Origin of the sequence: Cystobacter fuscus DSM 2262 (assembly GCF_000335475.2) — a bacterium.
GTDB lineage: Bacteria > Myxococcota > Myxococcia > Myxococcales > Myxococcaceae > Cystobacter > Cystobacter fuscus.
Genome location: NZ_ANAH02000009.1, coordinates 57,672 through 112,735 on the forward strand (window position 1 = coordinate 57,672; position 55,064 = coordinate 112,735).

A 55,064-nucleotide genomic window follows, 5' to 3' on the forward strand; every position below is an offset into this window, starting at 1 on the left:
GGCGTGCGTGCGCGAGGTGGCGGGCGCGAAGGTGCGGTGCGAGGGCGCGCCGCGGCCGACGGATCGCTGGTACGTGAGCTTCCCGTCGTTTCCCGCGGTGGTGATGCTGCCCTTCGTGGCGATCAACGGCTACCAGTTCAACGACACCTCGTTTGGCGTCTTCACGGGGGCGTTGGCGGTGGCGCTCTTCTACGCGCTGCTGCGCTTCCTCACGAAGGAGGGGGAGACGCCGCGCACGTGGGCACCCAACGCGGTGTTGGCGCTGACGCTGGGCTTCGGCACGCTCTTCTTCTACGCGGCCATTCGCGGCGAGGTGTGGTTCAGCGCGGAGGTGATGGGCGTGGCCTTCACGTGCCTCTACGCGCGCAACGCCATCCGGGCGCACCGGCCGCTGCTCGCCGGGCTCTTCTTCTCCATGGCGACGCTCACGCGCACGCCGCTGCTCTTCACCGGGTTGTTCTTCGTGCTGGAGGCGGTGTGTCCGGGCCCGGACCGGCTCTCCCAGCTCAAGGCGCTGGGGGCGAAGTGGCAGTCCGTGGCGGACAAGCTGGGCCGCTTCGTGCTGGGGGCCGCGCCGCTCGGACTGCTGGCGGCCGCCTACAACTTCTACCGCTTCGGCAGCCTGACCGAGTTCGGCCACCGCTTCCTCTACAACAACCGGGTGAACGTGGACATCGATCGCCTGGGCCTGTTCAACCCGGCCTACCTGCCACGCAACCTGGAGGCGGCCTTCCTCAAGCTGCCGGGCTTGTCGGGCTCCCCGCCGCGTCTCACGTATGACCCTCACGGGCTGACACTGCTGCTCACGTTGCCGCTGCTCGTCTTCCTGCTGATTCCCAAGAGGACGCCGCGCCTGCACTGGCCGGTGTGGCTCACCGTGGCCGTCACCGCGCTGCCCGGCCTGTTCTACCAGAACACCGGCTACATGCAGTTCGGCTTCCGCTTCAGCCTCGACTACACGCCCTACCTGCTGCTGCTCTTCGCGTTGGGCGGCTGGCCCCTGCGCCACCGGGCCGTGGTGGCCGCGCTGGTGCTCGGAGGACTGGTGAACTTCTGGGGCGCGGTGGCCTTCCGGGGCTACACCGAGCTTGTCCGGAACTGGTAGGGCCGGCTTGCCTCCAGGCTTGACCGGCCGCCACCGGACGAGCACATCTCAGGGCGTGAGCGACACGCCTCCGACCCCACCTCCCGCCTCCGGGCCCCCCTCGGGCAAGCGCTGGCACACCCGCGAGGACAGCGGCATCCGCCTGGATGCCCGGCTGCGCTGGTGGCACGACGACGAGCCCATCCAGCATCCGCGCATCGTTGAGCTCTTCAACAGCTCCCTGCACCTGGACGACACGGGCCGCTACCAGCTCCGGATTGGCAACGACTGGTGCTACGTCCAGGTGGAGGGCGCGGCCTATGAGGTGCGCACCGTGGACGTCACCCCGGACGAGCGTGTCTCCGTGCGCCTGAGTGATCGCACCGCCGAGGCCCTGGAGCCCTCGGGCCTCGGGGTGGGCGCCGAGGGCGTGTTGGAGTGCCAGGTGAAGGGCGGCCGGGCCCGGGCGCGCTTCTCCCGGGATGCCCAGTACCAGTTGGGCGAGCTGATGGAGCAGGACGCCCAGGGCCGGCTCTTCCTGCGCGCCGGCCAGCGCCTGCTCGCGTTGCCCGCGTCGCTCGTGCTGCCCGACGTCTAGGCCTGTGCCGTGGGCACCTCCGCCTCGGCGCTCGCGGTGGAGGGCGCCGCGGCGGGGAGCACCCCCGCCAGCTCCCGGGCGAGGGACTCCAACGCGTCCGGGTGCTCGCGCAGCCACTCGGTGGCCCGGTCGCGGCCCTGGCCGATGCGCTCGCCGCGCAGGCTGAAGTGGCTGCCCGCCTTGTCCACCAGCCCCGTCTGCACCCCCAGGTCCAGCACCTCGCCCGCTCGGTGGATGCCCAGGCCGTAGAGCACGTCGAACTCCGCTTCCTGGAAGGGCGGGGCGACCTTGTTCTTCACCACCTTCACCTTCGCCCGTGTCCCCACCACGCTCTCGCCGTCCTTGAGGTTGCCCGTGCGGCGGATCTCCAGGCGCACCGACGAGTAGAACTTCAGCGCGTTGCCTCCCGTGGTCGTCTCCGGGTTGCCGAACACCACGCCGATCTTCATGCGGATCTGATTGATGAAGATGATGCAGCAGCCCGAGCGGCTCACCGCGCCGGTGAGCTTGCGCAGCGCCTGGCTCATCAGCCGCGCCTGCACGCCCATGTGCGCATCCCCCATCTCCCCCTCGATCTCCGCGCGCGGCACCAGCGCCGCCACCGAGTCCACCACGATGAGATCCACCGCGCCCGAGCGCACGAGCTGCTCGGTGATCTCCAGCGCCTGCTCGCCGGTGTCCGGCTGGGAGATGAGCAGCTCCTCCACGCGCACGCCCAGCTTGCGCGCGTAGTTGACGTCCAGCGCGTGCTCCGCGTCGATGAAGGCCGCCACGCCTCCCTGCGCCTGCACCTGGGCGATGGCATGCAGCGTGAGCGTCGTCTTGCCCGAGGACTCGTTGCCGAACAGCTCCACCACGCGTCCGCGCGGGTAGCCCCCCACCCCGAGCGCCCGATCCAACCCCACCGAGCCCGAGGGAATCACCGCCACCTTCTGCTCGCGCGCCTCGCCCCCCAGCGGCATCACCGCCCCCTTGCCGAACTGCTTCTCGATCGCCGCCACCGCCGCCGCCACCGCCTTCAACTTCTCCGTCAGCTTGTTCATCCGTCGCTCCTCGCCGCCCGTCACCGGGGGCCCCGCCGCGCTCCGGAAGGGAGCTCGTGGGACGAGAGGCTCTTGAGCAAGCGGTGTGCCGTGCGCGGTCACCCGAGAGCACCTGACCTCGGGCGTCTCGTCCGGCCCAAGGTGTCCCATGCGGCGGAGGGGAGGGTCAGGAGTCCTCGGGCCGGGGCCAGGGGCCGGAGCTGTCCTGGCGGGAGGGGGGAGCACCCTGGAGGTTGGTGTGCAACCAGCCGCGGCGATCCATCTGCCGGCAGTCGATGGCCAGGTGCATGTCCATGTCCTCGATGCGCTCGTGTCCCTCGAGGTCCGCCCGGGAGCGCGCCAGCTTGAGGATGCGATCATGGGCGCGCGCGGACAGGCCGAACTGGCGCACGGCCCGCTCGAGCATCCGCTCGGCCCGGGGCGCGGGTTTGCAGTAGAGGTGCAGCAGCCGCGCCGGCATCTGGGCGTTGCAGTGCACGCCGGGCTCCTCGCGGAAGCGGGCCCGCTGGCGCTCGCGCGCCGCTTCCACGCGCTCGCGGTAGTACGTGCTCGGGGGCTCCTCGTCGCCGGGGCGGGCGATGTGGCGGTACTCCACGGGGCGCGTCTGCAGGGTGATGTCGATCCGGTCGAGCAGCGGCCCGCTCACCCGCGAGTGGTAGTCATGCACCCGGTACTCAGGGCACGTGCAGGTGCGGCCGGGGACGTTGAAGTAGCCGCACGGGCAGGGGTTCATCGCCGCCACCAGCATCACCCGGCAGGGGTAGGTGACATGCTGGATGGCGCGCGCCAGGTGGATGGAGCCTTCCTCCAGGGGCTGACGCAGCACCTCCAGCACGTTCTTGCGGAACTCGGGCAGCTCGTCGAGGAAGAGCACCCCGTGGTGCGCGAGGGACAGTTCGCCGGGCCGGGTGGCGGGGCCGCCGCCCACGAGGCCCGCGTCGGAGATGGTGTGGTGGGGCGCGCGGAAGGGCCGCTCGCGCATGAGCGAGTGCGTGTCCCCCAGCAGCCCGAGCACGGAGTAGATCTTCGTCACCTCCAGCGCCTCGTCGAACGCCATGGTGGGGAGGATGCCGGGCAGCCGCCGCGCCAGCATCGTCTTGCCCGAGCCAGGTGGGCCGCAGAACAGCACGTTGTGCCCTCCGGCGGCGGCGAGCTCCAGCGCCGTCTTCAGGTCGGCCTGCCCGCGCACCTCGGACATGTCCAGGGGCGCCGGGCGCGGACGTCCGCTCGGGGGCGGCAGGTGCTCGCGGGTGAAGGGCGCGAGGGGCTTGTCGCCGATCAGGTGGTCCACGGCCTCGCGCAGGTGGCGGATGGCCACCACGCGCAGCCCCTGCACGAGCGAGGCCTCGGCCGCGTTCGCCTCGGGCACCATCACCCCCTGGTAGCCCCCATCCCGGGCCGCCACCGCCAGCGGCAATACCCCCTTGATGGGCTTCACCCCGCCATCCAGCGATAGCTCTCCGCCGAAGAGGTAGTGAGACAGAGGCTCCTCGGGCATGAGCTTGGCCGCCGCGAGCACCCCCAGCGCGATGGGCAGTTCGAACGCGGCGCCTTCCTTGCGGATGTCCGCGGGCGCCAGGTTCACCGTGATGCGCTTGGAGGGCAGTTCGAAGCCGCAATTCTTCAGCGCGGAGACGACCCGCACCTTGGACTCGCGCACCGCGCCCTCCGGCAACCCCACCACACTGAAATACGGCAGTCCGAGGGCCATATCGACCTCGCACTCCACCACCACCGCGTCGATTCCCATCAACGCGCCCGACCGCACCCGCGCCAGCATGTCCCGTCCTCGTCAAGAGTCCCGCGGGGAGGGGAGCAAGGTGCGTACCGGCGCGAGCCACCGGGGTAGGCCCGCCTGCCCGCGGGTCCTCGCGATGGGACGGCGTGTCCACGCAGGGAGGGGCGCGGAAGTCCAGGAGTTTCGTTCCTGGGGAATCTTACGAACGGACGGGAGTTCAGCTAACCTCGGGCCTCATGGAACACACCGCCCCGGCCCCACACTCGGACTCCGCGTCTCATCCTCTTCACATCCGCCGTGCTGACCTCAAACGCAACGCGCGGATGAAGTTCACGTTCGGCCTCTTCCGCTTCTGTCTCTACGGAATGGTGGGCCTGTCCTCGGAGATCTTCTTCTACAACCTGGTGCGCGTCGCCCAGCACATCCCGGTGCTGGAGATGCTCTTCCGCTTCCAGTGGCGGGTGGATGATCGCCTGGGGCTCAACGCCATCTGGCAGACGCCCGTGTCGACGGCCTACGGCCAGTGCTCGCTGTGGATGTTCCTCATCTACGGGGTGGCCTGCTTCTTCTTCATCGAGGCCATCTACCAGCGCACCTTCCGCCACCCCACGCTCCTGCGCGCGGTGCTCTACGGCTTCACCATCCTCTTCTTCGAGGGCTTCAGTGGCGTGGTCCTGGAGAAGCTGACGGGCTATCGCATCTGGTACTACGCGGACGCGGGGGCCATCATGTGGGAGATGACGTCGCTCTACATCCTGCCCATCTGGATGGTGACGGGGCTCATCGCCGAGTGGATCTACAGGGAGTTGATGGATCCGGACCTGGTGGCGGCCTTGGAGTCCCCGTTGCCGGCCACGCCCGAGGAGACCGAGGCGTCGCTCCAGTTGATGCAGTAGGTGCAGGCGTGGCCGTCGTAGCCGGTCAGCTCGATGCGCAGGTGCTCCACGCCGGCGGTGCGCAGGCCCGCGTGGATGATGCCCGCGGTGAACGAGGGCAGGGAGCCGACCTCGTTCATCCACAGCTCGAACTTGCGCGGCCCCAGCTCCTTGAGGCGTGACTCGGTGTAGTTGTTGCCCGAGCGGAAGTGCTGGGTGGCGCGCATGAGGGCGCGCCGCGGCCCCAGCACGCGCAGGAGCGAGAGCACCGCGCGGCCGAGCATCGTCTCGCGATAGCCGTCCATATAGGCCTCGCCGAGCTTGAAGGCGCTCTCCTCCAGCGGCAGCTGGGGATAGAGCTCCTCCGCCACGATGCGCAGGAACGTCATCCAGGAGGCGAAGGGGTACGCCGGGCGGAGCTTCTGCTCGACGTCCAGCCCCGCCTGGCGCAGGCGCTCCCGGCAGGCGGGGGACAGGCGCCCGTGGAGGGCGCGCACGAAAACCGCCTCGATGGTCTGCTCGAAAACCAGGAGCTCGTCGGCCATGAGAATCTCAGACTCTAGCCGACGAGCCCGGTCGTGGGAACCGCGTCAAGGTGACTCAGGGAGTAGGGGGCGCGGGAGGGGCCGGGGGCACGGGGGGCACCTCGCCGGGGGCTCCGGTGGCGGCGGCGGCGGCGGGGATGTCCTCGGTGGCCATGCCGAGCACGAAGGCGCCGGCCTGCTTGGCGCCGTCGAAGGCGGCCACGAGCTTGCCGTAGTTGGCCTTGTCATCCGCCACGAAGAAGACGATGCGGTCCTCCTTCTTCTTGGCGCCCAGCATGCGCTTGAGCTTGGTGACGTAGTCGGCCTCGGTCACCGGCTCGGTGTTGATGGTGTAGGCACCCGCGGGGTCCAGCTTGACGATGAGCTGGGTGTCGGGCGTGTCGTCCGGAGGCGGGGGGACTTCCTCGGTCTCCGGGATGCGCACCTCGATGTCCTTCTCGAGCAGCGGCGTGAGCACCATGAAGATGATGAGCAGCACCAGCACCACGTCCACCAGGGGCGTGACGTTGATTTCCGAGTTGGGGGGGGTGCTGGGCTTGACGAACTGGCGGCGGGCGGACATGGCTAGTTCTTCTGCTCCTCGACGCCGAGAAAGATCTTCTTGGCCTTGGCCTTGCGCGTGATCTCCATCACCTGGCGGATGTCACCCACGGTGAGGGTGTTGTCGCCCTTGAGGAGGATCTTCTTGTTGGGCAGGTAGGCGAGGGTGTCCCGGAGCTTGGACTCCAGCGCCGCCGCGTCGTACTCGTCCTGTTCCACGAACGTCTTCTTGTCCGCGGTGACGGAGAGGATGATGGGATCGGGATCCTCGCCACTCTTCTTCTCCTCCTCGACCTTGGCGGCCTTGGGGAGGGTGACGGACTTGCCACGCTGGAGCATGGGCGTGACGACCATGAAGATGATGAGCAGCACCAGCACCACGTCCACCAGGGGCGTGACGTTGATCTCGCTCTTGGGCCCCCCTTGAGGGCCTCCTGCTGACATACCCATGCGTGCACCTGCTGCTTGGAAGAGGGAAAGCTCCGGCCCGGGGGGGCCTTGGACTCGCGGAGCCCCGCCGAGGAGGCGGGCCGGAGGCTTTCGTGGGGGGACTTAGCCCTGAGCGGTGTGCGAGCCACCGAAGTGCCGCGCCACCACGTCCAGGAACTCGTTGGAGGACTCGGAGATGTCCACCGAGCGCGAGTCCACCCAACCGGACAGGAAGTTGTAGGCGATCACGGCGGGGATGGCCACGAGCAGACCGAAGGCCGTGGTGATGAGCGCCTCGGAGATACCGGCGGAGATGGTGCCCAGACCGCCCGCGCCCGCGGTGGCCATCTGCTGGAAGGCGTTCACGATACCCATCGTGGTGCCGAGCAGACCGACGAACGGGGCCGTGGAACCCACGGTGGCCAGCACACCCAGGCCGCGCTTGAGGCTCTGCACCTCACGCTGCGCCTGGCGCTCGAGCGCGCGCGCCACCGACTCCACCGCCACTTCCTTGTTCGCGGGGCTGATGCGGTAGGCGGTGAGGCCCGAGTTGATCACGCGGCCCAGGTGACCCACGTCCTTGCCGAGGTTGGCGCCCGCGGCCTGGGCCAGATCTCCCTTGGCGAGGATGGCGCCCATCTTCGCCGCGAAATTGCGCGAGTCCTTGCGCGTCTTGCGGAAGACGATGATGCGCTCGGCCATCACGACCAGGGACGACACGGACATGAAGGCGAGGGTGAAGATGATGAAGCGGGCGAAGAGGCCCGTGGACTGCCAGATGTGGGTAAGGGAGAAATCCATGGTGGGGGGAGGCGCTCCTCCTCGAGCGCAGTTGGATACGGCGGTGATGACAGGGAGCGGCGGCGGCGCTGACTCAGCGCGGCATGCTCAGGCGGATGTTGAAGGTGTAGTCGACCTGGACGGGCCGACCCTGGAACGTCACCGGCTTGTAGCGCTGGGCATACAGCGAGTCCAACACGGCCTGTTCCATGTGCGGCAGCGGCTTGATGATGCGGCAGCGCTCGACCTTGCCCTCCGTGGTGATGACGCACTTGACGATCATGAGACCCTGGACATGGGCCTCGAGGGCCTCGCGGGTGTACTGGGGCTGAGGACCCGACAGCTTCTCGGGGCGGGTCATTCCCGCGCCGAAGGGCAACACGTCCGTTCCGGTGCCTCCCACCTGGCCACCGAGTACGCCACCGACCACACCGCCAATCACTCCGCCGACGACGCCTCCCGCCACACCGCCCTCGACTCCACCCTCGACCTCTTCCTCGGTCGCCTCTTCCTCCTCGGCGGCCGGCTCAGGCTCCACCTCGGGTGGCTTCTCCTGGGGGATTTCCTTGGGCTGGACGATGGTGTCCGGCTTCTTCACCGTGGGCTTCTTGGTGGCCTTCTTCGACGCGGGGGGCGGGGGCGGAGGAGGCGGCGGTGCCGCGGCCACCGGAGGAGCCATGGCCTGCTTGAACGTCACCTCGACTTCCTTCTCTTCCTCTTTCGGCGGCCGCATCGACAACCACGCGATGCCACCCACCAGCGCGACGTGCAGCACCACCGAGACGACGGCACCCACTCCGAAACGGGACTTGGGCCCTTGCCCTCGGTCAAGGACAGAGTCGAACATGCGGTAACGCTCCTGAACTCGGGTGGACACCCACCACATCATCCCGCCCGGATCGCAAAAGGCGCGCTACCATACAAAAACCGCGGACGGGTGCAAGTGACCCCACCTGGGGAAAGACCACCTGTGTGATCGCGCAATGCCCCAGGCGTCAGCAAAAATCAACGTCGTGTTGACAACAAGGTCACCTCGGATATTTTGCCCGACGCTTTTTGCTGCACCGTAGCCCACCTTGGAGGGGTTCCCAGCATGCAAGTCAGACGGATGCTCCGGGCGACTGGAGCGGTCGTAATTGCGGGCTTGACGTACAGCACCGCGGCCTACGCCGACAGCGTCATCATCGGAAGTGTTGTCAACGCTGACAACAAGAAGCCCGTAGCAGACGTCGTGGTCACGGCGACCTCTCCCAATCTTCAAGGTGAGCAGGTTGTCGTTACGGACGCTCAGGGCCAATACCGTATTCCCCAGCTTCCGCCCGGTGTCTACACGCTGCGCTTCGACAAGGAGTCGTTCCGGCCCTTCTCGCGCTCGGAAGTGCAGCTGCGCCTGGATCGCACCATCCGGGTGAACGTGGAGCTGCTGCCCGAGGGCTTCACCGAGGAGATCGTCCTGACGGGCACGCCGCCCACTATCGACGTCGGCTCGACGAGCACGGGCGTCAACGTGGATCAGGACTTCATCAAGCGCATCGCGGTGAACCGTCCGGGTGGCAAGGGCGGCGGCGCGCGCTCCTTCGAGAGCCTGGCCGAGCTGGCCCCGGGCGCGCAGAGTGACTCGTACGGCGTGTCCATCAACGGCACCACCTCGCCCGAGAACGGGTACGTGGTGGACGGCCTGTCGACGAACGATCCCGCCTTCGGCGTCAACGCGAGCCCCCTGAGCGTGGAGTTCGTGCAGGACGTGAACATCATCACCGGCGGTTACATGCCGGAGTACGGCCGCTCCACGGGCGGTGTGATCAACGCGGTGACGAAGTCGGGCTCCAACGAGTTCCACGGCTCCATCTACGGCACCGTCACCCCGGGCTTCGCCGAGGGTCCGCGCACCCCGGTGCGCCAGGCCGCCTCGGTCATCGCCGGTCAGAACGCGCTGAACTTCCTGGGTGACGTGGGCGCCACCCTGGGTGGTCCCATCCTCAAGGACAAGCTGTGGTTCTTCGCCGGTGTGGCTCCGTCCTACACCAGCTACACCCACACCCGCACCCTCAACCGCCTCCTGATCGAGCGGGACGCGAGCGGCGCTCCGGTGCTGGACGCGAAGGGCAATCCGACCGTCCTGAAGGATGAGCGTGACTTCGAGAGGACCGAGCTCATCCCGAACTCGACGAGCCAGTACGGCGTCCGGGCCCAGTCGGTGCAGTACCTCGGCAAGCTGACGTACCTGCTCAACCAGGACCACAACGTCTCCGTGTCGATCGCCGGCACGCCGAGCTCGTCCGGTGGCCGCGGCGTGTTCGCGATCGATCAGCAGTCGGGCGCGCTGCAGGAGCGGTTCAACGCGAAGCCGGGCAGCTCGGCGCTCGCCAACGTGCAGGAGCTGACGAGCACCACCTCGGCGGCCCTCAAGTACGCGGGTGCCTTCAACGACAAGAACGTCCTGGTGGACGCCAACTTCGGCTGGTTCCACCAGACGTCCGCCAGCCTGCCCGCGGATGGCTCGCGGCCAGGTGACACGACGGGTGACGCGGGCCTCGCGCTGGTGTGGTACCGCCAGCCCCGCTCCATCGCCTTCTACGAGCCGGAGATCCCGAACATCGCGGCGCTGTGCGAGGACGGCAAGGGTGGAACGGTCGCCTGCCCGGCCAGCAACTCGTCCAGCAACTACTACTCGGGCGGTCCCGGTCTCATCAAGGACGCGCTGTTGGACCGCGTGCAGGGCAACGCCAAGGTCACCTACCTGCTCAAGGCCCTGGGCAGCCACGTGTTCAAGGCGGGCATCGACATCGAGCGGCTCAACTACAACAACGTCCGGGCCTACACGGGCGGCGTGTACCTGCGTGAGGGCGTGAGCAACACGCTGTGGCAGGACTACCGCCGCTACGGCTACCTGTCGGGTCCGGATGCCTCGGCGGATGCGCTCACCCAGACGGCCAACTCCGCCAGCACCACCGCGGGTGGTTTCATCCAGGACAGCTGGACGATCGCCAACCGCGTGACGCTCAACGTGGGCGTGCGCTACGACTCCCAGTGGCTGTACGGCAACGGCGGTCAGGAGCTGGCCTTCGTGCTCGGCAACCAGATCTCCCCGCGCCTGGGTGTGATCGTCGACCCGATGGCCAACGGCCGCATGAAGGTGTACGCCAACTTCGCGCGCTACTACGAGCAGGTGCCCATCAACCTGCTCGACCGTGGCTTCCCCACCGAGCAGCGCTACGTCGCCTACCGCAACGCCAGCGGGTGCGCCGCGGCCAACCTCGACACGCCCGACGGCCAGCGCGCGTGCCTGGCCGGTAGCAACCTGGCGCAGATCAACTCGTACAGCGACCTGAACCCCAGCTTCAGCTACCTGGGCGGCAAGTCCGACGCGACGCCGGTGGACCCCAACATCCAGCCTCAGTCCTCGGACGAGCTGCTCTTCGGCGCCGAGTACGAACTGCTGGCCAACACCCGCCTGGGCGCCACCTATACCCACCGCAGCATGAACTCGGTCATCGAGGACATGAGCCGCGATGGTGGCAACACGTACTTCCTGGGCAACCCGGGCTCCGGCTTCACCGAGGGGGAGTTCCCGAAGGCCACGCGTGACTACGACGCGGTGTCGGTGTTCCTCACCCGCAACTTCACGGATGGTTGGCTGGCGCAGGCGAGCTACACGTGGTCGCGTCTGTACGGCAACTACGCCGGTCTGTTCCGTCCGGAGAACGATCAGCTCGATCCGAACACCAACTCGGACTTCGACCTGGTCGAGCTGCTGGAAAACCGCACGGGCCTGCTGCCCTACGACCGCACCCACTCCGTCAAGCTCTTCGGCGCCAAGGAGTTCAACTTCACCAACAACCTGACGGGCAGCCTCGGTATGTCGTACCGCGGCAGCTCGGGCACGCCCATCAGCTACCTCGGCGGTCACCCCACCTACGGCACGAGCGAGGCGTTCATCCTCCCCCGTGGCACCGCGGGCCGCACGCCCTGGGTTCACAACATCGATGGCAACATCGGCGTGAACTACCGCGTGACCCGGACCAACGTGCTGTCGCTCAGCCTGGACGTGTTCAACATCTTCAACTTCCAGCAGTACACGCAGGTGGATCAGATCTACGCCAACGAGGACGTGCTTCCCATCGCGGACGGCATCGAGGGCGAGCTGACCCCGGACAAGGTGACGACGTACGCGGGCACTCCGCTGCCGGCGGACAAGGTGAACAAGAACTTCAAGCAGGCGACCGTCTACCAGGCTCCGCGGCAGATCCGCCTGGGTCTCAAGTACACCTTCTGAGAACGCTACCCGATGGGATCACGAGACATGAGCAAGCGTATTTCTACCGCGGTAGCCATCCTGGGTCTGGCCGGTGCCTTCTCCGGATGCAACTTCGAGCAGCCGTCCGCTGGCTGCCAGGTGCAGGACGCCACGGATGCTTACTGGCAGGCGGGGTACTTCCTGAACCCCGCGGATGCCGGCAAGTCGTGCAGCGGCCTCAAGGGTGAGGCGATCGGCGTCTTCAAGTACATCGATCCCTGCCCGGACAAGAACGCCGAGTGCCCGACGCAGGGCCAGGCGGTTCAGCCCACGCGCCTGGCGATCCGCCCGGCGGGTGCGGCGTCCCTCGTGTCCTTCGTGGACAAGGACGAGAACGAGCAGCTCCGGGTCGCGGACCCCAAGGTGGCCACCAGCCTGTCGGCCACCCTGGATGACGAGCCGAACGAGCAGGGCCTGTGCGGTGCGGAGGGCTTCGCTCCGGCCAGGGTCGATGCGCGAGCGGTCACCGTCGCCGCGGACAACGCGGAGGAAGACATCCCCGCGGAGTCGGTGTCCTACGCGTATGAGGACGTGAAGGTCTACTCGACGCCCGCGGCTCCGGGCACCCAGTTGAGCGCGAAGGTCCGGTACTCGACGGGCACCAGCGGCGAGTCGTGCGAATACACGATGCTCGCCCTGTGGCCCCAGGTGCCGTGCAGCGTGGATGCATTCAAGAACCAGACGCCCGAGAACGCGGCTTCTCGTTGCGCCGAGGGCTCGGGCCTCAACCCGGACTTCGACGCGGTGTGCATCGCGGACATCGGCCCGCCGCTCGTGAAGCGGGACGATGACGGCAATGTCATCTCCGTCACGCCCCGTGGCGGATGCGTGCCCAACCCGGACAAGGGCGTTCCGTCCTTCAAGGTGATCCAGTAACCGGCTCCTCGCTGGCGCCTGGCCCGTTGCTCGCCGGGTGGAAGTGAATCGCGGCCCTGGTCGCCCCTCCCCATGGGAGTGGCGTGCCAGGGCCGCGGTGTTATGGAGATCCGTGGTCCCACGGTTGCCCAGGAAGGTGCATGGAGCGTCGGTACTCAATCGTTGAACGCGCCCAGGCCCTGCTCGCCGACGAGCAGGGGACGCTCTACAAGGACGCCCCCTACCGGGTCGCGCTCTGCTACCCGAGCCCCTACCACGTGGGCATGAGCTCGCTCGGCTACCAGGCCATCTACGGCGAGGTGCATGCCCATGCCGGGGTGACGGCCGAGCGCGCCTTCCTGCCCGACGACGTGGAGGAGTACCGGCGCACGCGCACGCCGCTCTTCACGCTGGAGACCCAGTCCCCCGTCTCCGAGTTCCCCCTGCTGGCCTTCTCGGTGGCGTACGAGCTGGAGCTCACCGGGCTCTTCTCCATGCTGGAGCTGGCCCGCATCCCCCTGCTCAGGGAGGAGCGCACCGAGCGCCATCCCCTCATCGTCGCGGGCGGCCCGCTCACCTTCTCCAATCCGGATCCGCTCGAGCCCTTCGTGGACGTGCTCGTGCAGGGCGAGGCGGAGGATCTCATCCACGTGCTCCTGGACGCGGCGCCGTCCATGGACAAGGACGCGTTGCTCACCCACCTGGCCGGCATCCCCGGCTTCCGGGTGCCGGGCCGCGGCGGGGCGCGCTACCACGTCGCCAAGAGCACCGATGCGCGGCTGCCCGCGCGCTCGGCCATCATCACCCCCCACACGGAGCTGCGCTCGATGTTCCTCATCGAGCCGGAGCGGGGTTGCTCGCGCGGGTGCCACTACTGCGTCATGCGGCGCACCACCAACGGTGGCATGCGCACCGTGCCGCCCGAGCGCGTGCTCTCGCTCATCCCCGAACACGCCCGGCGCGTGGGCCTGGTGGGCGCGGCGGTGACGGATCACCCCCGCATCGTCGAGCTGCTGCGCACCCTGGTGGACGCCGGACGCGAGGTGGGTGTCTCCTCGCTGCGCGCGGACCGGCTCACCCAGGAGCTGGTGGATCAGCTGCGGCGCGGCGGCGCCACCAACCTCACCGTGGCCGCGGATGGCGCCTCGCAGCGCATGCGCGACCTGGTGGACCGCAAGCACTCCGAGGAGCAGATCGTCCGCGCGGCGAACTTCGCGAGGACGGCCGGCATGCGCCAGCTCAAGGTGTACAACGTCGTGGGCCTGCCCCTGGAGGAGGACGCGGACGTGGACGAGCTGGCCCGCTTCACCACGGAGCTCTCGCGCATCATGCCGGTGGCCCTGGGCGTGGCGCCCTTCGTGGCCAAGCGCAACACCCCCCTGGATGGGGCCCCCTTCGCCGGCATCCGCGAGGTGGAGTCCCGGCTGGAGCGGCTGCGGCGGGGCCTCAAGGGACGGGCGGAAGTGCGGCCCACCTCGGCCCGGTGGGCGTGGGTGGAGTACATGCTCGCCCAGTGTGGCCCCGAGGCGGGCCTGGCCGCCATGGACGCGTGGAAGGCCGGAGGGAGCTTCGCGGCCTTCAAGCGCGCCTTCCAGGAGCGCGGCTGCCGGCCCTATATGGCCCGCCGCGTGGAGGATGGCCGGCGCAAGGCCACCGCCTGGCCCGTCGTGGACGGGGTGGCTCCGACCGCCGCTTGACGGTTGGTGCGTGCCGCCCTTGCCCCCCGCCTGCCGCTGTCTGTTAGAAGGCCGGACGCGCCGCTCCCAGGCGCCAGGAGGCTTGCAGCCGCAGTGAGCACGGATCGGGTGGACAAGGCGTGGCAGCGCAAGGGACTGAAGGATTACTCGACGGAGGCCATCATCGGCACGCTCGGTCACTACGGTGTCCAGGTGCAGGAGGCGGACTTCCGCCAGCTGGCCGAGAAGAAGTACCCCTCCGGCATCGCGCAGGAGTGGTTGGCGTCGTGGAAGGGCACGGGCCAGTTCGCCCCCTTCCCGTTCGCCGCCGCGGGTGAGTTGTGGCGGCGCTGGTTGGCCGACCGGCTCGCCCCCTACGAGCTCTCCGAGAGCCTCGCCCAGCTCATGGGCGCGCTCGGGGCGCTGCTCCAGGGAGGTAACCAGGGCGCCGTGGCTCCCGCCTTCGAGCGCATGAACGCGGTGCGCCAGCGCGTGCCCGTCAACGACAAGGGCGAGCCCGAGCCGGGCTTCATGCAGGAGGCCCTCCGCGTGTTCGACGAGCGCGCCGCCCGCGCGTTCGACGACCTGGCCGAGATGCTGGCCAAGGCGGGCCACAACGAGGCCGCCGACTCCTTCGCGGACCTGGAGGAGTTCCTCCTGCCGGATCGCCGGGGCGTGTCCAAGCCCATCATCCGCGCCTCGCGGGGTGAGCGCGACGCGGCGCTCGAGGACTTGCAGAAGGTGGCCGGGGATGGCTCGCGCACGCCGCTCTCGCGCGTGCTCGCGGTGGATGCCCTGCTGCACCTGGGCGCCAACGACAAGGTGGCCGCCGTGGGCCGTCCGCTCCTCGAGGAGGCCGAGCGCATCCAGGACTGGCACATGGCCCTGGACATCACCGCCCGCCTGGAGCACGCCTACAAGCAGCTCGGTGAGAAGACCGCGCTCGCGGCGCTCGCCCAGGATCGCGCCCGCATCGAGAAGGCGCACGACGAGGCCCACCCGAACCACAAGCGCCAGCACCAGCACCAGCACTGAGTCGGTGTCTGGCCGTGCCCCCTCCCGCCCTCGCGCGCGGGAGGGGAGTCACTCAGTAGGGCACGTCTTCCTCGGGCCGTTCGTGCGCGGGGGGCGGGGCCTCGGCCACCGCCGTGTCGGAGGCGGGCTCTTGCCGCGCGTCGCCCCGGCGGGGCAGGGGGATGTGCTTCACCCCGGGCACCGCCTCCTGCACGTCCTTCACCGGCACCACCGCGCCCACCGTCGTGTAGCGGATGGCGCCCGTCTGCGTGAAGGTGTGCCGCAGCTCGTACCCCTTCGCCCTCGGCAGGAACCACTCGCGCACCGCCTTGAGCGGCAGCACGTGCAGCTCGTTCTGCACGAGGAACACGTACACCATGAGGTCCGCGCCGCTGTAGAGGAAGCAGCCCGGCGTGTCCCGCTCCAGGTTGGACACCAGCTCGAAGAAGTAGCGCTTGCGGCGGGGCTGCCGGTCGCCCTTCACCTCGATGCCGCGCACCTCGCCCGAGGGCAGCTCCCAGAGAAGGTCCACGCCCCGGTGCTGGAAGCGGGGGTCCTCCTGCACGTCATGGACGAGCGAGCCGGGCTCGGCCGATTGCAACCACGTCCGGGCGTGCTGCACGGCCCGATCGGCCGCGCCCATCACGCCCCTCATGCTGAAGCCGCGCGCCATCGCTCAGCGACGCAGCTCGACACCGGTGGCCACCAACTGCACCTCGCGCGGCTTGCCGTCGGCGCCCCGGGGGACGATGGCGCCCTCGGCCTCGTAGTGGCTGGCCATCGCCTCGCTCAGCTCGGACACCTTCACCACGCCCTCCACGCGCGCCTGCGAGCCCGCCGAGTCCACCGGTACGAAGAAGCCATAGTCCTTGAACGTCACCCGCACCCCGGCGCCCTTGTCCCCGGTGGCCAGCTCCATCCAGCAGCCCTTCTTCTGGCAGGCCTTGCGCACCTGGCCCTCCACCCGCACCGTCTTGCCGTCGTGGGGCTGGGGTTTGGCCAGCAGGTCGGCGAGCTTCACCGCCGGGGCGCCCTTGAGGGCCTCTCCGCGCGTCAGCGTCCAGCCGGCATTGGGCTTGGCGTCGGCGGCGGCCTCCTTCGGGTGGGGACAGTCCTCCTGGACGGCGAGCTTCGCGGCGGGCTTCTGCCCGGCGGCCGGGTTGCCGGCGAGCGCCACGAGGGGAAGAGCGAACAGCGTCACCAGGGTCGCGCGGAAGGTCTTCATCCCTCACCGATAGCCCGAAGCCTTTGGGCGGGCAAGATGCCCACCTTCCCGAGTACACTGCTGGACGTGAAGGTCCTCCTACCCAAGCCCAACCGCACCTTCGGGGCGAGCGACGTGCTCGGCCTGTTGGGGCTCGTCGGTCTGCTCGTCGCCCGCTACATCCCCGTGGCGAAGCTCATCCCCTTCTGGGGGTGCGCCCTGCGCGAGACGACCGGCTGGCCCTGTCTGGGCTGCGGGCTCACGCGCGTGGCGGATCGCGTCGCCCACTTCCAGTTCGCCCTCGCCTGGCAGGCCAATCCCCTGGGCACGGTGGCCGCCTTCTTCTTCGCCCTCATGGTCGTGGTGACGCTGCTCCACCTCGTCTTCGCCATGCCCGTGCCCGAGCTCCAGCTCTCCCCCCGGGAGTGGCACTGGGTGCGCATCGTCGGCGTCCTCGTCGTCCTCCTCAACTACGCCTGGGTCGTGGTGGCGACGAAGTTCCCCCACCTGCTCGCCTAGGGCCCCACCGTGCTCTCCTCCGCGCTCCTCCTGCTGGGCTACCTGGCTGGTTCCATCCCCTTCGGGGTGTTGCTCACCCGCTGGGTGAGGGGCGTGGACGTGCGCCAGAGTGGCAGCGGCAATATCGGCGCCACCAACGTCACCCGCGTGGCCGGCAAGAAGCTGGGCGCGGTGGTGCTCGTGCTGGATGCGCTCAAGGGCGCGCTCGCCGTGGGCCTCGCCCTGTGGCTCGTGCCCGGGGAGCCCCGCGTGCATGCCGCGGTGGGACTCGCGGCCTTCCTCGGCCACGTCTACCCGGTGTGGCTCAAGCTCCAGGGCGGCAAGGGCGTGGCCACCGCGCTCGGCGTGCTCGCGGTGCTCGTGCCCCTGGCGGCGCTGTCCGCGGCGTTCGTGTACGCGGGCCTCGTGGCCGCCTGGCGCGTGAGTTCCGTGGGCTCGCTGGCCGGCGGCGTCACGGCCGTCGTCGTCGCCGCCCTCACCGCCTCCTCGCTCGAATACGCCGGGCTCTCAGCCCTGCTCTTCGTCCTCATCCTCTGGACGCACCGGGGCAACATCCACCGGCTGCTGCGGCGCTCCGAGCGGCGCTTCTGAGCGCCTCTCCGAGTCCCGCACGGGGGGCCGCGTGTAGAAGGCCGGGTAGCCGAGCAGCGTGCACTCGATGGGGCCGTTCCACAGCTCCCGGCGGGTGCTCGGGCGGACGTGGAAGGCGCTCTCGAAGGCCGGGTTTCCCGAGAGCACGAACAGCCGCCAGCCCTTCTGCGCCCGGAGACTGTCGCCCAGCTTGAAGTAGAAGCTCTTCATCCCCTTCTGCCCCCCCGAGCCCAGGCGGTCTCCATAGGGCGGGTTGGTGAGCAGCAGGCCCGGAGGCTCGGGCAGGGCGGGCAGCTTCGTCGCGTCGCCCTCCTCGAGGCGGATCTCCTCCGCGAGCCGCGCCGCCTTCACGTTGCGCCGCGCCGCCTCGAGTGCCTCGGGATCCTTGTCGAAGCCGAGCAGCGGCACGGTCACCTTGCGCTCGTTGCGGCGGGCATCCGCGCGCAGGTCCTCGAGCAGCTCTCGCGCGCGGGCGCCCAGGTGCGGCCACTTCTCCACGGCGAAGTCCCGGGCGATGCCGGGCGCGCGCCGACGGGCGATGAGGCCGCCCTCGATGAGGATCGTCCCCGAGCCGCACATGGGGTCCACCAGGGCCTCCTCGCCGGTGTAGCCCGCGGCGCGCAGGAGGGCCGCCGCGAGCGTCTCCTTCATGGGCGCCGCGGTGGGGCGCACGCGGTAGCCCCGGCGGTGCAGGGGCTCGCCGCACAGGTCCAACGAGAGCGACAGCTTCTCGCGCACCAGGTGGGCCACCACGCGCACGTCCGGATTCTTCGGGTCCACGTCCGGCCGCGAGCCGCGCTTGTCGCGCATCCGGTCCACCACCGCGTCCTTCACCTTGAGCGCCACGAAGCCCGTGTGGCTGTGCTCGCTGTCCTTGAGCGTGGCCTCCACCGCGAAGGTCACCTCCGGCGTGAGGTGCTCCTCCCAGGGCACGCTGGCGACGGCGTCGTACAGGCCGTCCGCGCCCCGGGCCTCGAACTCCCCCAGCGGGTAGAGCACGCGCATGGCGATGCGCGACCAGAGACAGACCTTGAGGGCCTCGTCGAGCGAGGCCATGAAGCGCACGCCTCCCCGGTCCTGCCGGATGCGGCGCGCGCCGAGTTCCTTGAGTTCGTCGGCGAGGAGTTCCTCGGTACCGCGGGCCGTGGTGGCGAAGAGGGCGAGACGTTCAGCCATTCACCCGCCTTACCAAGCCGCCCCTCGCTTCACCACCTCATCCACACGGAAAGGCGGGGCGGCGCTCCCCCGCTCAGGCCTCGACGGGCAGGCCAGGGGACTCGGCCCGGCGCTCCTCGGGACGCACGAGGAGGACGTAGACGAGCAGGGCGGCGAGTGCGAAGCCCGCCATGACGCCCGTGACGGCGAGCGCGCTGCGTCCATCGAAGAACCAGGCCACGAGCGCGCTGGCGACCGCGCCCCCGAGCATCCGCAGCCCGCTGAGCACCGCCGAGGCCACGCCGGCGATCCTCGCCATGGGCTGGAGCGCCCCGTGCGTGGCGTTTGGCGCGATGAGCCCGATGCTGAAGTGGCACACGAAGAACACGGGCATGAGCGTGCCCAGGCGGGCCAGTCCGGCCAGGGTCATGAGCACGAGCACCAGGGCGCCGGTGACGCACAGGGCCATGCCCGCCTTCAGCAGCGTGGCGGCGGGCACGCCCCGGGCGCTCAGCCGCCCGTTGGTGAACGCGCCCGTCATCGACGCCACGGCGGTGATCGCGAAGCAGAGGCCGTAGACGGTGGGGGAGACGCCCAGCACGTCCATCAACACCAGGGACGAGCCGGAGATGTAGGCGAAGGCGCAGCCGAACGACAGGGCGTTGATGATGGAGTACCCGATGCTGCGCCGGTGGCGGAGCGCCTGCCCGTAGTCGCGCACGAGCCCCTTCACTGACAGGGTCGCCCCCGCCTCCCGCCGCGCGGATTCCCCGAGGCCGAGCCCCGCCGCCAGCAGGAGCACCACCCCGCCCGCGGCCAGCGTGGCGTAGATGAAGCGCCAGTGGGCCACCGTCAGCACCCAGGCGCCGATCGTGGGGGCCACCATGGGCGCGATGCCCATCACCAGGGTGACGTAGGACAGCCGGGCCCGCGCGGTCGCGCCCTCGAACAGGTCGCGGATGATGGCGAGCACCAGCACCGAGCCGGCTCCCGCGCCCGCTCCCTGGATGAAGCGCCAGAACAAGAGGACGGGCAGGGAGTGGGACGCGGTGCAGCCCACGCCGGCCACCACGAACACCGTGCAGCCGATCAGCAGCAACGGCCGCCGTCCATAGCGGTCCGACAGGGGCCCGTAGACGAGCGGTGCCAGGGCGAAACCCAGCATGAAGAGGCTCAGCGACAGCGAGGCCCCGGCCGACGTCGTCCCGAGGGACTGGGCCATGGCCGGGAGCGCCGGCAGTCCCATGTCGATGGAGAACGGCGGCAGCATGCTGAGCGCGCCCAGCAGCAGGGTGAAGGCGAAGGAACCAGGCCGGATTCGCAAGGGCATCCTCAAAAGGGGTGTATCGCGATGCGGTACAGTGTATTGTCAGGCGGTACATAAGTAGAAGCCCAGGGAGCGGGTGTCAATCCAAAGGCCCGAGGAGCCGATGACGGAGAAGGACGAGGCGGAGCGAGAGGAGGGAGGACGGCGGGGCGAGAGCATCCAGGTGATCGCCCGGGCCGCGGCCATCCTCCGGGCGCTGGCCGGCCAGGCGGAGGGGCTGAGCCTGGGGCAGATCGCGAAGCGGGTGGAGCTGCCCCGGTCGACGGTGCAGCGCATCGTCGGCGCGCTGGCGGCGGAGCAACTGGTGACGGTGGGCCGCACGGGCGAGGGCGTGCGGCTGGGGCCGACCCTGACGCTGCTGGCCGCCGCCGCCCAGACGGATCTGCCCTCCGTGGCGCAGCCGCACCTCGAGGCGCTCACGCGGCGCGTGCACGAGACGGTCAACCTGTCGGTCTTCCAGGGCAACCAGGCCGTCTGTGTGGCGGTCAGTCAGTCGGAACGGGAGCTGAGCGTGCGCTCCTCCCTGGGCAGCTCCTTTCCGCTGTACAGCACCGCCCATGGCAAGGCGCTGCTCGCGGAGATGTCGGACGAGGACGTCACCCGGCTCGTCGGCTCGAGTATCAAGCCGTTGACGGCGAACACGGTCCGCTCCCTGCCCGAGTTGCTGGTGCAACTGCGCGAGGTGCGCGAGCGGGGAATGGCCTTCGACCTCGGTGAGCGCACGGAGGGCATCTGTGCCGTCGGGGTCACGCTGCGGCTGGCGACCGGGCCCCGCTATGCCCTGTCGATACCGGTGCCCGCCCTGCGCTTCGAGGCGCAGCTCCCCGTGCTGCGTGAGGAGTTGCTGCGCTGCCGGGAGGACATCGAGGCCGCGGCGGGAGTGGCCCTGCGTCCCGCCGCGTCGTTCGTCGGAAAACCGGGGTAGGAGGGGGCCTCAGGCGCCCGCCATCTCGCCCAGGTTCCGGATGAGCACCTCGCGTGGCTTGGCCCCGTCCGCCGGGCCCACCACGCCATCGCGCTCCATGCGCTCGATCATTCGCGCCGAGCGGTTGTAGCCGATGCGCATCTTGCGCTGGAGCATGGAGATGGACACGGCCTTCATCTCGCTCACCGTGGCCAACGCCTGATCGTACAGCTCGTCGGACAGGTCGTCCTCCTCGCCGCCACCGCCCTCGCCGTCCTCGTCGCGCGGCTTGAGGATGGACTCGTCGTAGACGGGCTTGCCCTGGGCCTTGAGGTGGTCCACCGCCCCCTTAATTTCATTCTCGGAGACGTAGGCGCCGTGCACGCGCTGCAGGTGCGCGCTCGTGGGCGGCATGATGAGCATGTCGCCCATGCCCAGCAGGGCCTCGGCGCCCACCGTGCCCAGAATGGTCATCGAGTCCGGCTTGGAGCGCAGCATGAAGCTGATGCGCGTGGGGAAGTTGGCCTTGATGATGCCCGTGACGACGTCCGTGGACGGGCGCTGCGTGGCCACCATGAGGTGGATGCCGGCGGCGCGCGCCATCTGCGCCAGGCGCGCCACGTACGTCTCCACCTCGCGGCTGGCCACCATCATCAGGTCCGCCAGCTCGTCGATGATGACCACGATGTAGGGCAGCTTCTTCCACTCCTTCTTCTCCTCCTCGGGAGTGGAGGACTCGCCCGCGGCCTCGAGCGCGGCGTCCACCGCGTCGTCCATGCCGTCGTCGTCGTCCGCGTCCTCGGCGCCCTGCTGCTCGGGCGCGTCCTCGGACTCGGACAGGGCCTCGCGCACCTCCTCGTCGTCGTCGAAGCGGGGCGCGGCGACGCCCGGACCCGTGCTCGCGGCGGCGGCGGGCTCCTCGATGATGGCGTCCTCGGGGGTGGCCACGTCCACCACGAGCACCTTCTTGGGCTTCTTGGGCGCGGCGGCGGCCTTGCGCGGGGCGGCCTCGGTGGAGCGCGAGGCGCGCTCGGCCTCGGTCGTCTCCACGAGCTTGTTGAAGCCGGCGATGTTGCGCACGCCCGCCTCGGACAGCATCTGGTAGCGCCGCTCCATCTCCTCCACGGCCCAGCGCAGCGCGAGCGCCGCCTTCTTGGGATCCGTCACCACGGGCAGCAGCAGGTGGGGGATGCCCTCGTAGACGGACAACTCGAGCATCTTCGGGTCCACCATGATGAAGCGCACCTCCTCGGGCGTGGACTTGAGGAGGATGCTCATGATCATGGAGTTGACGGCCACGGACTTACCCGAGCCGGTGGTACCCGCGATGAGCAGGTGGGGCGCCTTGGCCAGGTCGAAGACGTACGGCATGCCCTCGATGTCCTTGCCCACGCACATGGTGAGCTTGCTGCTGGCCTTCTGGAACACGTCCTGCTCGGCGATCTCCTTGAGGTAGACCGTCTCGCGGTCGCGGTTGGGCACCTCGATGCCGACCACGCCCTTGCCGGGGATGGGGGCGACGATGCGCACGCGCATGGCCTCCATGGCCATGGCCAGGTCGTCCTGGAGCGCGGCGATCTTGCTCACCTTGATGCCGGGTCCCGGGAGGAACTCGTACATGGTGACCACGGGGCCGGGACGGATCTCCACCACCTCGCCGGTGATGCCGAAGTCGGCGAGCTTGGCGCGCAGCTTCTCCGCGGTGGTGAGGAAGGCGTCCTTGTCGAGCGCCGAGCGCTCCTTCTTCTCGATGGCGAGCACGTCCATCGGCGGCAGCGAGAAGCTGGTGCGGCCCCCCACGAACTGGAACTCGTGCTCCTTCTTCTTGACCACGGCGGTGGGCTTGGGCGGGGCCTTGGGCTCCACGATGAGCGGGGTGCGCGCCGCCTGGGGGGCCGCGGGCGCGGCCGGAGCGGGCACGATCGCCGCGGGCGAGGCGAGCGCCAGGGCGGACGCGGCGGGCGACGGAGCCGGAGCCTCGGCCTCGGGGGACTCGGTGAGTGCCTCCGCGGCCGGGCCGGTGACGATGTTGGGTGCCTTGCCTCGCTTGCCCTTGGCGGCGTCCGCGGGAGACGGCTGGGGCGCGGTGGGCACGGCGTTGGCGGCCCCCGAGGGGGACAGGAAGGAGGCCCACACCGGATCCGCGCCGGGCGCGGGCCTGGCGGCGGCGGTGGGAGCCGTCGGGGCGGTGACGATGTTGGGGACGTGAGCGGGGGCGTCGGCGGCCTTGGCGCGCGCGTCGCGGGCGGCGTCCTTGGCCTCCTTGGCGGTCTTCTTCGCGAGCGCCAGGCGCTCCTTCTCCTCCTGACGCGCCAGGCGCAGGGCCTCCTCGGCCATGAGCTCCTCCTCGGCGGCCTCGGCCTCGGCGACGAGCTGCTCGGCCTCCTCCAGCTCCGCCTCCTCCTGCTCGATCTGCGCGAGGAAGGCGGCCTCCTCCTCATCCTCCTGGGCGGCGCGCTCCTTGCGCTCCTTGTAGGACTCCTTCTGCTGCTCCCAGAAGGCGAGGGCGGCGGCCTCCACCCGCTGGCCGAACGCGCACGCCCCGCTCCACGCGAGCGAGCACAGCTTGAGGAAGGTGTACTGGGTGCCCACGATGAGGGCCGCGGCGCACACGGTGGTCACCAGGATGATGGTGCCCACGGTGGAGAAGAGGCCGACCAGCAGCCCCCCGAGCGTGGCGCCGATGAAGCCGCCGGGCGGATGGGCCTGGCCGGGCTGGTTGCCGATGAAGAGCTGGGCGAGCACCGCGCCGCTCAGGGTGAGCAGCACGAGCGCCACCATCTGCGGCCAGCGGCGCCGCTCGCGGTTGCCCACGAAGACGATCATGGCGGCGTAGAGCCCACACAGGGGCAGCAGATACGCCCAGAAGCCGAGCAGGCCGCGCAGCTGGTCGGCGATGAGGTGGCCGATGGGGCCCACCGCGTTCTGGTAGTTCGTTCCCCGGCGGTCCTTCGCGTTGAAGGTGGCCACCGACACCAGTGACAGCACCGAGACCGCCATCAGGAACAGGCCGACGAGGGCCTTGCGGCCGGGACCCGCCTCGACGCCGCCACCTCCCCGCTTGGCCTTCTTTTCCGCGAGCGCCTTGCGGCGCGTGGCGATCTCCTGCCGCGAAAGGACGGTCTTTTCCCCTCTGGCCTTCCGTTCCGCCATGACTTTGCTCACACTCTCCGTAGCTGCCTGTAGCAGCCGACGGCCGGAGTGTAGGGAGGGCAGGGGGGCGGTCAATTTTCCGGCGGTCCATCCCCGGGGGCGCCGGCGTGACTACTTTGGAGCACCGGGACGGGGCGGAGCATGTATCTTGCGCCCCCGCTGCGTATCCTCACCCCAGGAGTCCTGGATCATGGCCCACACGGACAAGCCCTCCACCAACGAAGACGATTACTTCGCCCAAGAGGAGATCGAGCAGAAGCGCAAGCTGGCCCACCAGCAGGCCCAGGCCCTGGCCGCCCAGCAGCGCGAGGAGCTCAAGAAGCTGCACTTCATGAAGTGCCCCAAGTGCGGCATGGATCTGCACAAGCTCACCAAGGGCGACGTGGAGATCGACACGTGCTTCAACTGCCACGGCGTCTTCCTGGACTCGGGCGAGCTGGAGCGGCTGCAGGCGCACATGGCGCACGAGAAGGACGGCCGGTGGATGGGCGCCATCCTCAACCTCTTCAAGAACAAGTAGTCCCGCGCGGGAGCGACCGGTCCATGAAGCTCTCTGTCGAGCAGGTCCGCCATGTGGCCACTCTCGCCCGCCTCTCCCTGTCTCCGGGGGAGGAGGAGCGCTATGCCGAGCAGCTCTCCGCCGTGCTCGACGCGGTGGCGCAGCTGCAGGAGCTGGACGTGAGCGGAGTGGAACCCACCTCCCATGCCACGCTCGCCGCCTCGCTGTTGCGCGAGGACGAGCCGCGGCCCTCGCTGCCTCCGGACCGGGCGCTGGCCAACGCGCCTGCCCGGGGAGGCACCAGCTTCGCCGTCCCGAAGATCCTGGAGTGACGCCATGTCGTTGACCGACCTCACCCTCCTGGAGCTGGCGGCGAAGCTGGCCTCGGGCGAGATCAGTTCCGTGGAAGCCACGCGCGCGTGCCTGGCGCGCATCGCGCAGGTGGACGGGAAGGTGAAGGCCTTCCTGCGGCTGGACGAGCACGGGGCCCTGGCGGCCGCCGAGGCCAGTGACGCGCGCCGCGTCACGGGCACGCGGCTGGGGCCGCTGGATGGCGTGCCGGTGGCCGTCAAGGACATCTTCCTCACCGAGGGGGTGGAGACCACGTGCGCCTCGCGCGTGCTCCAGGGCTTCGTGCCCCCCTATGACGCCACGGCGGTGCGGCTGCTCAAGCAGGCGGGCATGCCGGTGGTGGGCAAGCTCAACCAGGACGAGTTCGCCATGGGCTCGTCCAACGAGTCGAGCGCCTATGGCCCGTGCCACAACCCGTGGGATTTGACGCGCACGCCGGGAGGCTCCTCGGGCGGCTCGGCGGCGGCGTTGGCGGCGCGCGAGGTGTTCGGCACGCTGGGCACGGACACGGGCGGCTCCATCCGCCAGCCGGCGGCGCTCACCAACACCGTGGGCCTCAAGCCCACCTACGGGCGGGTGTCGCGCTACGGCGTCATCGCCTACGCCTCGTCCCTGGACGCTCCCGGCCCCATGGCCCGCACGGTGGGGGACGTGGCCGCGCTGCTGCAGGTGCTCGCGCGGCATGATCCGCTCGACTCCACGTCGGCGCTGGTGGACGTGCCGGACTACTCCGCGGACCTGGAGCACGGGGTGGCGGGGCTGCGCCTGGGCGTGCCGCGCGAGTACTTCGTCGAGGGCATGGATCCGGAGGTGGAGGCGTCGGTGCGCGCGGCGCTCGAGACCTACGAGAAGCTCGGCGCCACGCTGGTGGACGTGTCCCTGCCCCACACGAAGTACGCGCTGGCCACCTATTACCTGCTGGCCCCGGCGGAGGCGTCGAGCAACCTGGCGCGCTACGACGGCGTGCGCTACGGCTTCCGGGCGCGCGAGGGCCGGGGGCTCAAGGAGATGTACGGCCAGACGCGCGAGCAGGGCTTCGGCGCCGAGGTGAAGCGCCGCATCATGTTGGGCACCTACGCGCTGTCGGCGGGCTACTACGACGCCTACTACGTGCGGGCCCAGAAGGTGCGCACGCTCATCCGCGAGGACTTCTCGCGGGCCTTCGCGCAGGTGGACGCGTTGTTGACGCCCACCTCGCCCGTGCCGGCGTTCAAGCTGGGCGAGAAGGTGGATGACCCGCTGTCCATGTACCTCATGGACGTGTGCACGCTGCCGTGCAACCTGGCGGGGCTGCCCGGGCTGTCCTTGCCGTGCGGTTTCACCAAGGCGGGCCTGCCCATCGGCCTGCAGCTCATGGGTCGGCCGTTCGACGAGGCGAAGCTGCTGCGCATCGGCCGCGCCTTCGAGCGCGAGCATGACTTCACGCGCCGCCTGGCGCCTGTTTGAGAACCCTTGTCGGAGACGCCATGTCCCTGAGCGATTTCCAGCCGGTCATCGGGCTCGAGGTCCATGCCCAGCTTCTGACGCACACGAAGATCTTCTGCGGCTGCTCCACCTCGTTCGGGGCGGCGCCCAACCACCACACGTGCCCCGTGTGCCTGGGGCTGCCCGGGGTGTTGCCGGTGCTCAACACGCGCGTGGTGGAGTTCGCCATCCGCACGGGCCTGGCGCTCGGGTGCACGGTGAAGAAGACGAGCGTGTGGAGCCGGAAGAACTACTTCTATCCGGACCTGCCCAAGGGCTATCAGATCACCCAGTTCGATCAGCCCATCTGCGAGTGGGGCCAGCTCTCCATCGACACGCCCGAGGGAGAGAAGCTCATCCGCGTGCGCCGCATCCACATGGAGGAGGACGCGGGCAAGAGCGTGCACGACGCCTCGGCGAGCGAGAGCCTGGTGGACCTCAACCGCGCGGGCGTGCCGCTCCTGGAGATCGTCAGCGAGCCGGACCTGCGCAGCGCGGACGAGGCGGTGGACTACCTCAAGGCGCTGCGCGACGTGCTGGTGTACCTGGGCGTGAACGACGGCAACATGGAGGAGGGCTCGTTCCGCTGCGACGCCAACGTATCGGTGATGCGCAAGGGCGCCACCGTGTATGGCCAGCGCGTGGAGCTCAAGAACATCAACTCGTTCCGCTTCGTGAAGCAGGCCATCGAGTACGAGATCTCCCGGCAGGTGGACCTGCTGGAGACGGGTGGGAAGATCGATCAGGAGACGCGGCTGTACGACCCCAACCGGGGCGAGACGCGCTCGATGCGCTCGAAGGAGGAGGCGCACGATTACCGCTACTTCCCCGAGCCGGACCTGCCGCCCTTGCACGTGACGGACGCGCAGCTCGAGGCGGCGGCCCAGGCGCTGCCGGAGCTGCCGCGGGCGAAGGTGTCGCGCTTCATGAGCCAGTACGGCCTGCCCGCGTACGACGCGAAGATCCTCTGCGCCGAGCGCCCGCTCGCGGACTACTTCGAGGCGGTGGCGCAGCACTTCAAGGACTACAAGCGGCTGTCGAACTGGTTCCTCGGCGAGCTGCTGCGGCTGCTCAAGGACGAGGGCGGCACCGTCACCACGCTGCGCTTCTCGACGGTGCAGTTCTCGAACCTGCTCACGGCGGTGGAGAAGGGGACCATCTCGGCGAACGCGGGCAAGGACGTGTTCGGGGAGATGTTCCGCACGGGCAGGGAGCCCGAGGCCATCATCGCGGACAAGGGGCTCGCGCAGGTGAGCGACACGGGCGCCATCGAGGCCGTGGTGGACGACATCCTCGCGAAGAACGCGGGCGAGGTGGAGAAGTACCGGGCGGGCAAGAAGCAGATCTACGGCTTCTTCGTGGGCCAGGTGATGAAGGCCATGAAGGGCAAGGGCAACCCCGCCCTGGTGAACGACCTGCTCAAGAAGAAGCTGGGCGAGTAATCCAGCGGGGGGTGTTGAGAAGCGGACGGGGGGAGCCCATTCCGAGCCGGACGGTCTTTTCTTCACAAGCTGGATAAACGTGAATGTCGGGGATGAGCACTTTTACCCTCGAGAATTCGATCGTTCGGAAGATCTGGGGTGACGCCGACGTCATCCTGCTCCTCTTCGCGGGAGCCGCGGCGGAGTACTCGTTGCATCGCTCCGTGGATTGGCTGGCCTTCACGGGCTCCATCCTGAAGGATCCGATCGGGCGCATCTTCGCGACGGTGGCGTTCGCCCAGGACATCGCCTTCAGCAGCGTCCAGAAGTCCAACGCGAAGCTGGCGCAGATCAACGCCATCCACAAGGCGGTCGAGCGCAAGCGGGGCATGTCGATGCCGGACTGGGCGCACCGGGACGTCCTGTACCTCGTGCTGGACTATTCGGAGCGGGCCTTCACCCTGGTGCACCGGCCACTCACCGCCGAGGAGCAGGAGGGCATCTACCAATACACCCGGAGGATCGGCGAGGGGCTGGGGATGCGCGGCCTGCCCGCGAGCTACCCGGAGTGGCGGCGGCACCGCAACACGATCATCTCCGAGAATCTGGTGTACAGCGACTACACCCGGGAGTTGATGAAGTCGTTCCGGAGGGATCTGGGTCCGTGGCGCTTCCAGTTGCTCCTGCAGGCCCAGGGCCTCATCACGCCCGAGCCCGTGCGCAACCTGCTCGGTCTGAATCCGCTTCCGGGGCTGAACCAGGCGCTCCAGCTCTACCGGTTCCTGGTGGCGAGTGGCCTGCGGGGCATCATCCAGAAGACGCTCATCCCCCCGGATCATCTGTCGGCCGTCCAGTCGCTCGACCTGTCGAGGGCGGCCTGAGTCCAGGGCCTCGCCACGTCGTGGTGGACCGCTCGCCGAGCGGAGAGCCGGGCGGGGTGCGATGAGGGGCTGTCCGCGTACCTATCCTTGAGGGGCGGTTCGTTTCTCAAGGAGACGCTCATGGATCTCACCCCTGACTGGCACAAGAAGACCCCCCGGGAAGCCGTTCCCGTTCCCCTCGCTGTGAGCGAGAGCCGCAAGGGCCTCTGGGACAAGAGCGCGGCGGCGGGCATCCCCGCCATGCCCCTGTTCGGCGTGCTGCCCCTGCGCCGGCTCATCCCGCAGGACATCCACTCACTGCTGGACTACCAGGGCGCGCTGAGCGTGCTGGGCGCGGGGTTGTTGTCCCGTTGCGCCGTGGCCCGCGCTGCCGGCGTGGTGCTGGGGTGCGTGGGCCTGAGCGTGTCGCTGCTCACCGACTACCGGCTGAGCCTGCGCAAGCTCATCCCCATCGAGGTACACGAGTGCATCGACCACGTGTGGAGCCTGAAGGTCATCGCCGCGCCCTTCCTCCTGGGCTACTCGCGCCGGAGCCGGTGGACCACGGTGGTGAACGTCGTGGTGGGGGCGAGCACCATCCTCGGCTCGCTCTTCACGGACTACCGGGCGCAGCGGGGCGTGCAGTGGGGCAAGGGGCACGTGACGGACCTCGGCCCCGTGGGCGGGTGAGCCCGGGCTACTTGAGCAGGCCGATCTCCCGCAGCCGCTGCTTGAGGAAGGCGTCGGCGGTGATGGGGGGCTCGCCCGGCTTGTCCGGGGTGACGGTGCTCGGCAGTGGCGCGAGCACGCACTCCGGATAGGGGTGGACGAAGAAGGGCATGGAGTAGCGCGTGTTGTCCTCGGCGGGCGAGGGCGGGTTGACCACGCGGTGGGTGGTGGCGGGGATGACGCCGTTGGTGATGCGGCTGAGCATGTCGCCCGAGTCCACGACGATCTGCCCGCGCAGCGTGTCCACGGGGATCCACTCGCCATCGCGGGTGAGGATCTCCAGGCCCGACGCGGTGCCCTCGCACAGGAGGGTGATGAGGTTGATGTCCTCGTGCTCGGCGGCGCGCACCGCGCCCGGGACGAACCTGTCCTTGAGGGGCGGGTAGTGGATGACGCGCAGCACGGAGGTACCGTCCTGGGCCATGTCGCTGAAGGCGGTGCGCTCGATGCCGAAGTACTCGGCGATGGCTTGCAGCATCACCGCCGCCGCCTCGTCGAGCGCGCGGTAGAGGTCGAGCGTGTTGGCGCGGAAGGAGGAGACCTCCTCGGGCCAGATGTTGTGGGCGGCGAGCGCGGGGCTGCGCGGGTGGCCCGGGGGCAGGTCGCGCCCCACGTGCCAGAACTCCTTGAGGTCGCCCACGGTGCGGTTCTTCGCGTGCTCGCGGCCGAAGGGCGTGTAGCCGCGCTGTCCGCCGAACTCGGGCACGTGGTAGCGCTGCTTGATGGCCTCGGGCTGGCGGAAGAACGCCTCCACGTCCGCGTAGGTGCGCCGGATGAGCCCGTCGTCGATGCCGTGGCCCTCGACGGAGACGAACCCGAACTCCTGGAGGGCCTCTCCGAAGACCCGGACGAAGCGGGCGCGCTCCTCGGCGGTGCCGGAGCGGTAGTGGGACAGATTGACGAGGGGGATGCGGCGGGCGGAACGAGACATGGCGCGCGCACTCTACGCGACTCGGCGGGGAGGGCGTGATCCCCGGGCGGCCCTAGAAGATGGCGGCCTCGCAGGCGTTGCTCGGGGCCCGGTCGTCGCAGCGCGTGATGCCCTCGAGGAAGGAGTCCTTCTCGTCCGCCTGGCAGGTGTCCAGCCTCTGGTAGCACTCCACCTGCTCGTCGAGCTGTCCGAGGTCCTCGGCGTCGCACGCGGCCTGGTGCTGCTCGCAGTGCTCCGGATCGAAGGCGGGCAGCGGGGAGTGATCCAGACAGCGCTGGGCCTTGCGCTCCACGGCGGCGTAGGCCCTGGCGAGCTCCTGGCAGGTGGAACCCCGGCACCCGCCGAGCAGCACCACCGTCAGCAGGAGCGGCCAGGCAGGGGAGGGAGGGGCCGGGCGTGATCCCACGAGGGGGGACGCCGAGGCGTAAGGACGTGTAGGCTGGGGCGGTGGGCTCGCCCTGGGGACGGAGGGGGGAGCGGTCTTCACGTCGGGTATGTGCGCTGATCCCGCCATCCGCCTTGACTCCCCTGGGCTTCTCCCGTAGATCGAGCGCCCTTTGCATATAGGACGGGTTTTTCAGTCGTCCGAAATGCTCGCCGGTCTTATACGGGTTGAATCAACCCGGACAACCAGGGGTTCGACGATGTACGCAGTCATTCGCACGGGCGGCAAGCAGTACCGCGTGGCCGAGGGCGATGTGCTCCGGATCGAGAAGGTCTCGGGGGACGTTGGCGCCGAGGTGACCTTCAACGACGTCCTGTTGCTCGGTGGGTCCGACAGCCCGAAGGTGGGGCAGCCGACCGTGTCGGGCGCGAAGGTGCTGGGCAAGATCCTCGCCCAGGACAAGCACCGCAAGGTGCTGCACTTCCGCAAGGAGAAGGAGGGCTGGACGCGCCGCCGCGGCCACCGTCAGCCCTACACCGAGGTCAAGGTCACCTCCATCTCCGGCTAGTCCGGAACCCACATCCCGGAGCGCCTTGGGGCGCGCCGGCAGCCACAGGAATCAGTGTCATGGCACATAAAAAGGGACAGGGTTCTTCCCGCAACGGTCGCGACTCCAATCCGCAGTACCGCGGAGTGAAGGTGTACGCGGGCGAGACGGTGAGCGCGGGCAGCATCCTCGTGCGTCAGCTCGGTACGGTCATCCACCCGGGCGCCAACGTGAAGCTGGGGCGTGACTACACGCTCTTCGCCACGGTGGACGGGGTCGTGAAGTACGAGCGTCAGGGGCGGGACCGCAAGAAGGTCTCCGTCTATCCGGCCCAGGCGAGCGCCTGAGTTCAGGCGTCGTCTGAAGTGGAGGCCCGCGACTGGCGGGTCTCCTGGCTGCCTCGCGAGCGGGTCGCTCCCGGTCCATGCGCCTCTGGGTGCTGGACGTGGAGGCGGCCCGTTCCGCGTTTCGAGGGTCTGGGATGAAATTCGTTGATGAAGTCCGCATCCAGGTGAAGGCCGGGGACGGAGGTCACGGTGCCGTGGCCTTCCGCCGGGAGAAGTACATCGACCGTGGTGGCCCCAATGGCGGCGACGGGGGCAATGGCGGCTCGGTCATCTTCCAGGCCGATCCCCAGCTCACCACGCTGCTGGACTACCGGTATCAGCAGCACCACCGGGCCAAGAGCGGCGAAGGTGGCATGGGCAACGACTGCAACGGCCGCTCGGCGGAGGACCTGGTGCTCCGGGTGCCCGTGGGCACGCTCATCCGGGACGAGGACACCGGCGAGGTGCTGGCGGACTTCAATGATCCGGGCCAGAAGGTCGTGGTGTGCAAGGGCGGCCGGGGCGGCCTGGGCAACATGAACTTCGCCACCTCCACGCGGCAGACGCCGCGCTTCGCCCAGGACGGCACGCCGGGCGAGGAGCGCACCCTGCGCCTGGAGCTCAAGCTGTTGGCGGACGTGGGGCTGTTGGGCTTTCCCAACGCGGGCAAGAGCACGCTCATCTCCATAGTGAGCCGGGCCCGTCCGAAGATCGCCAACTATCCGTTCACCACGCTCGTGCCCAACCTGGGCCTGGTCCAGTACAAGGACGGCCTGTCCTTCGTGATGGCGGACATCCCCGGCATCATCGAGGGCGCCAGCGAGGGCGTGGGTCTGGGGCACCAGTTCCTGCGGCACGTGGAGCGCTGCAAGGTGCTCATCCACCTGCTGGACATGGGCACGGAGACCGAGGATCGGGATCCGCTGCGCGACTTCGACACGCTCAACACGGAGCTGCGCAAGTACAGCGAGGAGCTCTCGCACAAGCCCCAGGTGGTGGCGCTCAACAAGCTGGATCTTCCACACGCGCTGGAGCGTCAGGAGTCCGTGACGCGCGAGCTGCAGCGGCGCGGCATCGCCGTGTTCCCCATCTCGTGCGCCACGGGCCTGGGCATGCAGCCGCTGCTGGACACGGTGGCCGAGGTGCTCTTCACCGGCCGCACGGACAAGTTGCAAGTGGAGAGGCCGCCGGCGCCTCGGGCGGAGAAGAAGGTCAGCGCGAAGGTCGCCAGGAAGGCCCCGGCTCGCGAGGCGCCCGTGAAGAAGGCGGCGGCCGCGAAGAAGGCCACGAAGACGGCCTCCGCCAAGAAGGCGCCCGTGAAGAAGGCGGCGGCGAAGAAGGCTCCGGCCAAGAAGGGCGCCGTGAAGAAGGTGGCGGCGAAGAAGGCTCCGGCCCGGAAGGCGCCCGCGAAGAAGGCGGCGGCGAAGAAGGCTCCGGCCAAGAAGGGCGCCGTGAAGAAGGTGGCGGCGAAGAAGGCGCCCGTGAAGAAGGCGGCGGCGCGGACGGTCCGGAGCGGGGCGGGCAAGGCGTCTGGAGCGGCTCGCCGCCGGAGGGCCTGACGCGATGGCGGGCGGAGGTCCTCGTTACGAGAAGCTCGACAGGGCGCCGATCGATCCGGAGTCGCTCCTGCTCGACGTGCGCAAGGAGAAGATCGACAAGGTCATCTCCCAGCGCACGCGCACCTTCACCATCGTGTTGGATCGGCTGGAGGACAGCTTCAACATGGCGGCGGTGATGCGCACCTGCGAGGCCAATGGCCTCCAGGAGGTGCATGTCATCGTCAACCCGGCGGCGCCCTTCATGCCCAACTCGCGGGTGGCCCAGGGCTGCGACAAGTGGCTCGACGTGAAGATCTACCGGGACTTCGCCTCGTGCCGCGCGGCCCTCAAGGCGCGGGGTTTCTCCCTGTACGCGTCCGCCATCCGCGAGGACGCCACCAGCCTGTACTCCATGCGCTTCGACTCGAAGATCGCGCTCATCTTCGGCAACGAGCGTGATGGCGTGAGCCCGGAGGTCCTGGCGGGCTCGGATGGGACGTTCTGGATTCCCATGCGCGGCTTCAGCCAGAGCCTCAACATCTCGGCGGCGGCGTCGGCGTGCGTCACCCGGGCGATCTCCTGGCGCGAGGAGCACCTCGGACGTGTGGGCGATCTGACGGAAGGCGAGGCGCAGGAACTGCGCGAGCGCTTCTATGTGCTCGCCGTGAAACAACGGAAGAAGATCTTCAAGAAGGCGCCTCCGTCCTCGCCTTGAATGCCCGTCCGGGGCGACCCGTCGACAGGAACAGATGCATCCCGTGGGCGTTCCCGCCCACCCAAGGAGAGAGCTTCGACCATGCACCTGCAGACGCTGCTCATGACCCTGCTCGCCGCCCCGGTGACCCCTGCGCCGGCCACGGCCCCCGCACCCAAGGCGGCCGTCCAGGCGCCCGCCCAGCAGGCGGCCGCTCCCGCCGCGGCGCCCAAGGCGCCCGAGAAGAAGGCGATGACTCCCGAGGTGAAGGACCTGGTGGAGCGGATGCAGGCCTTCTACGAGAAGACGCAGGACTTCTCGTCCGACTTCAAGCAGGACTACAAGTACAAGGCCCTGCGGCGCACCCAGTCCTCGTCGGGCACGGTCATCTACAAGAAGCCCGGCCTGATGCGTTGGGAGTACGAGAAGCCCTCCAAGCGCACCTTCGTGCTGGCGGGCGAGAAGGTGTACGCGCACGACCCCGAGGCCCAGACGTTGAGCGTGGGCCGGATCGACACGAGCCAGCTGTCCGCCTCGGTGACGTTCCTCTTCGGCAAGGGACGGCTCGCGGACGAGTTCACCATCACCAAGGGCGAGTGCAAGGACTGCAAGGGCACGCTGCTGGTGTTGGACCCGGCCAAGACGGAGCCTCGCTTCCGCCAGGTGCGCCTGGAGGTGGATCCCAAGACGGCGCAGGTGCTCAAGAGCACCGTGGTGGATCCGGACGGCAGCGAGAACGCCATCGCCTTCCTCAACCTGAAGACGAACGTGGGCATCGACGAGGCGCGCTTCAAGATCAACCCGCCCGAGGGCACGCGCATCGACGATCTCTCCAAGATGATGCCCAAGTAGCCCACCATGGCACGCGCACGTCTCGCGGCCCTGTCGCTGCTGCTCGCCGGCTGTCACCAGGCCGCTCGGCCCGTCGCCACCGAGACGCCGGGCACCCTCGTGGGCCAGACGCTGCCCCTGTTGCCCTCGCCCCACCTGCGGCTGGTGGTGGAAGGGCACTTGAATGGCCGCGCGATGCCGGTGGTGCTGGACGTGGCCCGCGCGCTCTCCGCGGTGTCCTCGGGGTGCTGGGATGAGAAGCGGCCCGTGCCCCCCGTCACGGGCATGGCGCGCGTACCGGATGTCTACGCCAGCCTCGGGGGCCTGCGCGACTGGCCCCTGGTGCGCGTCTCGGGGCTGCGCGTGGGCGGCGTCCTCCTGGGTCCTCGCGGCATGGGCCTCACCGGGGAGCAGGCCTGCGCGGTGACGCTCGGGGCGGATCTGCTGGCGCCCTATGCCTTCACGGTGGATCCCCTGCGCCGGGAGGTCTCCTTCGAGAAGACCCGTCCCCGCGATGCCTGGCTGGCCGAGGCCGCCTCCGCCGGACCCGAGTCGGTCGAGGAGGTGCAGGTGCTCGAACTGACCCGCGAACCCGTGGGGGACTGGCCGCTGCTGGCGGCGCGGGTGACGCAGGGCGAGTCCGTCCTCACGGGACCCTTCGTGCTGGGCACGCGTGAGCCCTTCTCGCGGCTCGCCCTGGGGCCCGCGGAGGCGCAGGGGCTGCATGGCCTGGAGACCACGGCCGGACTGCCCCCGAGGGCCTTCCTGGTGGACGGGGTGGAGGTGTCCTCGGGCGTGGGCGTGGCGCCGCTGGTGGTGGAGGCCGGGGTGGGGTGGAAGAACCCGACGACGCTGGGCCGCCTGGGCGCGGACGTGTGGGGCCGCTTCCGCGCCACGGTGGACGTGCAGGGCAGCACGCTGGTGCTGCGGCGGCCCCGCGTGGTGAGTGTCGAGGGCCATCAGCGCTGTGTGCGTCCGGGGGCCTCGGCCTCGCCGGAGGAGCCTCGCGAGGAGGCGTGTTTCGCGCTGCACGTGCGGCGGGGCGCGGGAGAGCGCACGGCCGTCACGGGGGCGGTGTTCCGGGATCTCCCCGGCGGCGGGCGGGTGCACCTGGAGCCGCTGGGCGAGGATGGCAAGCCCCTGTCGCTGGAGTGCCAGGTGGGGTTCTCGTTCCCGCCCACCAGCCGAGGCGTGACGACGCAGCACCTGGTGCCGTGGCCGAAGCTGGCGCAGTCCATGCCCGAGTGCGCGGAGGCCTTGCGGTCCGTGCGCGGCTACGCCCTGGCGCTCTTCGAGGAAGGGCCCGTCGCCGAGTGCCCCAACGCATGTGTCTTCGTGCACCAGCCGAGCACCCGGCGCACCGTGTGCGAGTGCCAGCCCACGCCCCTGGGCGACGGGGCCGTGGTGCTCCAGCGGAGCAACATCCCCAAGCCGCCGACGAAGAGAGAGCGCGAGCTGGAGCCCGAGGATCCCCACTGACGCCGCCTCGAGGGGCGGCGCCGGGTCTCACTCGGGGCGGTTAGCGCGGAGCCGCCGCTACCGGCAGCGGGAAGGACTCGCGGGGCTTGAGCACCCGATCCTTGGGGTTGGGCCGCTCGACCACCTTGCCCACCAGGTCGTAGTCGTGCGCCTCGGTGATCTCCAGGGTGACGAACTCGCCCGGGTAGGCGAGGCCATCGTTGATGTACACCTGCCCGTCGATCTCCGGCGCCTGACCCTCGTGGCGGCCCACCAGCAGGTGCTCGGACTCCTCGCTGGGGCCCTCCACCAGGACTTCAATGCGCTGGCCCACGAGCTTCTTGTTCTGCTCGCGGTTGATGCGCTTCTGGATGGCCATCACCTCGCGCCAGCGCCGCTCGATGGTCTGCTTGGGCACCTTGTCCGCGTAGTCGTACGCCGCGGTGCCTTCCTCGTCCGAGTACTGGAACACGCCCAGCCGCTCGAAGCGCTGCTCCTTCACGAACTCCTTGAGCAGCTCGAAGTCCTCTTCCGTCTCGCCCGGCAGGCCGACGATCATCGAGGTGCGCATCACCAGCCCCGGCACCCGGGCGCGCAGCTTGACGAGCAGCTCCTTGAGGAACTTCGAGTCCCGGCCACGCTTCATCGACAGGAGCAGCTTGTCGCTCGCGTGCTGCAGCGGCATGTCCAGATAGCGGGCGATCTTCTTCTCCGTGGCCATCAGCTCGATGAGCTCGTCGGTGAAGACGCGCGGGTAGGCGTAGTGCAGGCGGATCCACTTCACGTCCACCTTCACCAGCTCGCGCAGCAAGTCGTGCAGCTTGGGGCGGCCCGGCAGATCGTGCCCGTAGGCCGTCAAGTCCTGCGCCACCAGGTTGAGCTCCTGCACGCCCGAGTCCGCGAGCTTGCGCGCCTCGGCGACCACGTCCTCGATGGTGCGCGAGCGCTGGCCGCCGCGCAGCGTGGGGATGATGCAGAAGGCACACGCGTTGTCGCAGCCCTCGGAGATCTTCAGATAGGCCGTGTACGACGGCATCGAGTTCTCACGCGGCGTCTGCGCGTTGTGGATGTAGTCCGGGTCCGGAATCACCTGACGGGGGCTGGCCTCGGCGGCGAGCAGGTCGCCGATCTGCGCGTAGGCGCTGGTGCCGAGGAAGTGGTCCACCTCGGGCATCTCCTTGGAGAGCTCGGCGCCGTAGCGCTGCGACAGACAGCCGGTGACCACGAGCGTGCTGCACGCCCCCGTCTTCTTCAGCTCGGCCATCTCGAGGATGGAGTCCACGGACTCCTGCTTGGCGGGGCCGATGAAGGCGCAGGTGTTGACGACGATGACCTCGGCGACGCTGGGATCCTGCACCAGCGAATACCCCCGCTGCTTGAGGGTGCCGAGCATCACCTCGGAGTCCACCCGGTTCTTCGGGCAGCCGAGGGTCATCATGTAGAGATTCTTGTTTTCAGAAGGGGCGTGCACGGGACTCCTACCGCATTCCAAGTTCGGTCCGCTCGAAGTGATCCTCACTCCAGGCGAAGTTGACGGTCGGGCCGTTCGAGTAGCTGATGCTCAACGAGCCCGTTTCATCCAATTCCAGGGACGTGGCACGTCCCAGGGCGCAGGTGGCGGCCGGCCACTCGAGCACCCGCTGCGCCGTCTTTCCCTTCACCAGGTAGACCCCCAGGCGCAACTCCTTCTCCGAGTCACAGGTGCCTCCGGCGTAGGGGTTCACCCCCGAGAGCACCAGCACGAGGGGCTTGCCCCCGGGCAGGGTGAGCGTCTCCGGGACATTCACCCCGGCCTCGCTCGCCTTGAACGGCCGGGGGGCGACGAGGGATTCCAGCGAAGCGGGCGTCAGGGGTGCGTCTGCCTCCACCCAGGACGGGTAGTGGAGCACGCCGTAGCCGAGCCAGCCTCCCGCGCGGCCTTCCAGCCCCGTCACGCCCTCGGGCGGCTTGAGCTTGAGGCCCCTGCGGAACTCCTCCGGCAGCCGGAGCACCTCGCCCACCATGCCGCCGCTCTTGCAGTTGGAGACGGCGGGCGGCTGGGCGCCGGTGTCCACGTCGTCGTAGGTGAGGCACAGGTCGAGGTTGAGCGCGTCCACGGCGGGAATGCGCGGCAGGGCCCGGGCGGGGATGGCCACCTCGAAGACGAGCCGGTCGTCCTGGCGCTGCACGCCCACGTCCACCAGCTTCTGGGCGAACGCGGAGGTGCCGCTGTCGGGCGGCGAGGCGCGCTTGCCGTCGAAGGCGAAGCGGAAGACATGGCCGCTCGCGGTGGCGCCCGCGTCCGGGAAGAAGAGGGTGAGGGTGAGCACATCCCCGGACTGGGGCTGATCATCCGTGGCCTCCACGCCCACGTAGAGCGTCTCCTTGCGCCAGCCCACGCGCGCGGTGAACGACGCGCTCGCGGCCGGGTCCGCCGGGGACTTGAGGGTGAGCGTGGCGGGGAGGTCCTTGAGGTTGCCGTCCAGCTTGGGCTCGCGGCCGAGCGCGGGCACCGCCTTCACCTGGCGCGGCTTGGGCTCGGAGGACTCCTGGGCGGCGGCCGACAGGGGGCACAGCGCCGCGATCACGGCGGACACGAGGAGGGGGCGCATGGCGTCAGTCCCGGAAATTGGTGAACTGCATGTCCAGCTTCAGCCGATCCGCCTCGCGGCGGAACAGGGCGATGGCCTCCTGGAGGTCATCTCGGTTCTTGCCCGTCACCCGGAGCTGGTCCGCCTGGATGGAGCCCTGCACCTTCATCTTGGAGTCCTTGAGCAGCTTCACCAGCTCCTTGGACTTCTCCACGGGGATGCCCTGCTGCAGCTTGATGAGCTGCTTGCAGTTGGACAGGCCCGTCTTCTCGATGGGCTCGTACTCCAACGCCAGCAGGGAGATGCCGCGCTTGGCGAGCTTGGCCAGGAGCACTTCCTTGGCCGTCTGCACCCGGTCCTCGGTGTTGGCCTTCACCGTGAGCGACGTCTTGTCGGGGGCCAGCACGATGTCCGCCTGGGCGCCCTGGAAGTCGTAGCGCGTGGTGATTTCCTTCTTGGCCTGATTGACCGCGTTGTCGAGCTCGGCAAGGTCGATTTTGGAGACGACGTCGAAGGATGGCATGGCTGGGGCCGCTTATCACACCTTGAGGACCATCGGCACCACCACCGGCCGCTTGGTGCTGTGGAGCCGGAAGGCCCGCCGCACCGCCTTCACCAGCTCCTCCCTCACCCGGGCGTCGTCCCCTCTCAGCTCCCGTGACATCTCCAGGAAGAAGCCCCGGGCGTCCTCCGCCACCCGCGCGAGCAGCACCTGCTCGTCCAGGTTGAGCCCCTGCGACGTGAGCTGGGGGCCCGTCAGCACGTTGAGGCTCGCCCGCTCGATGACGAGCGCCGCCACGATGATGCCCGTCTCGGCCAGCCGGGTGCGCTCCTGGAGGACCTCCGGCGTCACCTGCCCCTGGCCGAAGCGATCCCGGTAGATGCGCCCGGTGGGCACACTGCCGGCGAAATGCCCCCGGCCCTCCTCGAACGCGAGCAGGTCCCCATCCTGCGCCAGCAGGAGCCGCTCGGGGGCGAGCCCACACTCCCTCGCCGTGGTCAGATGTCGGTGCAGGTGGTGGTACTCCCCATGGATGGGGACGAAGTTCTTCGGGCGCACCAGCTCCAGCACGCGCCTCTGCTGGGGCTGGCTCGCGTGGCCGGACACGTGCACTCCGGGCTCCAGCTCTGGGTAGACGACGCGGGCGCCGCGCCACAGGAGCTGATCGATGAGCCCGGACACGGCGCGCTCGTTGCCGGGGATGGCGCGGGCGCTCAGCACGACGAGGTCATCCGGACCCAGGCGCAGGGGGCCCTCTCCCGCGGCGAGCTGGGACAGTCCGGCGCGGGGCTCGGCCTGGGAGCCGGTGGCGAGCACCAGGGTGCGCTCGGGGGGGAGCACGGCGGCGTGCTCGAGCGGGACGAAGAGCGAGTCGGTGACGCCGGGCAGGTAGCCCAACTCGCGCGCCATCTCGATGTTGCGCATCATGCTGCGGCCGAGCGGCACCACGCTGCGCTCGAGCTTCTGGGCGAGCTCCAGCACATGCCGCACGCGGTGCAGGTTGGAGGCGAACATGCCCACCACGATGCGGCCCTTCACGTCCCGGAAGAGCCGCTCGAAGGTGCGCTCCACGTCGCGCTCGCTGCCCGTCTCATGGGTGCGCTCGGAGTTGGTGGAATCGGACAGGAGACAGAGCACGCCCTCGTCTCCCAGCTCGCCCCAGCGCTCCAGGTCCGTGCGCAGGCCGTCGATGGGGTCTGGGTCCAACTTGAAGTCCCCGGTGTGGATGACGGGGCCCTCGGGGGTGCGGACGATGTAGCCCACGGCGTCGGGCACGGTATGGGTGACGCGGCAGGCCTCCACGGTGAAGTGGTTGCCCACGGGGAAGGGATGGCGCGGCTCGATCTCCCGCAGGTCCGCCTCCACGCCCAACTCGTGGAGCCGGTGGCGCAGCATGCCGAGCGTGAAGCGCGTGGCGTAGACGGGGACCTTCACCTCGTTCAGGAGGAAGGGCAGGGCGCCGATGTGGTCCTCATGGCCGTGGGTGAGCACGATGCCTTTGAGGAGCGAGGCGTTCTTTCGCAGGTGGGTGAAGTCCGGGACGATGACGTCCACGCCCTGATTGCCCACCGGCGGGAACATCAAGCCACAGTCGATGAGAAGCATCTCCCCGCGGCAGGCGATGACCATCGCGTTGAGGCCAATCTCTCCGAGCCCACCCAGGGGGATGACGTGGAGCATGTTCCTACATCATAAGAGCTGGGGGCCAGGCTGGCCGCAGGAATTTGCTCTCCCCCTTGCTCGGGGAACGAGCCCACTGCGGAGGGGAGGACTTCGAGGGACGGATGCCGTGACGCGCCCCTGGCGCTCCCTGGCGGGACGAAGTAGGCAGGCCGTGGACCGAGGCTCCGGAACGGGAGCCCCCGCGAAAGGACCCGCTGTGAGCACGCTCAAGGGCAAGACCCTCTTCATCACCGGCGCGAGCCGGGGCATCGGCCTGGCCATCGCCCTGCGCGCGGCGCGGGATGGCGCCAACGTCGTCGTCGCCGCCAAGACGTCCGAGCCCCATCCCAAGCTGCCCGGCACCATCCACTCGGCCGCCGAGGAGATTCAAAAGGCCGGCGGACAGGCGCTCCCCCTGATGGTGGACATCCGCTTCGAGGACCAGCTCCAGGCGGCGGTGAAGCAGACCGTGGAGCGCTTTGGCGGCATCGACATCCTGGTGAACAACGCCAGCGCCATCAGCCTCACCGGCACGCTCGAGACGCCGATGAAGAAGTTCGACCTGATGTTCGGCGTGAACGTCCGGGGCACCTACGCCACCACCCAGGCCTGTCTGCCCGAGCTGCTCAAGGCGAAGAACCCGCATGTGCTCACGCTCTCGCCGCCGCTCAACATGAAGGCCAAGTGGTTCCAGAACCACGTGGCCTACACCATGGCCAAGTACGGCATGAGCATGTGCGTGCTGGGCATGGCCGAGGAGTTCCGCGACCAGGGCGTGGCCTTCAACGCCCTCTGGCCGCGCACCACCATCGCCACCGCCGCCGTGAACATGCTCGGCGGGCAGGGGATGATGGAGGCCAGCCGCACGCCGGAAATCATGTCCGACGCGGCCTACGCCATCCTCACGCGCGACAGCCGCTCGTGCACCGGCAACTTCTTCCTCGACGAGGACCTGCTGCGCGAGCAGGGGGTGAAGGACTTCGACAAGTACCTCGTCAAGCCGGGCACCCAGCCCCTGCCAGACTTCTTCATCGACTGAGTCTTCCGGGTCGCCTGCTAGGGTGCGCCTTCGCCGTGGGTCGTTCCGGGAGGGCGCATGTCGTTCGTCTTGTTCTTCTTCAAGGTCTTCGTCTTCAACCTGCTGGTCAGCAAGCTGCTCGGGCTCGCCCTGACGCCCCTGGTGAAGCGGGCCCTCTCCGAACAACCCTCCGTGGGGGCGGGGACGGGCTCCCCCCAGAAGCTCGCGACCCCGGATGTGATCGCGTTCGTGCTGCTGCTCGCCCTGTGCTTCCTCCAGGGGCTCCTCGTGGCGGGCGCGCTCGGACTGTCCCTCCAGTCGCACCCCGACGCCTGGCGGCCGCTGTGGTACCTCGTGGGCGCGGGGTCGTTCCTCCCCGTGAGCCTCGCCGCCTACCCCAAGGACGACACGCGCGCCCGGACCGGGCAGGTCCTGGGCTACCTCGGCTCGCTCTCGGGCTACCTCCTCGCCTCGTTCTGGCCCGGGGTGGTCCCCGGGGCGCTCCTGGTCATGTCGCGGGTGCTCGCCGTGTGAGCCGGGTGCTCAGGCCCGGCCGACCGCGCGACCCCAGGCGGAGTAGAACACGGCGTCCTTCGCCTTCTCGATGCGCACCAGCTCTTGCTTGAGCTTCGTGATGGTCTTGCGATCCACCCGTCCCGCCTTGAGCAACGCGGGCGCGGCGCTCAACAGGACCTTCTCGAAGACCTTCGTGAACCGCTCCCGCTCCTTGGCCTGGCGCGAATCGAAGTGGAAGGATCTGATCTCCGTTTCGACCTTGCGGAAGCCCGCTTCGGTCAGGAGGTTGCCGAGCAATGCACCGACGAAGGGATGCCCGCCGGTCTCCCACTGGTGGTCGTTGAACTCGAACCAGTATTTCAGCAGCGCGGGCGAGTAGGGATTGACGAAGAAGGTCTGGTTGAAGACCTCGCTCACGAAGACAGGCGCGTTCTTCTTCAGCCGGCTCCGGGTTTCCTTCAGGACCTTCAGCGGGTCCTTCACGTGCTCCAGGAACCAGCAGATGTATGCGCCATCATAGGCATTGCCCTCGAGGGCGGAGAGGTCGGAGGCGTCGGCCTGGAACAGCCGGACGCGTCCCTCCGCGAGTTCTCGCTTGAGGTAGTGACGGGCGGCCTCGAGCTGCTCGGGGACGAGGTCCACCCCGTCGATGGTGATCCCGGGAAAGCGCTTCAAGAGTATCTTGGTCTGCGCGCCCACGCCGCAGCCCACTTCGAGGATCCGACCCTTGGGCTTGAACTCGACACCCGGACGGACCCACTTGTCGAGATAACGGGCCTGCTCGATCAAGCGCTCCTGCTCGACGGGGTCATAACCGTGGATGTACTCCTGCTTTTTCACGAGGCCTCCCTTGCCCATGAGGGTGGCCCCGCGAGGTTGCCGCCCGCAATACCTTTTGCGGGCAGTCATCCGCTCCCGAACGCATGCCCGGCTCAGGGCTGAACGGAGCGCGGCTGCGGGTCAGGCTTCTTGACCGGCACGTAGCATTTGCCCTGGTACTCGGCCGTGCTGCGCGGACAGGGAGCGGTCTTCGCGAGTTCGTTCCAACAACCGCCTCGTATCTCCACCTGTGCTTCGGGAATACACGGAGGCTTGCGCTGCTCCTTGAAGGGCGTCTCTGGCATTGGGTAGGCGATGGCTGGAATGGATATGTCCTGGCCATCGGAGAAGAAGATGGCCTCGGTGGGTGTGTCGCCTGTCTTCGGCTGCTCGATAGGCCTTGGCCAGAGCAGGAGCGCGAGTCCCGCGGCCAGCGCCAATCCCGCGCCCGTGAGTCCCCAGCGCTGCACCTTGTGTCGTGAGGAGGCCGCCCCGGGCTCGCGCGAGAAGAGAGCCCGTACGTCCTTCCGCCCGTCGAGCTGGGCCAGGGCGCCCGCGAGCCGGATGAAGCCCAGGGTCATCTCGTGGAACGTTGGGAGCTTCGCCCCGGCCGTGCGCTTGGGATGCACGACGAGGGCGTCCGGCTCGGTGAAGTTCGTGGTCTGCATGCTCCAGGGCGTGGACGTGCGCCAGTCGTCACCCGTGCCCGGCATCACGACCAGCACGGGTTCTCCCGTCTCGACGTGGTGTGCCTCATAGATTCGGCCTTCGTCCTCGGGTATCCCCGGGTAACGCTCACCGACTCGATACGGGCCCAGCCGACGTCCCTTCCACTCCGATGCGTCGCTCATGTCCGCGTCTCCTCTCCTGCTCCTCCTACTTCGGATGTAGGACGCCTGTACAGACCCGGAGAGTCAGAAACAGGCCGCCATCACTTCGAGCGTCGTGGGAGCGCGGGTGCTGACAGAATGGCAGACCGATGTGGCGGGTCTCGGACAGGAGACGCACGGGCCGTGGGTCTTGTCACGTGGGGCCGAGGACTTGCTTACCGTGAGCGGCCGGTACGCGGCTTGAAAGGGCTCCGGAGATGGCCCACGCGCCCCCCGAACAGTCGAAGCTCGATTGGCAGGCATTCCTGCACAACCTCCTTCGCTTCGCTTCTGTCCTGATCCTCCTCCTGTTGGGGGGAACGGTGTTGCTGTTCGCGGGTTTGGCTCTCGTGAGCATTGCCCGCGCGAATCAGGAGAGCGCCGAACGCGACCTCGAGCGCTTCCAGACAGCACTGAGGCTCTATCACTCGAAGTACCACTGCTATCCTTCCCCCGCGTGGGGGCTCCGGGAGCTCCTGGACAGCCTGGAGCTGGATTGGGCTTCGTACGATCCTTGGGGCCATCCCTATGGATATGAGCTGCGTGAGGATCAGCCCCGGGTGTGGAGCCTGGGCGCGGATGGTGCTCCTGGCGGCGAAGGCGAAGACGCGGACATCTTCCTCCCTCGAGAGCCCTGAGCGCCCGGCTCCTCACCCTCCCATCCTCATCCCCCCGGGCCGCGGGGGCCCTCGCTCACTCGCGCATGTAGTGGCAGGTGTAGCCGCCCGGGTTCTTCACCAGATAGTCCTGGTGGTACTGCTCGGCCGGGGTGAACTCGCCCGCGGCGGTGATCTCCGTGACGACGGGCCGCTTCCACTTGCCCGAGGCATCGACCCGGGCCCTCACCTTCTCGGCCACCCGGCGCTGCTCGTCCGACAGGTAGAAGATCGCCGAGCGGTACTGCGTGCCCACGTCGTTGCCCTGCCGGTTGAGCGTCGTCGGGTCATGCATGCGGAAGAACCACTTCTCCAGTAGCGCCTCGTACGTCAGCAGCTTCGGGTTGAAGACCACGCGCACGGACTCCGCGTGCCCCGTGCGCCCCGTGTGCACGTCGTCATACGTCGGGCGGGAGAACAGCTTCGCGCCGCCCGTGTAGCCCACCTCCGTCTCGATGACGCCCGGAATCTCGCGCAGCAGATCCTCCATCCCCCAGAAGCACCCGCCGGCCAGATACGCTGTCTCCCTCGTCGCCTCCTCGTTCGTGCCCTTCGTGGGCGCCGCCGGTGCCACCGCCTCTCGCGGCGTGCCCGGTGCCGAGCCGCCGCCCGTGGGCTGCCGGCCGTCCTGGCTCCGCGCGGTGGGTGGAGTCTGGGCGCTGGAGGCGTTCGTGGCTGGCGGGGCGCCGTGCGCCTCGGTGCACGCGCTCAACACCCCGAGCAGGGCCAGCATCGCGGGCAACAACCGGCGCGGCACCCCTGGCGAGGCGCGGCGGGCGAGGGGAGGGACGACGGGGTCGGACGACATGGTTCAGGCCTCCGGACACGCCCGGCGTGGGCGCTCTCTCTCTTGTACGCGGGAGCCCCGGGCTCGTTTCAGCCTTTGTTCACGCCCATTCCCCACCGGGCGGCCGGGCGGGTCATCCCCGCTCCCTCATCCTGGCGCTCGGCGCCGGTCCGGCCTCCTACTTGCGCAGTTCAGGGAAGAGGTCGATCGATTCGGGCGTGCAATAGAACGAGGTGCTCTTCACCTCGGATTCGACTCCCGCGCTGTCACGCACCTTGAACTCCACCTGGACCAGGGCACTGTCCGAGGATGCGGAGGGCGCCTCGCAGTAGAGGACATGGCTCCAGGCGATCTCGGACCAGGGCATGTTGACCCTCCACTCCCATTGACCGGACAGCTGGTACGCCTGCTGCCAGAGCGGCGTGAGGGGGCCACTGCCGCCCTCGGCGTAGGCCGAGCAGCTGAGCTGCTGGAGGGAGATGCGCACGCAGCGGATGTTGGAGACCGTGAGCGCGGCATCCACGTTGCCCAGGGACTCCTCGGGGGAAACGGACGTGGACTCGGGGGGGACACCGCACGCGCTCAGCAGCAGCGTGGACAGGAGGAACCGGCGGAGGGGAAGGGGCATGGGGGTTGGTGCCGCGGCGGGAAGGATGGGGTGGAACGAGGGGCCGCGGGGCACTCACGGCATCGAGCAGGCAGTCAAGGAGAGGTGCGTGGGGGTTTCAAGCCCCCGCGCATGTTTCCTCGTGTTTGGTGGGTGGAGGAGCACCGTGACGGGATGGGCTCCATGGCTGTTCGTGCGTGAGTGCTCCGCGGGCTCAATCTGGCGGCTCCAGGTAGTTGCCGTCGCTATCGGTGATGGTGTCCATCGCGTATCCCTCGGGCGGCTCGTTGGACCCGGCATTGGCCTTGCCGGCGGGGGTGGAGGGGATGGTGTCTGGCTTGGCTGAACGGTGCTCCTCTGGCCGGGCGCCCTCGCGGGGCGGGTCGGAACCTGGGGGAGCCGTGGCGCCACGTTCCTTTTCCGACTCTTTCATGTGTGGACCTCCTGCTCGTGCAACGCCTTGAAGTTGCCCATGGGGCGACTGGTTCGAGCAGACGCCCGGGCCTGCCCGCTCCCTTTGCGCTGGGAAGCCCGACGCGCGGCATCGTGGATGCCCTCCGAGCGTGGGGGCGAGCCCCGGATGGCGGGCTCGAGAGCCGGGAGGAGGCGGGGGGCGGGGGCGGTGCCTAACCTCCACTCATCACGGGGGCCGGTGCGGCCGAGCCACGGGCCCTCCTCAACACGGGGGAATGGTCCATGAAGATGCTGCTTCACGAATTGCACCCGTCCGTCGTCCACGCTCCTCTGGCCCTGTTGCCCACGGCGACGGTGGCCGACTTCATCGCGGTGGCGAGTGGGGATCGGGCCTGGGCGAAGGTGGGCCGGCGGCTGTGGGTGGCCGGCACGGTGAGCGCTCTCTTCGCCGGCGTGGCCGGACTGGCCTCCTCGCAGGAGGTGAGGCTCGAGGAGCCCCGCGCGCGGGACATGGTGTTCCTCCACGGCATGGGCAATGCCGTCGTCACCCTGGGCGCGGTGGGCGTGACGCTGTGGCGGTTGAGTCGTCCTCCCTCGCTCACCCAGAGCGTCATCGCGCTGCTCGCCAACTCGGTGGCGATGTACACCGCCACGCTCGGCGGCAAGATGGTCTACGAGCTGGGCGTGGGCATCAACCCGATGCCGGCGGATGCCGCGTCGGGCACGTTGAAGGGACCGCCGCTGCTGTCGCGCGAGGCGCCCGGAGCGCTCGTGCGCGACGCGCTCCAGGGCGTGCGCTGGCTGTTCGTCCGCGCGAGGAGCATCTGGGAGGGGTCCCGCCCGCTGCATTCCGGCGCGAAGGGGTTCGGTCGGGGCTATGAGGGTCCCACGGTGCCGGACGAGGCCCTGGTTCCGGACTCCACCGAGCCGCGCTCCGACGCGCCCAGGATGTGAGCCGGGATGGCCAGGCAGCCCCAGGTGGCCGGACTTCCAGAAGGGCTGAGCTATCTGCCCGGCTTCCTCTCCGAGGAGGAAGAGCGGGTCCTGGTGGACGAGCTGTCACGGCTCGTCTACCGGGAGATCCACATGCACGGGGTGGTGGCGCGGCGCACCGTGCTGCACTACGGCTGGGACTATGGCTATGAGTCCTGGCGCCTCACGCCCGCGCCCCCGGTGCCTGGCTTTCTCGAACCGGTGAGGGCCCGTTGTGCCGCCGCGGCGGGGCTCGAACCCAGTGCGCTCGAGGAACTCCTCATCTCGCGCTACCCTCCCGGAGCGAGCATCGGCTGGCATCGGGATGCGCCCATGTTCGGCCCCTGTGTCATCGGGGTGTCCCTGCTCGGGCCGGCGCGGATGCGCTTCCGGCGTAAGGTGGGTGATGCCTTCCAGACGGTCGCGCTCGAACTCGAGCCCCGCTCCCTCTACCTCATGGCCGGAGCCTCGCGCACGGAGTGGCAGCACACGCTCTCGCCCGTGAAGACCCTGCGCTACTCGCTGAGCTTCAGGACGTTGAAGCCTTCCTCGGGCCGGGAGGCGAGGCGGCCCGTGTAGGGTCGGGCGGGCGGCCAGGGTGGCTGGGGATCGGGCGGCTTTTCGTAGAGACTTGTCTTCGGGTCCAATGCTGCGCCGAATGACCAGTACTTAACCTCCTCTTGGCGGTAACCCATACACCGGAGGAGGAGGAGTCATGCGGCATGTGAAGGCTTTGTTCGTGGGGACGGCGGCGGCTGTGTTGCTCGTGGGCGCGGGGTGCAAGAGTGGTAGCCAGCAGGAGCAGCAGGGCCAGCAAGGGCAGCAGGGCACGGGTGGCGCGGGAATGAACCAGGGCGGCCCGTCGACCCCGCATGGTGAAGGCTCTACCCTGGGCGATGATACCGGAACGACCGGACCGGGCGGCGCGGGCAGTGTGGGCAGTGGCTCCGGAAGCGACCTGGGGACGGGCAGTGGCTCCGGCGGCTCGGGAAGCGACGTGGGAGGCACGGGCAGCGGCGGCTCCGGCGCGGACAACATGGGCAGCGGCTCTGGCGGCTCGGGGAGTGACCTGGGAGGCACGGGCAGCGGCGGCGCTGGTACGGGCAGCATGGGCAGTGGCTCCCAAGGCGCGGGTGACGACCTGAGCGGCACGGGCAGCGGCGGCTCCGGCGCGGGCAGCACGGGCAGCGGCTCCACCTCGGGTTCCGGCTCGGACGACACCCGCCGTTGAGGCCAGGGAATGACGCGCGGACACCCCGCGCGAATGCCGTGGGGAGGTCCCCGGCTCCACGAGGGAAGGCCGCTTCGTCCCCCCCAAGAGGGGTCTTTCACGTGGAGCCTGGCGTGACCAGGAGAAGGTCCTCGAGGCCACTCGCCTCGGGGGCTTTTTCTTTTTCCTCGAGTCCTTGCAGGCGAGCGAGAGCAGCGACGGCAGGGGACAGGGCGGACGAGGAAGACGCGAATCCAACGCTGAGATGAGGGGGCGCGGATGTTACTCTGCGCCGTCGATGGACCCATTCGTGCGGCGCCTCGTGGAGAGGCTCCATGACCCAGCCAAGCCCCTGTCGCGCAACCGGCACTTCCACACGTTCGACACCCCCGAGGGTCGGATGGCGCTGAAGGTGTTCCGCCGGCTCAACAGCATCCACCGGGACATCCTCGCCTGCGTGAAGGAGGGGCGGAGGGCCCGGCTCTTCCGCCACGTCAACGACGAGGGCGAGCACCGCATCGAGCTGCACTTCGAGCGCATCGCCGGACGCCGGGTGTCCCACCTCAAGGCCGCCGAGCTGGAGCTGCTCGCCCGGCTACCGGGGGTGCGTGATGCGCTCGAGGGAGACCTCTAAGCGGCCCTCGGGAGGTCCCGCGCTCATGGAGACCTCCTCTTCCACCCTTCACGCCGTCCGGGGAACGCGCGCGCTGCGCCGCTGGCTCGAGCAGGCCGTCGACCTGCGCGGCCTCGACCTGGAAGGCTTTCGACGCTGGCTCGGCGAGCAGCTGTCCCGCTGGGAGTTGGATCCGGCCTTCGCTCAGCGCGCCAGGATCCGGGACCTGCGACAGGCCCACCCCGAGCTCCTGGCCCTGGAGCGGACACTCCGTCAGGCCATCGCCGCGGATGAAGCCTCTCCCCAGGCGGAGCGTCTCTTCCAACTCGAAGAGGAACTCTCCAGGGCGGACAAGGCGATCGCCGGGCTGGGGGCCGCGCTGGAGCGGACGACCGATGCTCAGAAGCTGTCGGGCTCGCGGCACAAGCTCGCCGCCTTTCAGTCCAGGCGGCAGGCGCTTCTGGGTGAGCAGGCGCTGTTGCTCCAGGCGAGCCCCGCGCGGCGGGAGCTGCTCCGGGTCCAGGCGGAGCTGGAGCAGCTTCGCTCCCGCCTCGGACTGGAGCGCGCGGAGGCCGAGCTGGCCGGGCTGTCGCGCGACCAGGGGCATCGTTCCGGGCACGCGGGCCAGTCCTTCGAACAGCAGGTCCTCCCACTGACGTGGCGCTTCATCGTGCCCGAGCTGTTGCGGAGGGGTGGTGACGCGGCCCGCCTCCGGGTGCTCCGGGGCGTGGGGCTCGGCGCGGCGCGGACCGAGTTCGATCAACTGATCATCCGTCAGCCGCGTCGCCCCGGGCAGCCGGTCGAGGTGCTGGGCATGGTCGAGGTGAAGCGCAACTTCAATGACCTGGCCCATGGCTTCCGTCATCGTCAGGAGAACCTGGCCTGGTTCAAGGGCGAGGCCGGACATTACGATTCCAGTCTGTATCGGACCCGTTACTTCCGCTCCGGACACTTCGACCGGGAGGCCGTGCACGAGGAAGACGGTGAGCGGTTCATCTTCTCGCGGGACTCCTTCCGGCACTTCCGACGCGAATCGGGCATCGGCCTGTTCCTGCGCCGCCTGTACTTCATCACCCGGGGGGGCATCCTGAGCGGTGTCTCCACCGCGGCGCTGGCTCGCATCCGCCACCGCGTCGCGACGGATGCGCGCTGGCGGCAACGCGGGGATGCTTCTCTGGGCGAGCTGCTGCGCTGGTGCCAATCCCTGGCGGAGCCCCTGGAGGCTCCGGACGTGCTCCGGCTGTATGGCTCGATTCCCGCGCGAGCACGTCAGGTCTTGGTGATCGAGCCGCGTTCCATGAGCTCGAACTCCCGAGAGGTAGTTTAGGTTCTTACATGATTTTCTTGTTTTGACGTTCTGGCGGGTTTCGTGCGATACGCCCCGAGACCGCTGAGCGGTGGCCGCGAACCCGACTGTGCCGTACCCGATGATGGCCGTGGACCAGCGTTGACGGCCCTCCCTGGGAGGGCTCCTCTGCCCCCGCGTATGAGCCCACTGCCCGCCCCCATGAGTTCTCCCGCCGATTCCGCCTCGCTCGAGCAGGTTCGCCGTCTGGCACGGCAACTGGACACGTCCATCCGGCTGCCCGGAGGATTTCAAGTCGGCTGGGACGCCGTGCTGGGTCTGGTGCCCGTCGTGGGCGACTGGGCGGGTGCGTTGCTCTCCTGCTACATCATCTGGCAGGGAGTGCGCCTGGGCGCCTCGCGTGAGGTGTTGCTGCGCATGGTCGGCAACGTGGGGCTGGAGGCGCTGGTGGGCGCGGTCCCCTTCCTGGGCGACGTCTTCGATGCGGCCTGGAAGGCCAATACGCGCAACGTGCGCCTGCTCGAGAATCATCTGGCGGCCCCCACCGCCACCCGCCGTGCCAGCCGGGCATGGGTGCTCGGCATCGTGTTGCTGCTGGTGGCGGTGTTGACCCTGGTGGTGACGCTCGCCGTGCTGGCCGTGCGTGCCCTGGCTTCAATCGGTGGTCAGGGCTGAGTCCACGCCCGTTTCCCTTGTCCAACCCAGTCGTCGAGGAGTGTTCATGCGTAGATCGATGTTGCTGCTGTCGGGCCTGTTGCTCACGTCTTCATCCGCCCAGGCGGCCATCTCCGCGGTGGTGGTGGGCAACGACACTTCCTCCGTCCAATACCAGTTCCAGTACAGCGGGACCCCGGCCTACCGGCGTGCGTACATCGATGTCGACCGCAATCCCGCGACCGGGTTCGCCCAACAAGGGATCGGGGCGGACTACCTCCTCGAGAACAACTCCCTGTACGCGAACGTCGGCGGTGGGTGGAACTGGCAGTTCATCAAGACGGTGACGTACACGGACTCGGCGGGCACCGTGAAGTGGACGGTCGCGCGTGCGGACATTGCCGAGACGGCGACCCCGAACGACGCGGATGTCGTCTTCCAGATCGAGGCACCGCTCGAGACGTCCGCCAAATACACCCACGTCTACAGCGGCGGCACGAGCCCGAACCCGGGGACGACGCAGTACACGGCGAGCAGCGCCACCATCGCCAACCCGGAGCGGGGCTTCTATCACCACATCAATAACTGCAACGAAACCGATTTCGTCGCCTCCACGTTGAGCGCCTTCCGCACCAACGAGAAGATCACCCAGGTGATCTGCGTCTTCTACCTGGCGGAGTTCAAGAACAGCCCCATCAGCCAGGCGCAGTTGGAGCGCTTCCAGCGGCAGGCGAACTCCGTCCGGGCCGCGGGGCTCAAGATGATCGTCCGCTTCGCCTACACCACCTCGGAGTCCGGGGACGACGCGCCCCTGAGCCGCGTCACCGCGCACCTGGATCAGCTCGCGCCGTACCTGAGCGCCAACAGTGACGTCATCTCGGTGGTGCAGACGGGGTTCGTGGGCGCCTGGGGCGAGTGGGCCTACACCCAGAACTTCGGCAACCTGGGGAACGTGTCGCAGACGGATTGGAACAACCGCAAGGCGGTGGTGGACAAGCTGCTCAGTGTCCTCCCGGCCTCGCGCATGGTCCAACTGCGCACGCCCAAGTTCAAGCGCACGATGTATGGCACCACGGCGCTCTCCGCCGCGCAGGCCTACAACGGCTCCGCGAACGCTCGCATCGGCCACCACAACGACTGCTTCCTGGCCAGCGCGGACGATTTCGGGACCTACACGAACACGTCCGTCGAGTACCCCTACCTGTCGGCCGAGACGAACTACCTCGCCATGGGCGGAGAGACGTGCGCGCTCAACCCGCCGCGCTCGGATTGCTCCACCGCGTTGAGCGAGATGGCCTTGTTCCACTACTCCTATCTGAACGTCGACTACTCCATCCCGGTCATCAACAGTTGGACCAGCGGCGGGTGCCGGCCGGAGATCGATCGCCGGCTCGGCTACCGGTTCGCGCTCGTGTCCGCCACCTTCCCGGCGACCGCCACCCGGGGCGCGGCCATGTCCCTGGACATCCAGATCAAGAACGAGGGCTGGGCGGCTCCCTACAATCCCCGGTCGGTCGAGCTGGTGCTGCGCAACACCTCGAGTGGCGCCGTCTACCGCGTGCCCCTCTCGGTGGATCCGCGCCGCTGGCTGGCGGGGACGACCACGTCGATCGGCCCGTCCGTCACGATTCCGACGAGCGTGCCCGCCGGCAGCTATGCCCTCCTGCTGAACCTGCCGGATCCGGCGTCCTCCCTGAACACCCGTCCGGAGTACTCCATCCAGCTGGCCAACCAGAACGTCTGGGAAGCCTCCACCGGCTTCAACAACCTGAACCGGACGGTGACGGTGCAGTGAGCCCTTGAGGGCAGGCGTCGGGGCTGGCGTCGGCGACGACGGCGCCAGCCCCGGGTCTTCAGGGAATGAAGACCGACCGGACGCAGCCGTCTTCCTTCTTCTTGAACATCTCGTAGCCGCGCGGGGCGTCCTCCAGCGGGAACCGGTGCGTCACGAGGTAGGAGGGATCCAGCTCCCCTCGCTGCACGTGCTCGAGCAGCCGCGGCACGTACTTCTGTCCGTGCTGCTGCGCGGTGCGCACCGTGAGCCCCTTGTTCATGATGGAGCCGAGCGGGAACTTGTCCATCACTCCGTAGACGCCGAGGATCGACAGCGTTCCGCCCTTGCGGCACGCGAGGATCGCCTGGCGCAGGGCCTCGCCCCGGTCGGTGTGCAGGTGCAGCGCCTGCTTCGCGCGGTCATACGCGTACTCGAGCCCCATGCCGTGCGCTTCCATGCCCACCGCGTCGATGCATGCGTCCGGGCCGCGCCCGCCGGTCATCTCCCGGAGCACCTCGACGACGCTGTCGACCTGGGTGTAGTCGATCGTCTCCGCGCCCGCCTTCTCCCGCGCCAGTTGCAGCCGCTCGGGGAAGCGATCGATCGCGATGACGCGCTCGGCGCCGAGCAGGTAGGCGCTCTGCATCGCCATGAGCCCCACGCCGCCCGCGCCCCACACCGCGATGGTGTCCCCGGGATGGATGTTGCAGAACTCGGCGCCCATGTAGCCCGTGGGCGCCGCGTCGGACAGGAAGAGCACCTGCTCGTCCTTCAGTCCGTCGGGAACGAGGAAGCAGTCATTGTCCGCGTGCGGCACCCGGACGTACTGCGCATGGCCTCCCGCGTAGCCGCCGAACGCATGCGTGTAGCCGTAGATGCCGGCCGTCGGCTGGCCGAACGTGGCCTGCTGGACCTCGGGCTTGGGATTCGTGTTGTCGCACAGCGAGTAGAGATCGTGCTGGCAGTACCAGCAGTTGCCACAGACGATGAAGGAGGGGACGACCACCCGGTCTCCCTTCTTCACCTTCTTCACCTCGTGGCCCACCTCCACGACCTCTCCCATGAACTCGTGGCCGATGACGTCGCCCTCGCGCATCGTCGGGATGTACCCGTCGATGAAGTGCAGGTCGGAGCCACACGTCGTGGACATCGTCACCTTGAGGATGACGTCGCGCGGATTGACGATCTCCGGATCCGGGACGTTCTCCACACGCAGATCGTTGATGCCGTTCCAGCAGAGTGCTCGCATGGGTGTCTCTCCTCAGTGGAGGTGGGCGCCCTGGCGGGCGGAAGGGTTGCGCTCGGTCGTCGGGATTTCTCCCGTCTCGGCCAGGCTCTTGAAGCGCCGCAGCGCCCGGTTCACGAGCAGGTCCGGCACGGCGAGCAGCCGCGTCATCACCGCCTCACCGAGGGCGCCGCCCGGAGGTTGGAAGTCCAGGTGGAGCGTGACCTCCGTTCCCCAATTCCCCGGCGCGGGACGGAAGCTCACCAGGCCCTGATTGGGCAGGAGGGCGCCTTCCACCGATTCCCAGCGCAGCAGCTCGCCCGCGCGCTCCTCCTCGATGCGCGTGTCCCACTCCAGGTCCTGTCCGAGCGGACCACTCACGCGCCAGTGCGTGTACTCCGCGCTCGTCGTGGACAGCTCGGCGAAGTGGCTCATGACCTGGGCCAGGGTGCCCGGCTCGCGCCAGAGGCGGTAGAGCTCGTCCGCGGGCTTTCCGATGGTGATGGCGTGCTGCACGCTCGGCGTTTCC

The 55,064-nt window shown here is 68.9% G+C and carries 57 protein-coding genes (2 of these 57 cut by a window edge); 32 read left to right on the top strand and 25 right to left on the bottom strand.

The window, feature by feature from the left end; translation table 11 throughout:
- Nucleotides 1–1,105 carry the 3' portion of a UbiA prenyltransferase family protein gene (locus tag D187_RS16540; RefSeq protein WP_043430185.1) on the top strand. Its footprint begins 443 nt before the window's first position, so only the last 1,105 of its 1,548 coding nucleotides appear in the window; its start codon lies beyond the left edge, outside the window; it ends in the stop codon at nt 1,103–1,105.
- Between the two features lie 55 nt (nt 1,106–1,160).
- Nucleotides 1,161–1,682, top strand: coding sequence for a DUF1285 domain-containing protein (locus tag D187_RS16545; protein ID WP_002629179.1), 522 nt, complete (start codon nt 1,161–1,163; stop codon nt 1,680–1,682).
- On the opposite strand, the gene recA is transcribed toward D187_RS16545, so the two are convergent.
- Both recA and D187_RS16555 read right to left on the bottom strand, forming a co-directional pair.
- Nucleotides 1,679–2,725 carry a recombinase RecA gene (recA, locus tag D187_RS16550; RefSeq protein ID WP_002629178.1) on the bottom strand — a complete coding sequence of 349 codons (1,047 nt, stop codon included), beginning with the start codon at nt 2,723–2,725 and terminating at the stop codon, nt 1,679–1,681. The genes D187_RS16545 and recA overlap by 4 nt on opposite strands.
- Nucleotides 2,726–2,891: 166 nt before the next feature.
- Complete coding sequence (locus D187_RS16555; RefSeq protein WP_002629177.1) at nt 2,892–4,505, bottom strand: YifB family Mg chelatase-like AAA ATPase; 1,614 nt, start codon at nt 4,503–4,505, stop codon at nt 2,892–2,894.
- 281 nt (nt 4,506–4,786) lie between these two features.
- On the opposite strand from D187_RS16555, the gene D187_RS16560 reads away from it, so the two are divergent.
- The gene (locus D187_RS16560; protein ID WP_002629176.1) at nt 4,787–5,359 is read left to right on the top strand and encodes a hypothetical protein; all 573 of its coding nucleotides are present in this window, start codon (nt 4,787–4,789) and stop codon (nt 5,357–5,359) included.
- Here D187_RS16560 and D187_RS16565 read toward each other — a convergent pair.
- The 5 genes from D187_RS16565 to D187_RS16585 all read right to left on the bottom strand — a co-directional run bounded on the left by D187_RS16565 (nt 5,260) and on the right by D187_RS16585 (nt 8,479).
- A complete protein-coding gene (locus D187_RS16565; RefSeq protein ID WP_043430187.1) occupies nt 5,260–5,883 on the bottom strand; it encodes a DUF2378 family protein in 624 nt (207 codons plus the stop codon). The genes D187_RS16560 and D187_RS16565 overlap by 100 nt on opposite strands.
- A gap of 55 nt (nt 5,884–5,938) precedes the next feature.
- Entirely contained in the window at nt 5,939–6,445 is a 507-nt protein-coding gene (locus tag D187_RS16570) for an ExbD/TolR family protein (RefSeq protein ID WP_002629175.1), read from the bottom strand.
- Between the two features lie 2 nt (nt 6,446–6,447).
- Complete coding sequence (locus D187_RS16575; RefSeq protein WP_043430189.1) at nt 6,448–6,873, bottom strand: ExbD/TolR family protein; 426 nt, start codon at nt 6,871–6,873, stop codon at nt 6,448–6,450.
- A gap of 102 nt (nt 6,874–6,975) precedes the next feature.
- On the bottom strand, nt 6,976–7,653 hold the full coding sequence (locus D187_RS16580; protein WP_002629173.1) for a MotA/TolQ/ExbB proton channel family protein: 678 nt from the start codon (nt 7,651–7,653) through the stop codon (nt 6,976–6,978).
- Between the two features lie 73 nt (nt 7,654–7,726).
- Nucleotides 7,727–8,479 carry an energy transducer TonB gene (locus tag D187_RS16585; protein WP_002629172.1) on the bottom strand — a complete coding sequence of 251 codons (753 nt, stop codon included), beginning with the start codon at nt 8,477–8,479 and terminating at the stop codon, nt 7,727–7,729.
- A 297-nt stretch (nt 8,480–8,776) separates the two neighbouring features.
- Here D187_RS16585 and D187_RS16590 point away from each other — a divergent pair, with 297 nt between their 5' ends.
- From D187_RS16590 to D187_RS16605, 4 genes are all read left to right on the top strand, one after another.
- Nucleotides 8,777–11,908: a TonB-dependent receptor gene (locus tag D187_RS16590; protein ID WP_002629170.1), complete on the top strand. Its 3,132-nt coding sequence runs from the start codon at nt 8,777–8,779 to the stop codon at nt 11,906–11,908.
- A gap of 27 nt (nt 11,909–11,935) precedes the next feature.
- A complete protein-coding gene (locus D187_RS16595; RefSeq protein WP_002629169.1) occupies nt 11,936–12,805 on the top strand; it encodes a hypothetical protein in 870 nt (289 codons plus the stop codon).
- Nucleotides 12,806–12,945: 140 nt separating this feature from the next.
- Complete coding sequence (locus tag D187_RS16600; RefSeq protein ID WP_002629168.1) at nt 12,946–14,481, top strand: radical SAM protein; 1,536 nt, start codon at nt 12,946–12,948, stop codon at nt 14,479–14,481.
- 93 nt (nt 14,482–14,574) lie between these two features.
- Nucleotides 14,575–15,495, top strand: a complete 921-nt coding sequence (locus tag D187_RS16605; protein ID WP_002629167.1) for a hypothetical protein — start codon at nt 14,575–14,577, stop codon at nt 15,493–15,495.
- Nucleotides 15,496–15,547: 52 nt separating this feature from the next.
- Here D187_RS16605 and D187_RS16610 read toward each other — a convergent pair whose 3' ends face one another.
- Together D187_RS16610 and D187_RS16615 are read right to left on the bottom strand one after the other, a co-directional pair.
- Entirely contained in the window at nt 15,548–16,147 is a 600-nt protein-coding gene (locus tag D187_RS16610; RefSeq protein WP_051256392.1) for a hypothetical protein, read from the bottom strand.
- Nucleotides 16,148–16,150: 3 nt separating this feature from the next.
- Nucleotides 16,151–16,699, bottom strand: a complete 549-nt coding sequence (locus D187_RS16615) for a DUF4920 domain-containing protein (RefSeq protein WP_002629165.1) — start codon at nt 16,697–16,699, stop codon at nt 16,151–16,153.
- Nucleotides 16,700–16,735: 36 nt separating this feature from the next.
- Here D187_RS16615 and D187_RS16620 point away from each other — a divergent pair, with 36 nt between their 5' ends.
- Nucleotides 16,736–17,197 carry a DUF2752 domain-containing protein gene (locus tag D187_RS16620; protein ID WP_002629164.1) on the top strand — a complete coding sequence of 154 codons (462 nt, stop codon included), beginning with the start codon at nt 16,736–16,738 and terminating at the stop codon, nt 17,195–17,197.
- Between the two features lie 9 nt (nt 17,198–17,206).
- Entirely contained in the window at nt 17,207–17,788 is a 582-nt protein-coding gene (plsY, locus tag D187_RS16625) for a glycerol-3-phosphate 1-O-acyltransferase PlsY (RefSeq protein ID WP_043430194.1), read from the top strand.
- Here plsY and D187_RS16630 read toward each other — a convergent pair.
- Both D187_RS16630 and D187_RS16635 read right to left on the bottom strand, forming a co-directional pair.
- Nucleotides 17,705–18,964, bottom strand: a complete 1,260-nt coding sequence (locus D187_RS16630; RefSeq protein WP_002629163.1) for a THUMP domain-containing class I SAM-dependent RNA methyltransferase — start codon at nt 18,962–18,964, stop codon at nt 17,705–17,707. The genes plsY and D187_RS16630 overlap by 84 nt on opposite strands.
- A 73-nt stretch (nt 18,965–19,037) precedes the next feature.
- Nucleotides 19,038–20,267 carry a multidrug effflux MFS transporter gene (locus D187_RS16635; protein WP_002629162.1) on the bottom strand — a complete coding sequence of 410 codons (1,230 nt, stop codon included), beginning with the start codon at nt 20,265–20,267 and terminating at the stop codon, nt 19,038–19,040.
- 106 nt (nt 20,268–20,373) lie between these two features.
- Here D187_RS16635 and D187_RS16640 point away from each other — a divergent pair, with 106 nt between their 5' ends.
- Nucleotides 20,374–21,195, top strand: a complete 822-nt coding sequence (locus tag D187_RS16640) for an IclR family transcriptional regulator (RefSeq protein WP_002629161.1) — start codon at nt 20,374–20,376, stop codon at nt 21,193–21,195.
- Between the two features lie 9 nt (nt 21,196–21,204).
- Here D187_RS16640 and D187_RS16645 read toward each other — a convergent pair whose 3' ends face one another.
- Nucleotides 21,205–24,327, bottom strand: a complete 3,123-nt coding sequence (locus tag D187_RS16645; protein WP_002629160.1) for a DNA translocase FtsK — start codon at nt 24,325–24,327, stop codon at nt 21,205–21,207.
- A 190-nt stretch (nt 24,328–24,517) separates the two neighbouring features.
- Between D187_RS16645 and D187_RS16650 the strand changes: the two genes are divergently transcribed.
- From D187_RS16650 to D187_RS16675, 6 genes are all read left to right on the top strand, one after another.
- A complete protein-coding gene (locus tag D187_RS16650; protein WP_002629159.1) occupies nt 24,518–24,847 on the top strand; it encodes a TFIIB-type zinc ribbon-containing protein in 330 nt (109 codons plus the stop codon).
- 23 nt (nt 24,848–24,870) lie between these two features.
- The gene (gene gatC / locus D187_RS16655; protein ID WP_002629158.1) at nt 24,871–25,158 is read left to right on the top strand and encodes an Asp-tRNA(Asn)/Glu-tRNA(Gln) amidotransferase subunit GatC; all 288 of its coding nucleotides are present in this window, start codon (nt 24,871–24,873) and stop codon (nt 25,156–25,158) included.
- A 4-nt stretch (nt 25,159–25,162) separates the two neighbouring features.
- Nucleotides 25,163–26,623, top strand: coding sequence for an Asp-tRNA(Asn)/Glu-tRNA(Gln) amidotransferase subunit GatA (gene gatA / locus D187_RS16660; protein WP_002629157.1), 1,461 nt, complete (start codon nt 25,163–25,165; stop codon nt 26,621–26,623).
- Between the two features lie 20 nt (nt 26,624–26,643).
- Nucleotides 26,644–28,083 (top strand): Asp-tRNA(Asn)/Glu-tRNA(Gln) amidotransferase subunit GatB, encoded by a 1,440-nt coding sequence (gatB, locus tag D187_RS16665; RefSeq protein WP_002629156.1) that lies wholly within the window; start codon nt 26,644–26,646, stop codon nt 28,081–28,083.
- A 92-nt stretch (nt 28,084–28,175) separates the two neighbouring features.
- The gene (locus D187_RS16670) at nt 28,176–28,943 is read left to right on the top strand and encodes an oxygenase MpaB family protein (RefSeq protein WP_155893396.1); all 768 of its coding nucleotides are present in this window, start codon (nt 28,176–28,178) and stop codon (nt 28,941–28,943) included.
- Between the two features lie 120 nt (nt 28,944–29,063).
- Complete coding sequence (locus D187_RS16675) at nt 29,064–29,612, top strand: hypothetical protein (RefSeq protein ID WP_002629154.1); 549 nt, start codon at nt 29,064–29,066, stop codon at nt 29,610–29,612.
- Between the two features lie 7 nt (nt 29,613–29,619).
- Here the strand turns inward: D187_RS16675 and D187_RS16680 are convergent, their stop codons facing one another.
- Both D187_RS16680 and D187_RS16685 read right to left on the bottom strand, forming a co-directional pair.
- Nucleotides 29,620–30,582, bottom strand: coding sequence for an isopenicillin N synthase family dioxygenase (locus D187_RS16680; RefSeq protein ID WP_002629153.1), 963 nt, complete (start codon nt 30,580–30,582; stop codon nt 29,620–29,622).
- A 52-nt stretch (nt 30,583–30,634) separates the two neighbouring features.
- Nucleotides 30,635–30,988: a hypothetical protein gene (locus D187_RS16685; protein WP_155893397.1), complete on the bottom strand. Its 354-nt coding sequence runs from the start codon at nt 30,986–30,988 to the stop codon at nt 30,635–30,637.
- A 238-nt stretch (nt 30,989–31,226) separates the two neighbouring features.
- Between D187_RS16685 and rplU the strand changes: the two genes are divergently transcribed.
- From rplU to D187_RS16715, 6 genes are all read left to right on the top strand, one after another.
- Entirely contained in the window at nt 31,227–31,535 is a 309-nt protein-coding gene (gene rplU, locus D187_RS16690; RefSeq protein ID WP_002629151.1) for a 50S ribosomal protein L21, read from the top strand.
- A 59-nt stretch (nt 31,536–31,594) separates the two neighbouring features.
- Complete coding sequence (gene rpmA / locus D187_RS16695) at nt 31,595–31,861, top strand: 50S ribosomal protein L27 (RefSeq protein WP_002629150.1); 267 nt, start codon at nt 31,595–31,597, stop codon at nt 31,859–31,861.
- Between the two features lie 134 nt (nt 31,862–31,995).
- Nucleotides 31,996–33,399 (top strand): GTPase ObgE, encoded by a 1,404-nt coding sequence (obgE, locus tag D187_RS16700; RefSeq protein WP_043430199.1) that lies wholly within the window; start codon nt 31,996–31,998, stop codon nt 33,397–33,399.
- Between the two features lie 4 nt (nt 33,400–33,403).
- Nucleotides 33,404–34,093, top strand: a complete 690-nt coding sequence (locus D187_RS16705) for a TrmH family RNA methyltransferase (protein ID WP_002629147.1) — start codon at nt 33,404–33,406, stop codon at nt 34,091–34,093.
- 81 nt (nt 34,094–34,174) lie between these two features.
- Entirely contained in the window at nt 34,175–34,924 is a 750-nt protein-coding gene (lolA, locus tag D187_RS16710; protein WP_002629146.1) for an outer membrane lipoprotein periplasmic chaperone LolA, read from the top strand.
- A 6-nt stretch (nt 34,925–34,930) separates the two neighbouring features.
- Complete coding sequence (locus D187_RS16715; RefSeq protein WP_002629145.1) at nt 34,931–36,382, top strand: hypothetical protein; 1,452 nt, start codon at nt 34,931–34,933, stop codon at nt 36,380–36,382.
- Between the two features lie 40 nt (nt 36,383–36,422).
- Here D187_RS16715 and rimO read toward each other — a convergent pair whose 3' ends face one another.
- From rimO to D187_RS16735, 4 genes are read right to left on the bottom strand one after another with little or no spacing between them, the layout of a single operon-like run.
- Nucleotides 36,423–37,796 carry a 30S ribosomal protein S12 methylthiotransferase RimO gene (gene rimO / locus D187_RS16720; protein ID WP_245591754.1) on the bottom strand — a complete coding sequence of 458 codons (1,374 nt, stop codon included), beginning with the start codon at nt 37,794–37,796 and terminating at the stop codon, nt 36,423–36,425.
- A gap of 43 nt (nt 37,797–37,839) precedes the next feature.
- Nucleotides 37,840–38,952 (bottom strand): DOMON domain-containing protein, encoded by a 1,113-nt coding sequence (locus D187_RS16725; RefSeq protein WP_002629143.1) that lies wholly within the window; start codon nt 38,950–38,952, stop codon nt 37,840–37,842.
- Nucleotides 38,953–38,956: 4 nt separating this feature from the next.
- A complete protein-coding gene (locus tag D187_RS16730) occupies nt 38,957–39,454 on the bottom strand; it encodes a YajQ family cyclic di-GMP-binding protein (protein WP_002629142.1) in 498 nt (165 codons plus the stop codon).
- A gap of 15 nt (nt 39,455–39,469) precedes the next feature.
- Nucleotides 39,470–41,113, bottom strand: coding sequence for a ribonuclease J (locus D187_RS16735; protein WP_002629141.1), 1,644 nt, complete (start codon nt 41,111–41,113; stop codon nt 39,470–39,472).
- 199 nt (nt 41,114–41,312) lie between these two features.
- Here D187_RS16735 and D187_RS16740 point away from each other — a divergent pair, with 199 nt between their 5' ends.
- Both D187_RS16740 and D187_RS16745 read left to right on the top strand, forming a co-directional pair.
- A complete protein-coding gene (locus D187_RS16740; protein WP_002629140.1) occupies nt 41,313–42,134 on the top strand; it encodes an SDR family oxidoreductase in 822 nt (273 codons plus the stop codon).
- A gap of 57 nt (nt 42,135–42,191) precedes the next feature.
- Nucleotides 42,192–42,647 (top strand): hypothetical protein, encoded by a 456-nt coding sequence (locus tag D187_RS16745; protein ID WP_002629139.1) that lies wholly within the window; start codon nt 42,192–42,194, stop codon nt 42,645–42,647.
- 9 nt (nt 42,648–42,656) lie between these two features.
- Here D187_RS16745 and D187_RS16750 read toward each other — a convergent pair whose 3' ends face one another.
- Nucleotides 42,657–43,469 carry a class I SAM-dependent methyltransferase gene (locus tag D187_RS16750; protein ID WP_002629138.1) on the bottom strand — a complete coding sequence of 271 codons (813 nt, stop codon included), beginning with the start codon at nt 43,467–43,469 and terminating at the stop codon, nt 42,657–42,659.
- A 92-nt stretch (nt 43,470–43,561) separates the two neighbouring features.
- Nucleotides 43,562–44,299 carry a hypothetical protein gene (locus D187_RS49990; RefSeq protein WP_076606178.1) on the bottom strand — a complete coding sequence of 246 codons (738 nt, stop codon included), beginning with the start codon at nt 44,297–44,299 and terminating at the stop codon, nt 43,562–43,564.
- Between the two features lie 236 nt (nt 44,300–44,535).
- On the opposite strand from D187_RS49990, the gene D187_RS49995 reads away from it, so the two are divergent.
- Entirely contained in the window at nt 44,536–44,955 is a 420-nt protein-coding gene (locus tag D187_RS49995; RefSeq protein WP_002629136.1) for a type II secretion system protein GspG, read from the top strand.
- A 55-nt stretch (nt 44,956–45,010) separates the two neighbouring features.
- On the opposite strand, the gene msrA is transcribed toward D187_RS49995, so the two are convergent.
- The 3 genes from msrA to D187_RS16775 all read right to left on the bottom strand — a co-directional run bounded on the left by msrA (nt 45,011) and on the right by D187_RS16775 (nt 46,800).
- Nucleotides 45,011–45,781 carry a peptide-methionine (S)-S-oxide reductase MsrA gene (gene msrA, locus D187_RS16765; protein ID WP_002629135.1) on the bottom strand — a complete coding sequence of 257 codons (771 nt, stop codon included), beginning with the start codon at nt 45,779–45,781 and terminating at the stop codon, nt 45,011–45,013.
- Between the two features lie 157 nt (nt 45,782–45,938).
- Nucleotides 45,939–46,388 carry a hypothetical protein gene (locus D187_RS16770; protein WP_043430207.1) on the bottom strand — a complete coding sequence of 150 codons (450 nt, stop codon included), beginning with the start codon at nt 46,386–46,388 and terminating at the stop codon, nt 45,939–45,941.
- 193 nt (nt 46,389–46,581) lie between these two features.
- Nucleotides 46,582–46,800, bottom strand: a complete 219-nt coding sequence (locus tag D187_RS16775) for a hypothetical protein (RefSeq protein WP_002629133.1) — start codon at nt 46,798–46,800, stop codon at nt 46,582–46,584.
- 263 nt (nt 46,801–47,063) lie between these two features.
- On the opposite strand from D187_RS16775, the gene D187_RS16780 reads away from it, so the two are divergent.
- The 7 genes from D187_RS16780 to D187_RS16810 all read left to right on the top strand — a co-directional run bounded on the left by D187_RS16780 (nt 47,064) and on the right by D187_RS16810 (nt 53,331).
- On the top strand, nt 47,064–47,735 hold the full coding sequence (locus D187_RS16780) for a DUF2231 domain-containing protein (RefSeq protein WP_002629132.1): 672 nt from the start codon (nt 47,064–47,066) through the stop codon (nt 47,733–47,735).
- Between the two features lie 6 nt (nt 47,736–47,741).
- Nucleotides 47,742–48,332: an alpha-ketoglutarate-dependent dioxygenase AlkB gene (locus D187_RS16785; protein WP_002629131.1), complete on the top strand. Its 591-nt coding sequence runs from the start codon at nt 47,742–47,744 to the stop codon at nt 48,330–48,332.
- Between the two features lie 136 nt (nt 48,333–48,468).
- Nucleotides 48,469–48,984: a hypothetical protein gene (locus tag D187_RS16790; protein ID WP_002629130.1), complete on the top strand. Its 516-nt coding sequence runs from the start codon at nt 48,469–48,471 to the stop codon at nt 48,982–48,984.
- A gap of 277 nt (nt 48,985–49,261) precedes the next feature.
- Nucleotides 49,262–49,597, top strand: coding sequence for a hypothetical protein (locus D187_RS16795; protein ID WP_043430209.1), 336 nt, complete (start codon nt 49,262–49,264; stop codon nt 49,595–49,597).
- 25 nt (nt 49,598–49,622) lie between these two features.
- Nucleotides 49,623–50,903 carry a hypothetical protein gene (locus D187_RS16800; protein ID WP_002629128.1) on the top strand — a complete coding sequence of 427 codons (1,281 nt, stop codon included), beginning with the start codon at nt 49,623–49,625 and terminating at the stop codon, nt 50,901–50,903.
- 180 nt (nt 50,904–51,083) lie between these two features.
- Entirely contained in the window at nt 51,084–51,557 is a 474-nt protein-coding gene (locus tag D187_RS16805; RefSeq protein ID WP_245591739.1) for a DUF4112 domain-containing protein, read from the top strand.
- A 46-nt stretch (nt 51,558–51,603) separates the two neighbouring features.
- Nucleotides 51,604–53,331 carry a DUF4832 domain-containing protein gene (locus tag D187_RS16810; RefSeq protein ID WP_002629126.1) on the top strand — a complete coding sequence of 576 codons (1,728 nt, stop codon included), beginning with the start codon at nt 51,604–51,606 and terminating at the stop codon, nt 53,329–53,331.
- A 58-nt stretch (nt 53,332–53,389) separates the two neighbouring features.
- Here the strand turns inward: D187_RS16810 and D187_RS16815 are convergent, their stop codons facing one another.
- Nucleotides 53,390–54,559: a zinc-dependent alcohol dehydrogenase gene (locus tag D187_RS16815; RefSeq protein ID WP_002629125.1), complete on the bottom strand. Its 1,170-nt coding sequence runs from the start codon at nt 54,557–54,559 to the stop codon at nt 53,390–53,392.
- 12 nt (nt 54,560–54,571) lie between these two features.
- Nucleotides 54,572–55,064, bottom strand: the 3' portion of a protein-coding gene (locus D187_RS16820; RefSeq protein WP_051256393.1) for an SRPBCC family protein. The gene runs 239 nt beyond the window's last position; the window shows 493 of its 732 coding nt (coding positions 240–732); its start codon lies off the right edge, out of view; it ends in the stop codon at nt 54,572–54,574.

Bases quoted from the DNA above. Each gene is read 5' to 3' on its own strand.
- D187_RS16595 (WP_002629169.1), top strand. From the start codon at position 11,936: ATGAGCAAGCGTATTTCTACCGCGGTAGCCATCCTGGGTCTGGCCGGT.
- D187_RS16775 (WP_002629133.1), bottom strand. From the start codon at position 46,800: ATGAAAGAGTCGGAAAAGGAACGTGGCGCCACGGCTCCCCCAGGTTCC.
- D187_RS16580 (WP_002629173.1), bottom strand. From the start codon at position 7,653: ATGGATTTCTCCCTTACCCACATCTGGCAGTCCACGGGCCTCTTCGCC.
- D187_RS16780 (WP_002629132.1), top strand. From the start codon at position 47,064: ATGAAGATGCTGCTTCACGAATTGCACCCGTCCGTCGTCCACGCTCCT.
- gatB (WP_002629156.1), top strand. From the start codon at position 26,644: ATGTCCCTGAGCGATTTCCAGCCGGTCATCGGGCTCGAGGTCCATGCC.
- D187_RS16650 (WP_002629159.1), top strand. From the start codon at position 24,518: ATGGCCCACACGGACAAGCCCTCCACCAACGAAGACGATTACTTCGCC.
- recA (WP_002629178.1), bottom strand. From the start codon at position 2,725: ATGAACAAGCTGACGGAGAAGTTGAAGGCGGTGGCGGCGGCGGTGGCG.
- D187_RS16705 (WP_002629147.1), top strand. From the start codon at position 33,404: ATGGCGGGCGGAGGTCCTCGTTACGAGAAGCTCGACAGGGCGCCGATC.
- D187_RS16630 (WP_002629163.1), bottom strand. From the start codon at position 18,964: ATGGCTGAACGTCTCGCCCTCTTCGCCACCACGGCCCGCGGTACCGAG.
- D187_RS16815 (WP_002629125.1), bottom strand. From the start codon at position 54,559: ATGCGAGCACTCTGCTGGAACGGCATCAACGATCTGCGTGTGGAGAAC.
- D187_RS49995 (WP_002629136.1), top strand. From the start codon at position 44,536: ATGGCCCACGCGCCCCCCGAACAGTCGAAGCTCGATTGGCAGGCATTC.
- D187_RS16585 (WP_002629172.1), bottom strand. From the start codon at position 8,479: ATGTTCGACTCTGTCCTTGACCGAGGGCAAGGGCCCAAGTCCCGTTTC.
- D187_RS16565 (WP_043430187.1), bottom strand. From the start codon at position 5,883: ATGGCCGACGAGCTCCTGGTTTTCGAGCAGACCATCGAGGCGGTTTTC.
- msrA (WP_002629135.1), bottom strand. From the start codon at position 45,781: ATGTCGTCCGACCCCGTCGTCCCTCCCCTCGCCCGCCGCGCCTCGCCA.
- D187_RS16770 (WP_043430207.1), bottom strand. From the start codon at position 46,388: ATGCCCCTTCCCCTCCGCCGGTTCCTCCTGTCCACGCTGCTGCTGAGC.
- D187_RS16640 (WP_002629161.1), top strand. From the start codon at position 20,374: ATGACGGAGAAGGACGAGGCGGAGCGAGAGGAGGGAGGACGGCGGGGC.
- rplU (WP_002629151.1), top strand. From the start codon at position 31,227: ATGTACGCAGTCATTCGCACGGGCGGCAAGCAGTACCGCGTGGCCGAG.
- obgE (WP_043430199.1), top strand. From the start codon at position 31,996: ATGAAATTCGTTGATGAAGTCCGCATCCAGGTGAAGGCCGGGGACGGA.
- D187_RS16745 (WP_002629139.1), top strand. From the start codon at position 42,192: ATGTCGTTCGTCTTGTTCTTCTTCAAGGTCTTCGTCTTCAACCTGCTG.
- D187_RS16795 (WP_043430209.1), top strand. From the start codon at position 49,262: ATGGACCCATTCGTGCGGCGCCTCGTGGAGAGGCTCCATGACCCAGCC.
- D187_RS16555 (WP_002629177.1), bottom strand. From the start codon at position 4,505: ATGCTGGCGCGGGTGCGGTCGGGCGCGTTGATGGGAATCGACGCGGTG.
- lolA (WP_002629146.1), top strand. From the start codon at position 34,175: ATGCACCTGCAGACGCTGCTCATGACCCTGCTCGCCGCCCCGGTGACC.
- D187_RS16645 (WP_002629160.1), bottom strand. From the start codon at position 24,327: ATGGCGGAACGGAAGGCCAGAGGGGAAAAGACCGTCCTTTCGCGGCAG.
- rpmA (WP_002629150.1), top strand. From the start codon at position 31,595: ATGGCACATAAAAAGGGACAGGGTTCTTCCCGCAACGGTCGCGACTCC.
- D187_RS16615 (WP_002629165.1), bottom strand. From the start codon at position 16,699: ATGAAGACCTTCCGCGCGACCCTGGTGACGCTGTTCGCTCTTCCCCTC.
- gatA (WP_002629157.1), top strand. From the start codon at position 25,163: ATGTCGTTGACCGACCTCACCCTCCTGGAGCTGGCGGCGAAGCTGGCC.
- D187_RS16600 (WP_002629168.1), top strand. From the start codon at position 12,946: ATGGAGCGTCGGTACTCAATCGTTGAACGCGCCCAGGCCCTGCTCGCC.
- D187_RS16810 (WP_002629126.1), top strand. From the start codon at position 51,604: ATGCGTAGATCGATGTTGCTGCTGTCGGGCCTGTTGCTCACGTCTTCA.
- D187_RS16730 (WP_002629142.1), bottom strand. From the start codon at position 39,454: ATGCCATCCTTCGACGTCGTCTCCAAAATCGACCTTGCCGAGCTCGAC.
- D187_RS16610 (WP_051256392.1), bottom strand. From the start codon at position 16,147: ATGGCGCGCGGCTTCAGCATGAGGGGCGTGATGGGCGCGGCCGATCGG.
- D187_RS16735 (WP_002629141.1), bottom strand. From the start codon at position 41,113: ATGCTCCACGTCATCCCCCTGGGTGGGCTCGGAGAGATTGGCCTCAAC.
- D187_RS16790 (WP_002629130.1), top strand. From the start codon at position 48,469: ATGCGGCATGTGAAGGCTTTGTTCGTGGGGACGGCGGCGGCTGTGTTG.
- D187_RS16715 (WP_002629145.1), top strand. From the start codon at position 34,931: ATGGCACGCGCACGTCTCGCGGCCCTGTCGCTGCTGCTCGCCGGCTGT.
- D187_RS16680 (WP_002629153.1), bottom strand. From the start codon at position 30,582: ATGTCTCGTTCCGCCCGCCGCATCCCCCTCGTCAATCTGTCCCACTAC.
- rimO (WP_245591754.1), bottom strand. From the start codon at position 37,796: ATGACCCTCGGCTGCCCGAAGAACCGGGTGGACTCCGAGGTGATGCTC.
- D187_RS16620 (WP_002629164.1), top strand. From the start codon at position 16,736: ATGCCCACCTTCCCGAGTACACTGCTGGACGTGAAGGTCCTCCTACCC.
- D187_RS16560 (WP_002629176.1), top strand. From the start codon at position 4,787: ATGAAGTTCACGTTCGGCCTCTTCCGCTTCTGTCTCTACGGAATGGTG.
- D187_RS16670 (WP_155893396.1), top strand. From the start codon at position 28,176: ATGAGCACTTTTACCCTCGAGAATTCGATCGTTCGGAAGATCTGGGGT.
- D187_RS16800 (WP_002629128.1), top strand. From the start codon at position 49,623: ATGGAGACCTCCTCTTCCACCCTTCACGCCGTCCGGGGAACGCGCGCG.
- D187_RS49990 (WP_076606178.1), bottom strand. From the start codon at position 44,299: ATGAGCGACGCATCGGAGTGGAAGGGACGTCGGCTGGGCCCGTATCGA.
- D187_RS16675 (WP_002629154.1), top strand. From the start codon at position 29,064: ATGGATCTCACCCCTGACTGGCACAAGAAGACCCCCCGGGAAGCCGTT.
- gatC (WP_002629158.1), top strand. From the start codon at position 24,871: ATGAAGCTCTCTGTCGAGCAGGTCCGCCATGTGGCCACTCTCGCCCGC.
- D187_RS16785 (WP_002629131.1), top strand. From the start codon at position 47,742: ATGGCCAGGCAGCCCCAGGTGGCCGGACTTCCAGAAGGGCTGAGCTAT.
- D187_RS16725 (WP_002629143.1), bottom strand. From the start codon at position 38,952: ATGCGCCCCCTCCTCGTGTCCGCCGTGATCGCGGCGCTGTGCCCCCTG.
- D187_RS16805 (WP_245591739.1), top strand. From the start codon at position 51,084: ATGAGTTCTCCCGCCGATTCCGCCTCGCTCGAGCAGGTTCGCCGTCTG.
- D187_RS16570 (WP_002629175.1), bottom strand. From the start codon at position 6,445: ATGTCCGCCCGCCGCCAGTTCGTCAAGCCCAGCACCCCCCCCAACTCG.
- D187_RS16575 (WP_043430189.1), bottom strand. From the start codon at position 6,873: ATGGGTATGTCAGCAGGAGGCCCTCAAGGGGGGCCCAAGAGCGAGATC.